Here is a 57,671-nt window from a genome sequence, read left to right as displayed (position 1 = left end):
CTCGCAGCCTGAGAAGGACTTCTTCCAGCGTACGTCCGCTCGCATCCCGGAAGAGCCTTGCCCTTAGGTCCGCCCATGGGTCCGACCAGGGGAAGAGGGAGCCGGCGGCATCGGTTATGTCGGCCATAGCTTCGGCAAGGCACTCTGCGTGGGCTCGGGACTTCGCCCACGTCCCTTCGCCGAAGCCGAGAAGCCGGTGGGGGGCTCGGACCTGCCAGTTTCCAGGCCTGACCTGGACGACGGCCAGCCGCCCGTCAGCGGCTGGGATCAGCACGTGCTCAGCGTCGGAGCGTCGGGCCATGGACCGGCAGAAGGCAGCTTGCTTGTCTTCGGCGGCCCGGTCTTGGCCTCTCGATCGGGCCTGAGCGTCCTTTAGGTGGTCGATCAGGTCCTCGGAGGTTGCAAACTGCTGGTCAAGGATGGGCGGGAGCCCTGTGGGAGCCGGAGCGGCGTTGGAGGTGTTTGCAGGACTTCGGTTCTGCTGAGCACGGGCCAGGGCGCGTCGGCGGTCGTCGACGCGCAGAAGGAGTCCCGCTATCGCCTCGCTCTGTGCATCAGGGGCAGCAGAAGCGCTCCAGGCATCAAGCTCGGCAAGTTCGTTGGTGATGTCCTTCATGTCCAGCTCGCGTATGGGTCCGCCGATCGGAGGTCTCGCGGGATACTCAGCGGGGGCTTTGAGTTCACTGTGCTGAGGTAGGTCGAATACCGTGCTGACCTGGCCGTCCCGTCGCCGGGCGATGACCTCTGTGTAGTTGCGGTGACGGCCGCTTTCCAGCTTGAAGACATAGGGCTTTACCACATCTACCGTGTGCCAGCTGTGCGGGTCGGTGATGAGGAGCACCTCATCTCCCTGGACGATGCGGGTCTCCCAGCGGTCGTGAAGGTCGCCGTACTTCAGTTTGATGAGTTGCTGGCGTAGTTCTTCGGGGACGTCGTGGCTCGGGTTCCTTGTGGTCGGGTCGGCGGTGAGGTAGGGCTCTGCTTGTTGGTCGGCGGAGGTTTCGATGGCGCGGACATCCTTCGCTGTGATGACCAGGTGCCGTCCGTCCGGTGCATCAGTTCGCCAGCTGCCGTCGAGTCGCTGGTGGCGCAGAGTGACGGTGCCGAAGGTGGCAGTGACATTGGTGTCGTCTGTCCTGTAGGGAGACTCGGGGTCGTGGATACGTACACGCTTCCCCTCTTCCATCAGTGCCTCGTCACCCGGCGCGATAGGCGTCCACTGCGGGGTGGGTGCCGCCTGGTGAAGATGGATGCGGTCAAAACGTTGGTCTGAGGGCTCCAGGGAGACTCTCGCGAGAACAGTTGTCTTCTGGTTCTTTTCGACCCTGCGTTTCAGAATTGCGCCAGCCACGTGAAATTCCTGCCGGGCCCTCAGTTTCGGCATTTCAACCTGGTGCCAGAAGTGGATCAGATTTCCATCTGCTGCGATGGCTACGGCTGGCTGTTCAGGGGCGACCTTCGACTTCTTTCCGGGCCGGCGGGTTATCAGCCGCTCTCCTCGGGTGTCGGCAGGGGTGCCCGGTTCCACAATGCGTGCATGGACTTCAATGCTTTCGCCTACCTTGCCGAGGTACTCACCGTGTGCCGGACGGGTGTAGCGGGTGTTCGCACCTTCGGGCGGGTTCATGCGGGTGGCAAGGTCAGTGCTCAGCCGGTGGGCTGCCTTGCGCGCCTCGCCCTCGGACCGGTCTCCGTGGAAGAAGCACTCGGTGACGCCGTTGTCTGCCCAGATCCACGGGATGCTGTGGTCCTGTGTGTCCACGACGAGCCAGGCTTGCTGCGCCTTGGCACGGACGGCTTGGTAGCGGTTGGAACCATCGCTGGCCAAGGGGCTGAGAGGCGTTGTTGTCGGTGCGAGGGACGTCGATGAGGCCGCCGTAGCAGCAGCTGGCTTGGACTGTGCGGAGGTCTGTACCTCGGCTGCCGGTCGTAGTGTTGTCCGGCCATCGTCAGCTTCGGCAGGTTCGGTGACAGGCGGCTCGCCGGGAAAGAGCGCAGTCTGCACGTCTCCCGTAACGGCGGCCGGAGAGCGGATGGACTTGCGGGAAGGGGTGTCCCTTTGATGCCTCTTCGACTGATCACCGCTGGGCCCGGCCGCCTTCGCGGCCTTCGCGGCTTCCCGTTCCGCACGTCTGGCCGCCTTCGCCGCCATTGCGGCTTCTCGTGCCTCACGCTGCTCCCGGATCTGCTGGGCCTCCGCCAAGAGCGCCGCCCGCACATCCGGTACGGGCAATCCCTTGTCGACCGCTGGAGCCACCAGATCCCACGTAAGTTCGTACGCCCGCTCCTGCCAGTCAGTCCACCATCTTTTTTTGCCCGATACCTCCCACGCCTCACGGGCTACGTGGTACGCCGCGAAGTCATACGAGTCACAGCCTGTGAGGCGGTAGGTGAGATGTCTGGCGCAGATCACCACGCGCCCTTCACCTTCCACCTCCACAAGGAACCGTGGTTCATGCCGCTTGCAACTGCCAAGGTGGTTGGGGCCGCCGGTCGCGCAGTCCTCTTTCATCCCCCAGTGGGACTTCAGGATGGTCAGCCGCTCGGTGGGGAGATGGTGGAACCCTTTCTGGGTAATGCAATGGATCGCGTAGTCCCATTTCATTCCGTCGCTGTAGCGGCGGGTTTCGTTTTCCGGGAGCCCTCCCCATGGGCCGATTATGTAGCCCCAGGGAAAGTCGCCGATGCGTCCTTCCCGCCCGTAGCGTGTGACCTTCCAGAAGCCCTCTTCGAGCTCTGTCACCTCGGCATCGAGGCTGAATGGCACGACGGCGTCGGGGTCGATGGGGTGTCGGGCCCAGCGGCCCTCTGCCAGTGCACGTGACTTACCGTCCCGGCGTATCCACGACAGGACGTAGTTCAGGTCGGGGTAGTGCTTACCGATCCAGCGGTAGAGAGTCCCTCCGGGGCTATCCGGAAGGTGCCCCACAACCCAGTGCGTATCGCCTTCGTTCTTCCCCCATGGCCTATTGCACAGCCGGTAGACGTGCCCCTGGGCGTTGGTGAACTGCCAGTCTTCCGGGCCTACTTGGACCGCTGTCTCTCCGTCCAACATCGCCCCTGGAAACGGGCGCACCTCGTCGCCGGCAAGTCTGATGCGGACCAGCTCCGACTCGTGGACCTGCTCCGAGCCCTTCTCGAGCCCGGATGCTGTGTCCTCCGACCAGGACACGGTCAGTTTCTGGCCCGGGCCCTTGGCCATGTGCGGCGTTCTTTCGGGATGCCAGTCCACTGAGGTCACTCTGACGAGACGGCCCTTCCACATCGCCCTGTCCTCGGCGGTCCAGTACAGCGGCGCCACTGCTGGTTGCGAACCGGTCAAGGATTCCGGCAGCGCCGTATGACTGGGAGGAGCCACGGCGCCGGCCAGGTTGCGTCCGTCGGCCGGGGCACTGCTCGGCCCAGGTGCGTTCAAGGGCGGATCGCTGTTGAGGTCCAGTTGGCTGGGCGCTGTCCCGGATGCGATTGCGGTGTGCTCGTCCGTGTCGTGCCCGTCCTTGGTCGCTTGTTCGCGTGCCCAGTTGATGACCTGGTCCCAACCCGGGAGTTCTTTGACAGCGCCAGATTGACCGGTGACGCTGAGGAGGTGCCGTCCGGCCTTCTCGGCGTCGTTCATTTCGACCACGAAGCCGGCATCACCGGTGATGAGGTCCCACAGGGGGCCTGAGCTGTGAACGCCCTGCCGGTCCTTGCCCCGCTGCGCCTTGGTGATGTGTTCGCCCTCGCGCAGCTGCGGGGTGAGGGCGTGGAGTTGCGCCTCGTAGGCGAGCAGAGCTTCCGCTTCCGCATGAGGGACCTGATCACTCGGCTTGGCGCGGGAGTCGGTCGGTCTGTGGGTGGTGAGTGGCCCCGTGACGTCGGGCGCGTCCGCTTTCCCGGGCAGCAGAGGGGCACCAGGCGGTCGCTCGATACCGTTGACCTGGTGGGGCAGGTGATCTGAAGTTCGCGCAGGCAGCGAAGGGAGGGGGTCTCCGCGGGAGGCCGGGGCGGTACGGCTTGGCTCTCCTTCGTCAGGAGAGTCATCCTTCTCATCTTTTGCAGGATCCTCAGCGGCGGCGAGGGGGGAGGGGGAAGTTCCGAGGACCGGGAGGTCATCGAGCGGCGTCTGCCAGCCTTCAACTGCGGGGGCAAGCGTGGGATCGGTGAGCTCGACTGGTTCGTCAGTCATGGTGTCCTCCTCGGCTTCTCACCGATCTGCTCAGCTCCGGCCCAAGCCCCGGGGCGTTGTGTGACGCGGTTGCACGCGGGGGTAGTGAGGCCCCAGACGCGCGAGCGTAAGGATCGCTGGCACGGTGCCGCAGCAATAGATGTGGGTGCTTCCCGCCCTGCTGGAATTCGCCCCCCGCGCGTCCTCGTTCTCCCGGAGCGCGGGAATACCCAAGCGCAGGGCGGTCAGGTCACAGTCACACTTGTGGTCGCATGGGTGGCCTGCTGCACTGTCTGAACCGCACTCTGTTCCCTACTGCGGGCAGCGCCAACGGATTCAGCAGGGCGCGGCCGCGGTGGTGCTGCGAGGCGGCGCTGTTGCGCGGCAAGGACTCCTTCGGCCGCTTGCCGGACGACCGCTTCATCGACGTCTTGCAGGCCGTTGGGTTGGCTCGTTGTCGTGGACTTCACTAGCCCTGACAGGAGCTCCACTGCTGAGTGGGCATCGACTGCTGCGCGCGTCACTCGGGCGATGGGACGCTGCCCGGGATCCAGACCCATGTCCACAACGCGTCCCAGGGCAGGGTGGTCAAGGGCCGCGAAATAGATTGGGCGCTCGCCCAGCTGACACAGAAGTGTTGGGCCGGGTACAGGAACGGGAGAGTCCAGGAGGCGGCCGAGTTCTTCCTTGAGCCGATCGGCAGCCTCTACTGCGGAGGAACTCGTTCGGGCATACAGGGTCAGTGAGGTGAAACCCGGCCCCAGAATTCTCCGAGCATTTTCATTGCGTTCGTGGAGGCCCGCCGCCGCCTCCCAGGTGGGTCCGGTGTGGGCGGGGGCGCCGGCGGCCACCCACTGTCCTTCCTGTGCCTCGTCGACCAGGCACAGGAAGGAGGTGCTGCCGTCCTTGTGCCGCAGGTAGACCTCGAAGGAGTTGCTGTCTGGCATTGGACTGCGCTGAAGGCGGCCGTCGGCACTGACAACGGGTTCGGTGTGCCGCGGCTCCTCGTTCGCCGTGGGTCGGTCTGGCCTCGTCTTGTCGTTGCCGTCCAGCGAGGTGTGCATATCGCCCGCAGGGCCTGGCGGTGGCTGAGGAACGGTATCGAGGTCATCGATAGGGAAGAGTGACTCGTCCTGTGCCGGCGCCGTCTGACGACGTCGTCCTCCGCCGCGGGTCTCAGGCTGGCGCTGGTGGGGAGCCTGCGTTCCGGGCGAGCTTGAGGCGACGGGCTGTTGCTCGCTTGTCGCCTTGTCATCCCCTGGATAGGGCTGAGCGCCGCTGTTGTTCCCCTGCCTGGCCGTAGGACGCTGCCGCTGGTTGGACTCCGTGGGCCTGGTCGCGGTCGGTACTGGTTGGGCAGTGGTCTGTTCCGCCCCTGCGGGCCTCGGGCCGCGGTCGTTGGCTGAAGTGAAGGGAAGGGGTTCTGGGTCGGCGAGGTGCTCCACCTGCCCATCGGCGGTCTGGACTTCGCCGTCGCGCAGGCGGGCCACGATGGTGTCGTAAGAGTGCTCGCCGTCGATGAGATGGCCCGTGAAGTGGTTTTCGCTGCATTCCTTGACTCGGATCCATCGTGCGGGACCAGTGTCGGTCATCACGTGGTCGCCTGGTTCGACGGAAGAGTCGGTGAAGGCAGTGCGTCGCGCCTCCGCGTTCTGCTCGCGGAGTTGCTGGTAGCGGTCTTGCCGGAGCGGAGGCGGCGCAATCTCGCTCAGCAGGTCTTGAAGCGCCTGATGCAGCGATCCTCCCTCTCCAGCGCGCCAGAAGGGCAGGTGTTGGCTGGCATTGGGCGCATCGAACGGGAAGGGCTCGTTCTCTGCATCGGTGACGCGGGCCTGTATGGTCTCGGCGAGCCATGCTGCGTGGGTGGCATCTGTGGCATGGCCTGGCGGAATCAGGTCCGCTCCTGAAGCGGGCAGCACAATTCGCCACCGGTTCTCAGTGTCCTTGTAGATGGCAAGGCGGTTCACCAGCTCCAGGGATGGGGCGCCGGCGGCAGCTATGCGGGCGGAAGCAAGGCCCTGCTCTTTCGAGCTGGGTGGAGTGGTGCGCAGCAGATCTCGCAGGGCAGGGGTGCTTGTGACGAGACGGCGCCGCCATGCGGATGGGACCTGTCCGTCCTCCGCCTCGGGCTGATCAGCGTAGTGGTTGACCGCTGCCCATTGTTCCTTGGACAGCACTTCCGCGTCGGCGTGCAGGCGGGCGGCGGCGTACTCGTGCGCTGCGATGGCTGCGTCGACGAACCGGCCGAGCTCAGAATCGTGTTCGAACAGTTGGCGGAGTTGGTCTCGGAAGGCAAGCAGAGCTTGAGGGTGTAGCCGCCAGTGCTCGTATCGCCGAAGGTCACGGGCATGGGTGGAGATGACGGTGAGGGTGTGCGGGTCCACATTGTTGAGATCCGCCCTGTGGAGGGCACGGACCAGTGCGTCAGTCTGAGTGCTGGCCCAGGCCCACAGCCGTGGTTCCTCCGCCAGTCCGTTTTCGGCATCGGTGACGGGTGCTCCGGCGGACTGCGGGTCGATTCCGAGGGTCCCGGGGTCCCGCAGGTATCGGAGGGCAGTTGCGGTGGTCTGGTCATTCGCCGGGAGGCCAAGGAGAAGTGATGTGTCAAAGTGGCGGTAGCTGTGGAGCCCGGTGGCTTGGTCGCGCAGATACGCCCAGGCTCCGCGCTCGGTGGTGTGGGACTCCAACACGAGAGCTCCATGGCGTCCCTCGTGTACGAGTATGTCGCCTGCCGTCAGCCGGGCTGTCTGCAGGGGCTTCGGGATCAGGTCGTGCCGGGTGAGCTCTTTCCCTTCAGCGGTGTGCTCCAGGCGCACGATCTGTTGGGGTGGGTTGGCGAACGCGACGTGATCAACGTGCTCCACGGCGCCGTCTGGGTGCTGGATGAGAATGTCCGTCAGCGGAACGGTCTCGATGCCGCGATGGGTGGCGTCGACGGTGGCTTCGACCTTCAGCCATGCCGGACGGTCTGCGTCGTCGATGTCCTCGAGGAGGATCCCGTTGCCGGCGAACAGCACGTCTAGAGTGCGCCAGTCGCCAACGAAGGAGATCCTGTCACCAGCCTTCGCTGAAAACGTCCGGATTCGGGTGCCGATGCGGTTTCCAGACGGGGCGTAGACGCCGGTGTCCACGTGCTCGGCACGGGTCAACAGGTGGGTGGGATGTACCTGGAGGACGTCCCCATCGGCGTCAGTGCGAATGCGAGTTGAGTGAGGATTCCCTCTGCGTATGTCGGTGATGCGTGCGGGCAGGCCATCCTTGGCGACGATTCGGTCGCCTTTCCGTGCATCCCTGGCTCTCAAGACGTTTCCGGCAGATGGCATCTGCAGGGGGACGTGCAGTGCGGGTTCACCGCTTTGGGGATCCTTGTGCGGTATCCCAGCCTGTAGCAACTGTTGGAACTTGTCTACCCGGGATGCCAGTTCGTCCAGCTCTGTTCTGACGGGGGCCCACGTGTACAGGTCTGTGCGCGCCTCCCCGAGACGGGTGATCTGTCGTATCAGACTGGTGATCTCATCAGTGGCATCGTTGAGGCGGGTCACCCCGGCAGGCAAGGATTCACCGGGGATCCGGTCACCTGGCTGTTCGCTGAGTCGCTTGATCAGTTGGCGCAGGTCGTTCGCCAGGGCGGTCGGCGGGGGCAGCAGGCTGCGTATGCCTCGTACCGTCCAGCGTGTGGCCTGAAGGAGCCATGCGTGGGCAAAGTAGTAGTTCGGCAGAGTGGTTGGCGTGGCGGGCTGCCACTCGTATCGGCTCTGCCTCCAGGCATACTCGGCCAGTTTCTGGCCCGGCGTCTGGTCTCTGCGCGGGTCGGCATCGACAGCATCGGTGGAAGTCTGCGGCGGTGTGAGTTCGGTGCTGGGTTCTTGTTCGCCCTCGGAAGGTGGGCGGGCGGCATCGTCTTTGACTGCTGGTTCGTCCGTGTTCACGCTGGGGGCCACCTGGGGTACGCCATGGAGCGATGCCTCGGGGGGCAGTTCGACCTGGCCCTGTACGGGCTCGACCGGGGGGTACGGCGGTGCGGTCTGGCGTCCGTCGAGGCCATAAGACCTGGGATCCAGCTTCGCCCAATCGGGTGCCTGCTCGCCGTTGCGTTGCGTGGAGCCGTCCTGGCGGTTGGTCTGGACTGTTTCTGAGTCGGGTTCGGCCGGTTGTTCGCGCTGCCTGCTTTCGCCCGGCTTGGTGGGACGTACCCTGTGGCGGTCGCCGGGATCCGCCTGGGTAGCCATGTTTGTCTCGGTGTCCCCAGGGTCTGGGACGGCCTGGGCGTCCAGGGGTGCTGCGTCAGCCGTTGCGGTATCAGTGCTGGGTGATACTGCGACGCCGACATCAGCGGGGTTCTGGACACTGGTGGGTTGGTGCTGGGGTGTGGCCTGTACTGGCAGCGTCTTGGATATCGTGGCGCTGGCCTCTTCCAAGGAGGTCATCCAGTGGTCACTCGTCTCAGCGACCTCGCCAGCACGTTCTGCAATGAGACTCTCGCCAGCTGCGGTAGCTGCCTGAGCCAAGGTGCGGGCTTCGTCCTTCACTGCGGTGAGCAGGAGGAGCAGTTCGTCGGCAGGTGCGGGCCGTCGTGCGACTGCTTCGCCGGCCTTGAGCAGCTGCTGATGCGTGTTCCAGATGCTCTGTCCAGGCTCGCTGTGCGGCAGCGGGTAGCTGACATCGGTAGTGGTGCCCTGCAGGACAGACCTGATGGCTTCACGCGCCTGCCGGGCAACCATCTGCGCCGCGGGCATCGCGTGGTCACCGACGGCTTCCCGGACCACTCCTGCGCGGGCTTCCTTGGCTGCGATGACGACGGGAGAGGCACTGTCCTGCATGGTGTGGACGGCCACCGAGCCGTCGGGATTGCGAGTCACCGTGCGTATGGTGACCGTTTCTCCCCAACGGGCATGGCCCAGCGAACCCGTGTGATGAGAGGCGGTGGACAGGAGATGTGGTTCCGGCAGACGGACCTGCTCACCTTCGGTGAGGGTGGACCAAGCTGCCCTGCGCCAGCCCGCGGGCGCGGACTCTTCGGCGGTATCGGCATGCCAGTACAGGTACTGGACGGCATCGCGCTTCCGGCCGGCAATCTTGACGAGATATCCGTCCCGGTCGATGGAGGCGAACTTGTCGCCGATCTTGATGACTGCGCCGAGGAGGGTCTTGGTTTCGTCCTTTACGAGCCGTCCCCCCATGGCTTTGAGAATGGCCTGGTCGTCGAACACTGCCTCTCGCTCTGCGCGGGCCAGCTCGGCTTCCGCAGCGGCGGTGTCCGCACCCGTTGGCGCTGGTTGTTTCGGGGGCGAGGCGGGGGTGGCTTCGGCCACGGGTCCGGTGCCGTGGGCAGCGTGGCCTTCTGCGTCGCCGGGACTGTGGTCGCTGGAGGGCGCGGGATACTCGGGTGCGACAAGCGTTGAGTGGTCGGTGCCCTCACCTCGGCGTACGCCTGCGATTGCACGCAGCCGATTCCAGGTCTCGGCGTCGTGTTCACCTAGGCAGGTGACGATTCCGGGGGCCGTGTAGCGGTCCAGGTGGAGATTGTCGGTGCCCGGGGTGTGCTCCTGCCAGCCGCTGCCGTCTTCGGACCACTGTTTGCGCCAGGCACGCACCGCGTCGAGTTGCAGGCCAGCGCCTTCGTCGTGAGTGCCTGGTGGACCGTTCGTGGTGTTGACGATGCCGACGACACGCCATGTTCCTCGACCGTTCCAGTTGCGGAGCTCATCTGGCTCGGAACTGGACAGCCTGGCTATCTCGTTTTCGGAGGCTTCGAACTCGACGACATCGCCTGCCTTGAGTTCAGCGGTGTAGACGCGCGTCGCGACCGTTCCGTCGAAGCCGGTAGCTGCACAGGCGGCGTGGGCATTCTTCTCGAACAGTTGCAGAGTGTCACGGCGTTCGTAGTCACCCGTTTCGCCGTCGGAGGTTGTGATCCGCCAGACCTGTCCGGTGTTTTCGACCAAGGTGACGTGGCGAGGGAGTATTCCGTGAAGGAGGTCACCTGCCTTGATGTCCTCGGCGAACTTCTTGTTCTCGCCCGCACCGTTGTTGGCCGCTGCAGCCGCCGCTCGTAGGTACAGGGCCGCCGGGTCGATGCCCTGGGGGATCCCCTTTCCGTCAGCGTAGGTGTCTGCGTAGGCACGCAGGATGGCAACGCGGAGAAGCTCTGCGCGGTCCGAGGTGAAGTCGGTGATCTCGGCATGGAGACTCGGATTCGCCCAGTTGAGCGTCGTGCCGTCCGACCGCCGAATGGCGGCCAGGTTCACGGCGAAGGCCTCGGCCTTGGCTCGCGAATTGAACTTCAGTCTTTGGCCGCCGACGCTGAAGGCTATGGCGTCCCCAGCCGGGCATATCTCCCAGCCGGTTCGATAGGCGATCAGCGTGAACTGGCCGTCGACGCTGAGGTGGAGTGTCTGGCGTTCCGCGTCGGAGGACCAGTACCGCATGAAAGAGCCCGTTTTGCCGTCGTCGGCGGAATATCTTCCGCCCGAGCGCCAGTGGGCCACCATGTCGGCACGCCGGGCAAACGCGTGGGGAGCTGACCTGGAGCCGGCCCGTTTTCCGTCTTCGGCCTCGGCCTGCCGGTCGTTCTCCTGCGCGGTGAGTTGCTCCATCGACGCATTGGCGTCGATGCGCGCGCTCGATGCTGCATCGTGGTCGGAGAGGTCGGCCCAGGGGATGGGGGCTCCGTGCATGTCCGTTGCTGTTGCCAGGATCTTTGCATAGGCCAGGGCGCTCGTCTTGCTCGTGTCCCCGTCGTAGCCGCCTACCACTACTGCGGTGCGGGCGTGGAGGATGTACCAGCGGCCCTTGTGGCGAATCCCCTCGCGACGTTCGGTCGAGGTGGATTTGGCGACGATGAAGTTGCCGTCAGCGGTGAGCTGGCCGTTGTCCAGGTGCAGCGTTGCGAGGATGGCTCGGACTCGATAGTCGTCGAGGGTGGCCAGGTGCCTGAGCGCGGCGTCGATTTCCGTGAAGGCGCGGGGGTGTCTGTGGCCTGTCGGAGGCTCGGTCGCTTCAGTGCCGGGCGCGCCGGGTTCGGAGGGGACAGAGGGGGCGGGTTCTGCTGAAACGGTTGCCTCAGCCGCGCTTGGCTGTTCGCCTCTTGGTGATGCCTCGTGTTCGCCTTGGCCGTTGAGCCATGTGAGCTCAGCATCGGTCAACTGGTGGATCAGGTGATCGGTGGACTGCCCCGCTGCCCGCAGCCGGTCGTGCTCATCGCGGTATGCCTGGGCGACACTTTCTGCTTCCTGCGAGTCGTTCGCACGGCCGATGCACCGGCCGTGCTCGTCGACAACCGCACCGAGACTCCCGGCACGTCGGGCCAAGGGGGCAGGAAGAAGGACGAACGCGAACGGCTCTCCACTGCCGATCCGGAACGCGGATCGGCCTTCTGTGTCGTCTTCCGCGGCTGGTGCCGCGTCAAGCGGCATGGAGCTCGTCTCTGCTTGCGGGGGTCGCTGCTCGGCGGGCGTCTCGGGCTGGGGGTGACGCTCTGCTTGTCGTGCCTCGTCGAATTCGCGGTGACGGCGGTTGAGGAGGATCCGGCGCTCGATGTCCGCTGGGGACACGGCGCCGTCGGGTGTGCTGCCTGGGTCGATGCTGTGGTCCATGGCCCAGCGGTAGGCCCTCAGGGCAGCTTCCTCTTCGGACCGCTGCGAATCGGTCATCTCCGATGCGTGCCTGGTGCCGATGGGCAGGGGATCGCGGCGGCGGCCTGCTTCCGCCGGATGTGCGTCGCCGGCTACGGGTTCTTCCCGAACTGAAGGCTGCTGTTCGTCGTCTGTGGCGTCGCTCTCCTTTGAAGGTCGGGCGGCGGCCGGCTCCCTCAGGAGTTCCGTAGGCGCGTGCTGCAGAGTGGTGGCGAGTGAGGTCGCCACATCGGCCAGGGCCGTGAGCTCCTCGTTCCGGTCCGACCGGTCGGTGGTGTAGGTCTGGGCGAAGGCGTTCGCTGCTTCAACGAGTTTCGGCAATCGGGTGGCGAGCTCCGCGGGTGTCACGGGTCGGCGCAGGACGCTGGCCACGGTGGCGCGCACGTCCTTCCACGCTTTGGCTCCAGTGATCGGAATGGGTCCGACGCCTGTGAGCGCCCGCTTGATCCTGGTGCGCGCAGCGTGCAGCACTCGGTGCTGCTCGTTGTAGGCGTGTGACCCTGTCGCGCGGCGGAAGGCACCGAGAGCCGCCTCGTCGGGCTTGAGCGTGAGAGATACCGGCTGCCGCTCTCTGAGGCCGGTCACTGTCAGCTCGCCGGTCGGCGTCCAGCTGGCCGTGGCGTATTCGAAGGGGTCGCCGGGGGTGGCGCTCTGTACCTTGATGCGCCGGTCTCCCCAGCTGCGTTCAGTTCCGGGAAGCCGGATAGTTTCGCCGGGAGTGAGCGTGGTGAAGGGTGCCGGCCGCCATCCTTCGGGGGCAGCGGCTTCGAGCTGCTCGAGTTCTTTGAACAGCGCGTCCTGGGCGAAGGCGGCTGTGTCCTCGGGGAAGCCGCGCAGGTAGCCGTCACGGTTGATGAACTGATGTCGGCGGCCTTCGGAGATGACCGCGCCCAGCAGGATTCCGTCTTCATCGTGGAGGACGAGAGCGCCGGCCTTCTCAAGGACACCGGGGATCGCCAGGCCTGCGGCGAAGAGCAAGCGTTGTTCCTCGGCCTGGGTGGCACGCTCGCGGCGCCGTTCCGCTTCGGCCTTCAGGGAGTTGCTGCGGGCAGTGATGAGAGAGGCGTGTTCGGGTCGCGCAGGCGGAAGCGTGAGGCTATGGAGCTCGGCGTTGATTGCCTCGTCGTCGAGGTCGCGCACCGGGGTCGCGAGGGGGCGGGCGTAGCTGGTGTCCGGCGGGGTGTCGGCGCGTGTGATCTTGCCTTCGCGGCGCCTGGCCAGGATTTCGCGCCAGGAGGACCTATCACCGTCCGAGGTAACCACGCCGCCGGCGTCGACCTCCTCCACACGCCGCCAGTAGGCGAGGGACCGGCCCCGGACTTCGTCTCCTGGGTGGAAGTCGGCGGGGGACCAGCGGCCTTCTGTCCCGCTCTTGCGGACGTCAGAGGCCTGTTTGTGGTCCTGCGCCGTGAAATGGTCCGGCTCTGGGGCGGCGAGGGCCGCAGTCCGCGCTGCGACGGAGGAGTGGACTTCGACAATGCGTCCGACGTGGGCGAGGGAGCCCACGAGCAGGCTGGTCTTGTGGCTTCGGGTTCCGAAGTGCATCTCCTTGAGATTCTTGTCCTTGCCGCGGACCCTGCGCAGACCGATGGTGTCGGTCTTTCCGATGCGGCCGAAGTCCGCCAGACGCAACGCCGCCCATGCCTGCTCGTCGCCCTCGGTGAAGCCGTGAACAATGGTGGTCGTCTCGTTGTGCTCCACCCACATCGGGTCACGGACAGGCTCTGCAATCGCGGCGGGGCTGAGTAGCAACTGCCAGTGACGCACTGCAATCTGGGCAGTGCCCTCGATCGTGGCGGCGCCGGTCAGGTGGTCGCCGCCCATCAGCAACGTCCATTTCTTGCCGTCCCGCCGGGGGCTGGTGGCGCGGGCGATGGTCGTGGCGCCGTGCCCGATCTGCACGTATCGGGTGTAGTCGTGATAGTCGTCATAGGGGTTGAATTCCTGGGCGGGTTCCCACAAGAGCCAGAATCCTGGCTTGCCGGCTACGGGTTCGGCATCGGCGGGCCATGCGCTGGTATCGACCACCAAGTCGGGAATGTCCGAGACCGCTGGGGAGGAACTGCTGACAGGCCCTGTGGCCGGGGTTGCTGCGTCGGCGGCTTCTGTCTGGTCCTTGCGGACGAGGGCGCGCCCGCGTGATGCCATCAGGGTGACGAGTCGCTCCACAGCTTCGGTGCGCTCTTCCCATGACAGTTTGGAGGACATGGCCCAGTACTGGAAGGTCTTGCGGCCCGCTGTGCGCTCGTAGTGCGGACGGAACGAGCCGGACAACTGAAGTGCAGCGTGGACTTCAAGGTCGTCCTTCTCTGACCCGTGGATGCGTGTGGCCTGGTCGTGGTGCTCGATCCAGACGTCCTCGGCGTCGCCGGTGCGCTCAGGGAGCGGGCCGGTCAGGGCTGCGTGGGCTTCCGCGATCCTGTTCACGGCGTCGCTGGGGCTCTTGCCGTTGAACAGTTGGTCGTCACCGAGGTGATTGCGGTAGCGGATCTGGGCTCTTGAGTTGGTAAATGGTTCGCTGCGGCCGATGAACTGCTGGGCGGCGAAGACAGCGATGGTGCCGGTCTCTGGGTCGGAGTGCTGGAGGTATCCGGGGTGGTCCGGCAGGGGTGTAGCCTCCGCGGGTACGGCGATCTGTGGGGCACCGTCCTCCCAGCGTGGAACGTCCGCAGACCCTACGGGGACGGTGGTTCCCACCGGATGGTTGGTCTGGGGATCCACCGCGGTGGGCGACGGTGTGCTGGGGGTTGCGAAGCGGCGGAGGTCTGCCGCACGAACCGCTGCGTGGAGCGCTTCGTCGTCGGTCTCGTACGGATCGGAGATCGCGCCGTTGTCGTGGTAAAGGATCCATCCGTGGAGGTCGTCCGCAAGATGATGGCCGGTTGGCTCGCCGTCAACGCTCACAGGCCGTCGGCCGTTCTCGCCGGGCTCCCCCATGGTGACCCGTGCGAGTGCCGCGCTGCGGCGCTGCTCGATGGTGGGGCGTTCGACCAGTGCCCGTGCCGCGTCGCCGGCCAGAAGTCGTGTGAGCGCCGGGCTGGGCGTTGTCGGGGCACGCAGTGCGGTGTCGGCGGTAGCGTCCCAACGAGCGAGGTAGAGGTCAAGGGCCTCGATGAGCGTCGCCGAGGCCAGCGAAGCAGGTGCGAGGTGGTTCCATTCGTCGAGTGCCTCGGCAGCTGAGAGGAGGTCACGCCAGGGACTTGCGCTCGGTGGCGTGTCCTGAGCTCCTTGAAGTTCGCTATGCCGGGTTGTCAGTGAGTTCAGTGCGGTGCGGGCGGCGGACCAGGCGGTGTGCTCGGCGGTGCTCCAGTCTTCGTCGTGCCTCGGCACGTCACTGCCGTGGTTGCTGAGGTGGCTCTGGCTCCATTCCACGACGGCGGCCGCGGCCGTGTGTTCGCTCTGGGCGTGGTCTTCGGGTTCGGAGAAGGGTCCGGCGTTCTCACCGGGGCCTGGAGGGTGTTCATCGATGAGTGCGATGGTGCGACCCGAGCGTCTGAGGACGACGGTGAGGGCCTGGGCGCGGCGGGCGCGTAGGGCGTTCGTCCAGTGGTCCGGCAGTGCGTACGTGCCTGTCCTCTCTGCCGGTGCTGGCCGGAAACCGAGAGATGTCGCCAGGTCCGCGGCCTCATCCGGCAGGTTCTCTATGAAGGTGCGGGGGATGGTTGTTGGGGTGTGATGCAGCACCAGGGCAGGCGAGGGGGGTTCCTGCACGCGCGGTGGGGAGGTGGTCTCCGCAGCATCCGCCTCAACGCTCTCAGACAGGCGAGCCAGCAGTTCAGCACTGCGGACTCCCCCACTGGCCGTGGCCATCAGGCGCGTGGCGTAGGTCCAGGCAGCGGCGGTGTGCTGCGTGGCCGCGTCACGCAGCCCGGGATCACGCTCCGCGATCCGGTAGGCGAGAAGGCGTGCCTGGTCTGCGGTGGCCACCTCGTTCCAGACAGCTTTGTACTCCTTGAGTCTCAGCGTGAGGACGTCCATCTCCAGGAGAAGCGCGTCGTCTGCCGGCACACGGGCGCAAAGAGCACTGCGAAGCTTCTGCCAGCTGTCCAGTGCACCATCGCGGTCGGGCCAGAGTCTCGGGGCTATGGCCCGATAGGGAGTATCGGGCCCTCCATAGGGCTCTGCTCCTCTCGCGGCGTTCCGCAGGGCGTCTGAGATTTTCGGCTCTTCGAAGTCCTGTTCCCAGCGCTGCACGAGCTGGTCGGCCTGACTGGCGAGCTGGTTGAGGCCGTCGATCAAGTCGGCGGATGCTTCCGGGTGCTGCTTCTGCACCCATCTGATCAGGGTCCTGGTGTGGCGTGCCGCACGGACCATGGGGCCGTGGTCTCGCTCGTGGTCGGCGGACTTCCAGGCGTTGGCGAAAGTTTTGAAGGTTCGGTGTTGGGTAGCGACGTGGTCCTTGGCCTTCTCGATCCATTGCGAGGCGCGGTGTGCGAGGAGCGCGGATCCGGCCTTCCCGGTTTCGCGGTTCGGGAAGGGATGCACGGGGGAAGGTCGTGAGGCGAGAGCGATCGCATGCTGCAGTGTCTGTCGCATGGCTTCGATTGCAGGTGTGCCTGCTGGTGCCTGGTCGGCGAACCAGCTGTCGAAGGCGCGGTTATAGAGGTCCTCATCTCCGGTCGCGGCAGCACGCAGCGTTCGCTCGGCAGGCTCGTTGCTCTGTAGCGCTCTGTCGTAGAGGCCAATCAAGGTGCGCGTGTGCCGGTCCTCGGTCTCGGCAGTCGCGCCGGGAGTGGTTGCTGGTGTTCGTAGTTGCGATGCGTGGTGAATGGTCGGCCCGTCGCCGGGTATCGGCGCAGCGGGGGTGCCGCTCGGCGTCCGGGCGGTTGTCGGCGCGGACGGCTGGACAGTGGGAGTCGCAGGGTTGGCGACGGTGGTCGGCCCGAAGGCGGTGGTACGCAGGCTCGGCGGCTGGTAGTGGCCCTGGGCCAGTGCCCGGTCGAGGTCGGTGTCGTTGGCCACGGGCAGTTGGGGCGGCTGATGGCCGTCACAGGACAGGACCTGCTCCAGAATTAGGTCCTCAACCTGGTGGCTGTCGTCGTTTCGGACCAGGAGGATGGTGGGCGGCTCCGTGCTCAGAACGGTGCCGCGCCGGAAACTGCCGTCCTCGGCTTCGTAGGCGACTGTGCGGCCGGGGGCGAAGTCGTCGGTGGTCCACTTCCTGCGGTAGATGCCGGTGGGCCGCTCCAGCGGGTCCTTGTCGGCGGTCGCTTCCAGGACCCAGCCGAGGGAGCCCGGGTCGAGGGTTTCGGTGGCACGGGTGAACGCTACGTAGGCAAGGCGCAGCAGGGCATCGTCGGGCATGGTGTCCCACTCGATGTTGCCCGCCTGGTCGAGTTCGGGGCCGACGAAGTCTGAGGCGATCCGTACTCGTGGCCACTCCAGCCCTTTGGACTTGTGGGCTGTGGAGATGGTGACGTCTGGGTCCTGGTGCTCGGCGACGATTCCGCCCTGGCCCGGTTCGGGCTCGGGTGTGTGGGCGGTGATGTGGGCTTCTATGGCGAGCCGGGCGTCCGCAAGGGTGTTGGCGGGGTTATTGACCCAGTAGCTGATGGTCTGGCCGTTTTTGACGAAGGACGCCCGGTGGCGTCCTGGCTGGTAGTACCAGCGCCGGGAGCTGCCGTCGTAGACCAGTTTGCCGAATCCGTTGGTCTTGCGTTCCTTGAGCCAGTCGGTGAAGGCCTGGTGTTCGGGGTTTCCGGGCTGGGTGCCTTCCACCCACAGCCGTTGGCCGTCCTCGCTGAGATGGATGTCGGCGAGGCCTTCGGAGGTGAGGAGCTGGTCGAGGCGGCCTTCCTTGTCGTCCTTGATCAGGTGGACGATGGTTCGCATGGAGCCGGCCGCTTCGGATTCGTCGTCGACGTAGTCGACGACCTGTTGCCATGAGCGGAAGGCGGCAAGGTCCTTGTGGTTGCTCTCTCCCGTTTCCTTCAGTTGCTCAACGGCGCCGATGAAGTCACGGATCTCTTTGAGTCCGCCTGCTACGGCGACGCGCTTGCCGGCGTCGAGTGCGTCGAGCGCTTCGGTCACCGCGGTGGCGTTGGTACGGGTCAGCACCGCGTCCACGTCGTCGGGTCCGAGCTCGGCTAGCTCTGCGGGTTTGCCGGACAGGCCTTTGAGCCGCATGCGGGTGCCGATCAGCCGCAGGAAGCGGTTTCCGGCTTCGGCGATGGAATCACCGAAGCGGAAGGACTGCGTGAGGGTGAGCTGGACGTCGACGGGGAAGTGGGACAGTGCGTCGGTTGCGCCGCGGAAGCCGTAGATGGACTGGTTGGCATCGCCGACGATGACCACCTGGACGCCTTGGTTCATCGCAGCACGCAATGCCCCGTCAAGGACCGGGTTGACGTCCTGCGCCTCGTCCCATGCGATGACGTCGTACTGGATCCGGAAGCCCGACAGTGCCCATTGCTTGACGATGTACTCATGGTCGTAGGTGAGCGTGCCGTACGGATCGGTGATGTCCGCCCACATGCGCTCGACTATGGGCTTGAGAGCTTCAAAGAGAGCTCCGCGGTTGGCTTCGCCGATGAACGTGGGCACCTGGACATGCTGTGGGCCGGCTTCCGTGTCGGTCGACTGGCACCACCGCTGGAGCATGCTGCGGGCCATCGCTGCCGCTTGGGCGGGGTGAACGCGGCGGGGGCCTACGGGTACGTCGTCATAGACGCGCATCAGGTCGGCGATCTGCTGGGCCGTCTGCCGGGAGGCGCCGCCGTTCTCGGGCAGGCGTTCCTTCAGGCCTCGGCCTGCGTCCACGTAGCGTCGGTTGACCGCGTGGAAGGCGAGCCCGTTTGCGGTCATCGGTTCGATGTTGTCGGAGTACTTGCCGGCCGCTTTTGCGGCCTTGGCTTCCTCGACGACGCTCCGGTTGAAGGCAAGAAGGGCGATCCTCTTGCCGGGCAGCCTGCGGGAGATCATCTGGATCAACGCCGACTTTCCTGTGCCCGCGAGGGCCCGTACGGCGACATTGAGACGCCGGCGCGCCACCGCCTCGATGCCAATCTGCTGTTCTGGGGTGGCCGGGTAGGTCTCCCCAGCACTGGCTTCCGCCTCGATTCGGGCCCACTCATCGTCGGAAGGGGATCCGGGCTTTGCAGGAGGCAGTTGCTCCCGGGCCTGGTCCAGGTCGCCGCCGCTTACGGCCGGGGCGTCGTTGCTCAGTCCGTACCCTAGGAGACGGTCAAGGATGATCTGGCCGCGTTCTCGCTCTGGCTCTATGGGCTCCCGGCGCCGTATCTCGTCGGCTATCTCCCAGGCGCGCTGTTCTGCCTGGTAGCGGTAGGCGAGGTCCAGCGGGTCTGTTGAATCGGCGAGGGCCTGCACGATGTCGTGCAGGTTGCCTTCCTCGGCCTCCAGTGCCTCTTCGTCCATCTGGGCGGGTGGTGTGCTGGGCAACATCGCTGTGTCATGGACGGGTTCCGTGTCCGGCCCATGGTTCTCTGAGTCGCGTGCGAAGGCCCGCCCGGTGTGGGTGTTCGCGGGGGTGTCGTCCTGTGGAGATGTCCCTTCGTGGTTGGCTCGAAGACGGGTTGACTGTGGGGGGTCCTGGTCGGTGTGCGGGTGGCTGGCGTTTCCCGCAATGCTGTCTTCTTGAAGGGCGATGTCGTTGGCCGTGGCGTTTCCCGCCCCACCCACTGTCGTCACCTGTGTGGCTGCATCGGCTCCGGTGACTGGTGATCCGTCCGAATGCAGTCGGTTTTCGTCGAGCTCCCCGGGGTCTTTGACCACCGCTCCGTTACGGATGCGTGCAACAACCCGCGCATACTCGATCTTTCTGGTGGAACCGGCATATGAAATCGTAATCGTCGTTGAATTGGACCGCTTGACGACCTTGCGTAGGACTGTGCCTCGCCAGGTGTACTCGATCAGGTCGCCGGGCTGGAAGTCGTCTTGCCGGAATTCGCGGGCCATGTGTTCCCGCCATTTAGCGATCTTCGCCCGGTCACGGGCTTCGCGGGCCCGGGCGTCGCTCAGCTTGGCTTCCTGCGGCGCCTGACTTCGCAGCTGTGCTGCCCGCTCTTCGTGACGGGTGGCCTCGGCTTCTGCCAGGCGGCGGTCTCGGCCGGCCATGGCTCGACGACGCTCTTCGTGATCTTCCAGATCTTCAGGGAACGGCTCGTCCAGGTGGAGGCCAATCTCGCGGAGCAGCACCCGGACTCGTTTCTCGGCGGATTCACGCTGGTCGGACGGCAGATCCTCGTCTTCCAGGTCCGCCTGAAGGCTGTTGAGCTCGGCAAGCAGGGCATCCGGCCCTGCGTCCGTGCTCGCGGGGGTGTCGTCCTGTGGAGATGTCCCTTCGTGGTTGGCTCGAAGACGGGTTGACTGTGGGGGGTCCTGGTCGGTGTGCGGGTGGCTGGCGTTTCCCGCAATGCTGTCTTCTTGAAGGGCGATGTCGTTGGCCGTGGCGTTTCCCGCCCCACCCACTGTCGTCACCTGTGTGGCTGCATCGGCTCCGGTGACTGGTGATCCGTCCGAATGCAGTCGGTTTTCGTCGAGCTCCCCGGGGTCTTTGACCACCGCTCCGTTACGGATGCGTGCAACAACCCGCGCATACTCGATCTTTCTGGTGGAACCGGCATATGAAATCGTAATCGTCGTTGAATTGGACCGCTTGACGACCTTGCGTAGGACTGTGCCTCGCCAGGTGTACTCGATCAGGTCGCCGGGCTGGAAGTCGTCTTGCCGGAATTCGCGGGCCATGTGTTCCCGCCATTTAGCGATCTTCGCCCGGTCACGGGCTTCGCGGGCCCGGGCGTCGCTCAGCTTGGCTTCCTGCGGCGCCTGACTTCGCAGCTGTGCTGCCCGCTCTTCGTGACGGGTGGCCTCGGCTTCTGCCAGGCGGCGGTCTCGGCCGGCCATGGCTCGACGACGCTCTTCGTGATCTTCCAGATCTTCAGGGAACGGCTCGTCCAGGTGGAGGCCAATCTCGCGGAGCAGCACCCGGACTCGTTTCTCGGCGGATTCACGCTGGTCGGACGGCAGATCCTCGTCTTCCAGGTCCGCCTGAAGGCTGTTGAGCTCGGCAAGCAGGGCATCCGGCCCTGCGTCCGTGCTCGCAGGGGGTTCCGGTTCTGCGGCTCGTTGTGGCGTGGGGGTGGTCCTCTGCAGGTGACCGGCCTCGTCCTGGGCAGCCTGCCGGACCTGGGTCGCGGTCTGCTGTGGCTGGTCGGAGGCGATGTCGTGTTCGGTCACTTCGGCTGCCTCCTCTAGTGGACCGGCCAGGACCCGATGGTCGGCGGCGGGGGCTTCTCTGGGCTCGGGCTCGATCTGGTCAGACACTTCATCCCGTGTCTGCTGTGTCTCTTCCTGGCTCTCGCCGCCGGCAACGACGGCCTGCTGGACCAGTGGGGTTTGGGCATCAATTGTGGCGGCGGCGCGGTCGTACTCCTCAAGGCGCGCCACGTTCTGGTCAAGGGCGGCCTGACGTCGTGCACGATCGGCTTCGAGGTCTGGATGGGTGTCGTGGGAGGCAGGTGGGAGTTTGTCGAGCTCGGCGCGGGCAGTGACGATGGCTTCGAGGTGGGCCAGCCGCCCCTGTGCACGCTCGATCAATGCCTCGTAGTCGGTGTCGTTGAAGCGTGCGTTCTCCAGCTCGCGAATTTCGTGGTCCAGGTCTGGCAGGGCGGCCGTCTCGGCGTCGTGCAGATGGTGAGCTGTCTCCAGGGCGCGTCGCAGTTTGCCGATGAGGCTGGTGCCGGTGGCGTCGTTCTGCAGGTCCTGGGGCGAGATCTGGATCAGGCTTCCGGGGAGCTCTGGGAAGTGGACGTATGCGGTGAGTTCGCCTGCGTTTGCGTCGGTCTGAATCGCCAGGTCGAGGCCGCCGAAGTGGCCCGATGTGGCGGGCCCTGCGGTCCCGGTGGACGCGTGCGCTGTCAGGGCCTGGACGACCGCACTGTGCAGAGCTCGAGCTCCGGCTGTGTAGACGTCATGGGTTGTGCCGGCGATGGTGAGGGCGAAATTGTCACCTGTGGTGGGGCGGATGCGTGGCAGGGCTGCGGTGCGAATGGGCAAGGCTGCCCGGATGCGGGCGGCTTCTTGCTGCTTCTCGTTCAGCAGAGTGCGGGCGCTGAGGCGCTGGCCTGCGGTGATGCGTTGGTCGGAGGTGAGTGTGCGCAGCTCCTCGCGGGTGTCGAAGAGCTGGCGCAGGTACTGGTTGCCCGTCAGTTCTGCCTGCATGGTGCCGAAGTCGGCCTCGGCCTCGTCGATCTCCAGGAGCAGGGCCTGGTGCACGTTTCGGCTCATCACGACGCGGGAGCTGGCGACCTTGGAGGTGAGAATGCCGTATTCCCAGCTGTCGAGGCTGTGCCGGGTTCCGACGAGGTGGACTCCGACCTCGGCGTTCTGGTTGCCCTGCCTGAGTCCACGTCCGTCGCGCTGGGCGAATCTGTTGGGGGTGAGCGTCGGATCCATGTGGATGACGTCGGTGACGCGGTTCTGGGCGTTGATGGACTCGCCCATCTTCTCGGACGATCCGATGAGGATGTTGATGCGTCCGTCCCACGCTTTGGCGATGAGCTCGGTGAACGCGTCTGGGTCATCTCCTGCGTCGTGGATGAAGGCGATCTTGTCGCGGGGGACTCCGAGGCGGACGAGTTCGGCTTTGAGCGCGTCATAGGTGATGAACCCGGTCGATTCGGTGCGCCGTTTGCCGCCTGGGGTGCCCAGGTCGCAGAAGATCATTACGAGGCCACCGGGGCGTGGGTGAGGGCGCAGGTCGGTCTTTGAGTAGGTGTATCGGTTGTTCTTGGATTCCTCGTAGAGCTGCGCGCCAAGCTCGGCGACCACGGTCACCTTGCGGCCTGGTGTGGTGTCTGTGCGCAGGAGTCGCGGGTCCATGGCGATTTTGCGGCCGTCTGAGATGACGGACAGCATGATGTCGGGCCTGGGTGCCGCTTCCTTGCCGCCTGGCCGGCCTGCGTCCTCCCAGGCTGCCAGGCTCTCGAGCCATTCACGCCGGGCGTCGCCGGCGTGGATGGCAGCACCGCGGGCGATGAGCTCCTTTGAGAGCTCCTTCTGCTGCGGTGTGTCTTCGGCCAGAACGAGGTTGGGCTTGCCACCCTTGACGGCGGGGCGCTCGATGCCGGCGTCCTCGGCGAGCATCACGTCGGCGACCAAGAGCCACTTGGTCATCAGTGACGGCAAGTCGGTGAAGCGGGAGAAGCGTTCGACGAGCTTGATGCCGGAGCCGTCCGGGGCCTGCTCGATGCGTGTGACAGCTTCGCCGTACGTCATGGCCCAGTCGTCGAAGATGAGTACCAGGAAGGCTGCCAGGACGTCCTGGTCGGCGATGCGCAGCAGGTTGTGTATGTCGGCGATGGTGTTGGTGAAGGGTGTTCCGGTGAGGAGTGCGAGGGTCGGTTTGCCTTTGCGGATGCTGTGCAGCCAGGTGGTGAACTGGTGGAGGTGGATTCCGCGCAGGGAGTCTTCGGGGGCGTTGCTCAGCAGCCCCGATTTGATGGCGAGGCCTTTGTAGCGGTGGGCTTCGTCGATGATCGCGTAGTCGAGTCCGAGGTCGTTGAGGTAGATCTCGCCGGGGCGGCGGTTGGGGGCCTTGGCCCTGCGGATCTCCTGCCGGCGGCGCTCGATGCGCTCTTCGAGGACTTTTTGCCGCAGGTCGATGCCGAGACGGCTTTTCTCGGTGGAGATCTGCTGCGCAAGGAGCCGGATTTCCTCCTCTTCGTACCATTCCTGCCACTCCGGGCTCATGGGAACGGTCTGGAATGCTTCTTCCTGCCAGATCAGCAGGTCGTAGAGGTGTCCGTCGGTGCGCAGGTACTCCAGCAGGGGGCGCCGTTTGGGGCCGGTGAGGTCCTGGGAGCGGATGGTGAGGATCCGTGCGTTGGGGTACAGGAGGCGTGACTCGGCTTCCCATACGCCCAGTGCCTTCTTCGGTGCGACGACGAAGGGCCGCTGGACTCGGCCGGCCTGTTTGAGTGCCATCGCGCCGACGATGGCTGTGGTGGTCTTTCCCAGACCTACCTCGTGCGCAACGATGACTGATTTGGAATGCAGCATCCTCGCCGCGGCGGCATTCTGGTGATCACCCAGGGTGCGTTCCTTGGTCAGTCCCTGTGCCGGGGGTTTCATCCCTTCCCAGCGGGTCAGGACGTGGCCGTTCATCTGGGTGTTGTACGCGTCGGTGAGGGTGCTCAGGCGCTGTTCGTCGTCCAGGACCCAGGGCTCGAATCCGGCCCGCATGGCGTCGACTTTCTGCCGGTACTCGCGGGTGGCGTCTTCGTCGACGACGCGGAGGGTGCGGGTACGTCCCCCGGAGAGCTGGAGCACCTCTTCGGTCATCAGCTGGGTCGAGCCGCCGTTGAGAGCACGGGTCGCGACATCCACGGCCCGCCGTCGTGAGGTTCCGTGCAGGACGTTGGCCGCATCCAGGACCGCGTGCGCTTTGATCGTCCATCCGGCGTGGGTGTGGACGACGACGAGTGTCGGGTCTCCGAGGCGGTGCCGCAGATAGTCCTGAACCAGCTCCTCGGGAATCCACGCGGCGCCGAGTTTGGCCTTGAACTCGCCGATCTTTCTCGGGCGTGGCATCGCACCGGTAAGGGCGGTGACGTTGACCTGGAACGCAGGATCGCGGCGGGCAGCTTCCTTGGCCGACTTGAGTTTGGCGCGCACATTGCCGCTCAGGTACAGCCATGACGGGATGAGGTCACTGGAGTCCGGGTCTGGGTCGTCGAAGACGTCGGTGCCGAGCGCGGTGCGGGCCTGGGCTGTATCGAGGTTCAGGAGCCGGGCGATCTCGGCGAGGTCCACCTGGCCTGTACGGCCGTGCACGGCGGCGAGTGCGGTCTTGGGATCGTCGGTGCGTTCAAGGGATGTTTCACGGGCCTCGGCGCGTGCTTCGAGGATGGCCGCGAGCACGGGCTCCTCGGCCTGTTTGTCCCATCGTTCGAGACCAAGGACAGAGGCGGACTGCGGATCCATGAGGAACCAGCCCCACGCTGTGGGCAACGGCCCGGTCGCCTCGTCGGATACAGCAGCGGGTGAACGACTGGCTTTGGCGAGGTGCTGGCCCGGGCGGGAAAGCGGGCCCCAGCGGTGGGTGTAGTCGCGGTGGGCGGTCTTGAGCTGAGCTCGTAGCCGGTCGGCGGCATCGCGGTCGGCGGCCGCGGCGGCATCCAGAGCGCGGAGCTCCAGTGCTAGGTCGCGCATGGCGATCAAGTGCCGCAGCTGCTCTGTTTCGCCATCGGCGGGGACAGCTTCGATGGGGGCGAGCCCGTTGTTGTGCTGCCAGATGATGCCGTTGTCGTCGGTGTAGAGACGTCCGGAGAAGTCGGTGGCGTGCTTGGTCCGCGCCTCCTCGAGGCGTAGGGCAGGGCGGTCGGGACCCTCCGGGTGCGGGCGGTAGGCAAGGCCGTCGGCCACTGCCTGGGCTGCGATCTCGCGTAGCTTGGCCTCCAGTTGCGGAGCGATCTGGGCGCGGCCTTTGACGGTGAGTTCAGGGCCGCGCTGGGTGTTCCGCATGGCCAGTGTGCCCAGGACGTGGTCGGGGCGGGAATGGAAGTAGCGGTTGAGGTCCGGGGTGCTGTCGCCGACCTGGTAGGGCTCGGACCTGAGCCAGGTAAGGTCTCGTGGCTCCTCCCCCGGCATGCGGCGTCGGAAGTAGACGACGTCGACGACGACATCGGTGCCGGCGGAGCGGGCGAAGACCCGGGCCGGGAGCCTCAGGGCGAGGACGAGGTCAGCGTGGCGCGCCATCTCTTCCCGGGCCCGGGACTGCCTGGAGTCAAGGGTGCCTGTGGAGGTGATCCATATGCCGTAGCCGCCGGGCCGCAGCATTTCCAACTGCTTGATGATGAAGTAGTTGTGGATCAGGTGCCCGTTGCGGTTCTTGGCGAGGTCGCTGACGGGGAGGTTCGCGAAGGGGGGGTTGCCGATAGCGAAGTCGAACGTGCCGGCCGGAATGTCGGTGTCAGCGAACGACTCGTTGAGCACGTTCACGTGCGGGAATATCAGGCGCGAGAGGCCAGCGGTCGTCACCTCGCTCTCCACCATGGTCAGGCGCACATTCTCGGGCGCGGTACCTGCGAAGACACCCATGCCGGACCCGGCGTCCAGTCCCTCACCCCCGTTGAAGCCGAGAGCCTCCAGCCCAACGAACATGGCGCGGGCGATCTCGGGTGGGGTGTAGTACGCGGACACGGTGGAGCTCGCGGCCGCGCGCCACTCCGTGGGTGAGAGCAGCTTCCATAGCCGGTCGCGCGCGGGGGCGAACCGCATCCAGTCGTCGAGAGCGGCGGCGAAGCCGCCTTCACGTTCGCCTCCGGGTCCGAAGATGGGGTCGGCGTCCCGGGGACGAGGTGCGAAGAGCAGCGGTACGGACCCGAATCCGGAGAACTGGGCCAGCGTCCGTCGGTCCGCCTCCGTCAGTGCACGCCCGGAGGATTCGACCTCTCTTTTCAGGACGATCGCGTCAACGTTCGTTTCAGCCTTGGCGACAGGGTTGTCAGGTCCCATGTCGTCCAGGCTGGTGTAGACGAACTGCGGGAGTGCTACTGCGTGGCTGTCGGTGGCGGTGCGTACACCAGATCCTGCAGGACCTGCTCCTGTGCCATGGTTCGTGCCTGGTTGTGCTGGCCGATGCGTTCCTGGTAGTCGTCCGTCGCGGGCATCGATGCCTGGATCGTCTGCATCAGTTCGCCGATCATTCGCTGAGCCCGCATCCCCAGGTCCGTGAAGTACGTTTGTGGGCTCTTCAGCTTGGCCAGCTCCTGGGGGTGCTTGTCCTCCCAGTGTTCCCAGGCCTTCTGCCCGTACTGGTCCACTCTCGTTCCCCTCCTCTTCCGGGCCGCTCGCCAGCCCTTCGAGCTGCTGGGCCAGCTCCTCGCGGGAGACGACCCTGCGGTCATCGTCCCATCCCTTGGCCCGTGCTGCCGTCCTCTGTTCTTGGATCTCCAGGAGGACAGACGCTGCTGCTTTGATCTGCCTGCCGGCCCGGCCCCGGTCGCTCTTGTCCTGGTCTCGGTCCAGGTTGATGCTGCGCAGGGACTCCACCATTGCGTGGGTCTGGCGTTCCAGCTCGGCCAGCAGCCCACTGGGCAGCCGAAGTTGCTGCTCCGTGCGTTGCTGACTGTGCGCCAGCCGCGATATCAGGTCGGCGAGCTGGTAGTTTTCGAGCACCGCTGTGGGCCGGTGGTGTCCGTGTGCAGCCGCGAACTCGGAATAGGCGGTGCAATAGGCCTTGGGGATCGGTAGGTATGCGTAGGGGCCCCACTTTCGAGCGCCGTCCATGTCAGGGTCTTCGTCGTAGTGTCCGACCGTGTAGCCGATCACTGCGGCCCGCGAGCGCCCCTGAGTCCGCCGCTCCTGGCGAGAAGCCGGGGTGTGGCTTCCGAGCCATGCCTCATTGGTTTCGCTGAAGGTGATCGTGCCGTAGTGCTGGCCGTCGATGTACAGGCTGCTGTCCTCGAGTGCTACCCGGTCGATTGCTGCACGGTAGGTGGGCTCATCGCGGCGTTCCGCCTCGGCCCGCAGAGATTCCAGGCGTTGCCGCTTGGCGGCCAGGTACTCTTCGGAGGACTCTTCGATGTCGCCGAATCGCTCCCTCAACTTCTTTCGTTCACTGTCCAGCGCGAAGTCGTTGAGGTCGGCGGGCTCTTTCTGTGCGCGGAGCCTGTGCATCTCATGGGCTGACCAGGCGGCGCCGAGGGCGCGGATGCGGTCGTCAAGGATCCTTCGGTCATTTGACCCTGGCTTGTAGTCGGAGCGCAGTTTGACGAGTTGCCGCTGCTCGGTGGTGATCCCGTACTGCTCCAGCGTTCGTGGATCGGGGCGCGAAGCGATCTCTACAGCCGCGCGGTGCCTGATCTCGCTGTCGACCTCCTTGAGGCGGATCTCGATCGTCTTGCTGGCATCGGTGTTGGCGTAGGTGGTCGTCTGGCTCTGGAGCCGGTTTCGTTCGTCGAGCAGCGCCTGAGTGTCCGGGACTGCGGCAGGGGCTGGGCGCTGGCTCAGATCCTGGATCAGGCGGTGTGACCGTTCGGCCCGCAGCACGGCGCGCCGCGCCATGGCGGAGGAGATCCGCGGGGGCACATCGCTGCCGCGGTAGCGGGTGTCCCATGCGGTGATGGTCCGATCGAGGTCGATCAGCTCCCGTTGCAGAGCATCGAGTGTCATTCCGGCCGGCGGTGGCTCCTTCTCCTCCTGTGCCTGGGATGGCGACTTGACGAGCACGTGGCGGCCTTGGGCGGCGAACTCTGCGAGTGCGGCGGCGAGGTTCCGGTCCCGCGTGGGGGCCGTCCAGTTGGTTCCGCTGCCGTACATGTTGATTGACGGCTTCCAGTAGAAATGTCCTGCTGTCTTGCACGCTTTGAGGTCATGCTCGTCGTTCTTGATACTGCGGTGCGCAACGGCGTTGCCGTCCTTGGTGAGTTCGATCCAGACCCGGTCGCGTTGGTCAGCCGACATGGACGCGGCCTGGTGCTGGCGGGCGGCAAGGTACGGAAACAAGGTGCCGCGCCAGGCGCCCCCAGGGATCCGCACGCCGTCGACCGTTCCGACAACGCCGTCGTAGGTGTCTTGAGCTGTGGCGATCGGGGTTCCATCGGGGCCGTAGACGGTGAGGGTGCCATCGCGCAGGTTTCCTGCTCGGGTGTAGTGATATCCGGGAGCGCCTTCGACCGGTGTCGCGTCTGCCGGCATGACGGCTGGTCGGGGAGGGGTTGTCTCGGCCTGCTGGTCCTGTGTGGTCTTCTTGGCTTCGTCCTGTGCGGCCTGTTCTGCCTTCTGGCGCTGAACAGCTTCGCTTCTGAGGTTGACGGTTACCGCCGTGCGGTGGGCATCCCAACCGGACAGGCGAGCCAGCCGGGCCAGCACGTCGGCTTCGGGGCCCGTGGCGCCCCATGCGGTGTGGAGGACCATGGCTGCTCGGTGGATCTCCACATGGCCGTAGACCCGGTTCTTCAGGGACGACTGACGCGGATCGCCGCCGCGCTGCTGCCATGCCTCATCGAGAGCACGAGCCAGTTTCGCTGTACTGCGAGCGCTGGTGAGCTCGGCTCTCTGCGGCAAGGCGGACCACGCAGCCCACGCCTCCTCGATGTCCTGCAGCGCCACGCGCAGCTGCTCGCGGGCAGCCAGCACTCCCCCGTCGGCGGTGACGTCGGCATACGGACCGGGACTCAATTGCCTACCGAGGCGCTCAGCGTCCTCCCACTGCTGCTCATAGACCAGTCGCGCGGCAGCGCGGCCTGCCTCTTCATGAGTGGCATACGTTGCGTCCAGAGCGGGATATCCGTCAGGGAGGTTACGTACTTCCACCTTGCGGCTGTGGCGGCTGGGTTTCACCGTGACATGACGGCCGCCGGGTGCAAGTCTGGCGAACTGGCCAAAGCTCCGGTTGCTCGCCTTGCGGGCTTCTGTGAGTGACTTGAATACAGCGCGCGTAGGAATGCGGGCCGGATCCACCTGGGCCGAGTCAAAGCCTTCGTCCGGACGGGTTCGTCCCGGCTCGCCAGGGCGCTGAGATGTCTCTCTTGGCTGGTGGGTGGCATCCGCATCGTTGGACAACCGTGTCTCCTCCCAGCAAAGTCAAGGTGGCTCTTCCCAGCGTGATTGGGCTTGGCCATCGACTGATCCTGAGGGGCAGTCCCTTCTTGCCAGGGCTGTTCCGGTGGTAAGGATGTTGATTTCCCGCGCTGCGGGAGAGCGGCTGGCGGATGTCCTGCACTGCGGAAATACCGGGTGGTCAAGGCGAACCGCGCAGTGAGAAAGCGGTGGTGTCCTCGGTCCTGGATCGCCCAGCCTTCCAGCCGCCGCACCCGTAGCCAGCAGTGGAATCCGTGATGCAGCCTCAAGCTTGAGACAGGGAACGCGCCACTGGTCCGAGGTCCATTTACAAGAAAGCAAGCTCGCTACGCCCCTCCGCGCATTGCGAGGGGGGACGGTCTCCAGGCGACACGAGAAGGTGCCTGCTCCAAGTCGGCATGCCGATTGCACTGATCCCGAAGCCTCGTGGCATCAGCATTCTTCCCGCCCACTGACAGGAGGGGCCCTCCATTGCTCAGGGAGACAGAGAGTGAGTGGCGTCTACTCTCGCGCGCCGCCTCTCGTGAAACCCTGGAGGGCATGGAATGCGCCACCGTAACCAGCTTTTGATTCCGCTGCCGTCAGGCGCCTCCGTACTCACCCGCGATGCACCCCCTCCCTCCTTCCGGCCTCTTTCGTGCAGCGATACCGCAGGACGGCATTTTGGGACAGGAAGGGTTGACCCGCCAGGAGGCGCTCGACGATGCTGAGGCGGCCCAGGCCTGTGGGCTTCACGCATAGCTGCCGTGCGAGGGGTGTTCCGAGCGACAGTTTCCCGTGTGGCGGGATTTCTGGATGCATACTGGTCCGCTGCTGCTCAGTGTCCACCATTCCGTCGGATCCCAATGCGTTTGTGCAGCTCGTTGGCCATGTGTTCCCTGATTCCGTGCCCCCGTGAGCACGGAAGGGGCCAGTCCGGTTGATTCACGCGTTGTTATCGTCGAAGCAGAGGACTAAGTCCCTCATCACACTCATCGCCTGTTCAGTGCTGCTTTCGCTTGCGCGCCACGCACTCCCCCACACAGACCTCGCCGTAGCTTTCCGTGATCGGAAGTGGCGTTTCCGGAAGCGCCGTTTCCAGTATCACCGTTGGCATGTAATGGGATAGAGATGGGGCACACGGTGCGCATGCTTCTTGTCTCCGACTGCGGGACGGCACCGCCAATCCACTATCGAGGGGGAGAGACTTGACTATCCAGGCGCCTTTCGATGCGGCAGAACCGACCTCTCACGAACGCGTGTTCCGTGTGTACCAGGCAGTCGAGGAGCTCGGCCCGGGTGTCCATCCGATGTGGCGGATCATCGAGAACACGAAGTACACGAAGTCGACCGTGCACAGGATCTTGAGCGCGGGTGTGCGAGCACAGGCCTTCGTACACCCCCGCCAGGGGCAGTACGGGCTCGCCCGCGGGCGGCTGGCAACCCCTGCGGAGGGACTGCCCGACTCAGCAGTGATGGATGACGGTGTCCTCTACCGCGAGCTCTCCCTGCTTCAGCGTCAGACCGCGCAGGTCGTCATGGTGTTCTCCGCCGTCCTGGTCGCTGGCACAGGTTCTCGCCTCTGCTTGCACTCAAACATGGCCAAGCGAGCCGACTTCCAGGCAGCACTGGCACGCTGCACGCCTCAGATTCGCGACCGTCTCACGATGGCTCCGCTGCATGCCGACGCGGCGGGCCTGGTCATCCAGGCATACCTCGACGATGCTCCGGCGAGCAGATTCACCAGGGAGATACGTGCCGAAGGTCACGCGCTGACGCCGGCGCCGGTCCCGGGCTGGGAAATGCTCGCTGCTCCGCTCTTTCGGGGCCGCAGTGTGACAGGAGCCCTCGCCGTACTCGGCCTGCCGACTCAGATCCAGAGACACCGCCACAGTTACGTGCCCGCCCTGATGCAAACGGCCGCTCGCATGAGCCGACGCAGCGAGGGCGCTTCGGCCATGGCGCTGACGGCAGCCTGATGCTGCTCCTGTTCTCGTGCTTGCATCATGTAGCCGTCAGCGTGTTCCCCGTCCTTGACCGTGCATCGACATCCAAGGGACTCGCAGCGCCGGCGAGTGATGTCCTAGCTCTGAGAGCGGTGCGGAAGCGGGCTCACCTTACGGCTCTTCAGATGCAGACACAGTCCGGTGCCGCGTACGACCCGGTGGGCACGCAGTGCAGAAATTCTGGCCCGCGGTCATGCTCGGCCGGCGGAACCCCGGTGTCTCCAGGGAGTCCACCGGCTCGGCCGACACCAGGCCCACCTCGAGCCGCTGACACTGGTCACGATGACCCAGCTCAGAACAGGGCCTTCACAAGTCACTCAGCCCCGATCCAGGGCCCGGACAGCACGGGCTGCCGCGGCTCTCATGGGGGAAGCGAACGGTGAGCCAGCGATTCTCCGGCGCAAAACACTCATCACGGCGACCGGCCAGCATGTCCGAGGGTGAGCAGATGGTTCGGATAGCCGACCAAATGATCGCGCTCACCGCAGTTCGGCGCAACCCCGCCCGGTACACCTACCTGTTCACCAAGGCCCGATCCGAGGACGGCTGTGCATACTGTCTGTGCAAGTGGCCGCAGACACCACCGCCCCGCCTTGTCATCCGCGCCCGCGGAGGCCGGTTCCACCTAGCCGGGTGGCCTGACGAGGGCAGTCAGCACGCTCATCACTGCGACTTCTTCAAGCTTGAGGGCGAATTGTCCGGGCGGCCCATGCATGGGATGGGCGGGATTCTGCAGACCGAAGACGGCACGTCCATTCGCCTCGATGTGCCGCTCACCATCGAGACAGCCAGCGGCTCGACCGCGACCCTGGACCCCGCGGACAGCCAGGACACCGCTTCGTCGCGGCGCGCCGTGGGACTGTTGGGTCTGACCCACTTCCTGTGGGAGGAAGCCCAGCTCAACCAGTGGAATCGGCCACGCGGAGGCAGCCGCCATTGGCACAACTGTCGCGCGCGGCTCCATGGGCTGCTGGATGAATGCACGGTCAACGCCTACCCACTGAAGGACGCCCTCTACGTCGTGCCAGTATTTCGACGCAGTACAGCCGACATGCACCAGGAAGCTTTTGACCGCTTCCAACAACGCCTAAGCCGGCCCGAGGAGGGCAGCGCCCGCCGCGGACTCGTCCTCGGGGAAGTCAAAGAGATCGCCCCCAGCACCTACGGACACCGCATAGCCCTACGCCATCTGTCGAAGGGACTGTTCACTTCCGGCAAGCAGCTCGAACGCTGGAAGCGTTCGTACGTAGCCGCATTCTCATCGGCAGCCGGTGACACAGCCCGCCGCATAGCCCTCCTGGTCGTCGAGCAACGGCGCCCATCCGGTGCGCTGAGAGTCGTGGATGCCGCCTTCATGCTCACCAACCGAAACTACATCCCCGTAGACTCCTCCTACGAGCTGCGGATGGCCGATGCCCTCACCGACGCAGGCAGGAAGCTGATCAAGCCCTTGCGGTGGGATCGCAGCGACGACGTCTTCCCAGACTTCGTGCTCACCGACACCGAGCCACCTTGCTATGTTGAGGTCTATGGCGTGCGAGGCAGAGCTTCGTACGAGATCCGCAAGCGGATCAAGCAGGTCCGGTACCAGCAACAGGGGCGCGCAGTCATCGAATGGGAAGTGGCCCAAGAGATGCCACCAGTGTCACTGACAAACTCCGCCTGATGTCACCGATACACGGCGGTAGCGACAAGTGGCTGTCTGAAACAAGTCCGTCAGACCGCCCCGGGCGAGAACAGGACCGACCACGATCAGGTAGATGGCCATCGGCAGACGGCGCCGAATTGAGTGACGTCGCTGCATGTCGTTTCGTTCACCAGTGCGCCGGTCTGCCTGTGCAGGCGCGTCCGATCTGCTCGCCCACCATCAGCACTATGTCGTTGAACGGTGTGATGCCGGGAAGAGTGAGCGTCATCGCTCCAACCGTCAGCACCGATTCCACCAGCCACAGCGCTGAATCGGACATCCAGCAGCAGGCTTTTGAGCCCACGGCCGGAATCGAATCTGCGAGGGCTGGCTCCTGAGTCATTGCTGGACAGACACCGCGGTAACCTCCGCCGGGTGCCGGCCAAGCTGTCCCTGGCCGGCCAGGATCGCGACCCGCTGGCGGCTGATGCCGCCGCGCATGGCGCCCGCGACGCTGTACAAGACGTGCTCGGCGGTGGGATGCCCGTCATCGCACAGCCCCTGCCGAGCGGGGTCGACCACCAAGCGTCCGAGACAGGGGTCCTCGCCGGAAACGGAGGCGAGTAGCCCACGAGAAGCTCACCACCTAGACCAGGAAGAACACGGGCAAGTCCACCCTCGGTCGCCTCGCTCTACCGAACACTCGCCGAAACCGCGGTGAGTGGCCACCGGTTACCCCGCGCTGCACGCCTGGGGTGTGGCCCCGTGCGGCGGCCGGATCGGCGGCGAGGCTCAGCGCGCGTTCACAGACGCGAGGGGGTGTGCCGCACAGACAGCCCCCAAAGTCATGGCGCGGGACGGGCAAAGGGCTGCACATCGTGCGCCACCTGCCGAGGCAGTCCTCGCCGGCGGCGTGGCCGACCGGCCGCCGTGGACGCAGACGAGCTCGGTTCCCGTCTCCACGCCGCGCAGCACCCCGGCCAGCCCGTCACTGATGACGGACGATCCACGGGCCGACACCGTCGCGTCGTGCGCACTGGCAAGGGGGTTGCAGTGCCCACGCCATTCCGCTCCCCCGCTCCTCTCAGACCGTCTCGCGGAGGTCCGTACATGAGACGGACACCCGCCAGCGCGGCTTGTCAGCAGGACCCGAATCGTCGGTCACATGTCTTTGGAGTGGCTTCGCGTCTGCGCGAACATCGCATCAGCGTAGCCTCTCGCCGCATCACCAACCTTCGCCAACTGCTCTCGCTCCTCAGCCGGCCCTGGCGTGCGGAATTTGGCTTCGTCGTAGAAGAAGCGGACGACCTCATACACCAGCTCAGCACGAGCAGTCGCATTGCCGAAGGCGTCATCTCGCAGGCCCATGCCTTCTACCGTCGCCCCCAGCCAAGCCTTGCGCAGCTCCGCTTTGAGCTGAGGCTCAAGGTCTCCCATGCTGAACCCTCCCCTGATCTCGGTTGCGCCCCCAACCTACGGCGAATTGGCCCGTGTAGTCGCCCCGGCATCAGATCCCAGGATCTTGCGGGCAACCTATTCCCCTTCTCGAAGCTCCGGCGGTGCGGCCCTCGTGTAGTCCACGGCTTGCCGAGCTCCGCCCCGTAGTCAGAACAGCTCAAGGGTCTCGGCGGCCACCCGTCGCGCCGCCCAAAATGCTGCCCCTCCGGAGCGCATCCCCGCCGCTCCCCAGCCCCAGCCTGCGGAGACCCAGCCCGAGTACATCCAGCGCGCCGTAAGCGCACTCGGCGCCCACCGACACGGGGCGATGGAGCTCCTCGGCCTCGAGCCCGGCGCTGGCGCGACCAGGCGCCTGGCCAAACTCACCCGTGGTTCATTGGCCGACGACACCGCACGGCACTGCGCACAGCCACTGGCATGACTTCGGCCCAGGCCCGTGCACTCTGCGCGCCGCGCGTCCTAGTGTGGAGACCGCGCGGCGCATGATGAAGGAGAACTTCGTCGTCGGGCGCTTCCGCCGCGGCGGCGAGGGCAAGACCTTGACAGCTCCCGGTGATCTGGCTGCGGCGCTGCCACCTTCCGTTTGCCCACCGCCTGGTGATCGGTCTGGCGCGTTGGCCCCGATGCCGAACGCCTCCCGGTCGCTCACAAGGTGCGCCAGGGCATTCTGCCACGAGGGCTGAAGGACCAAGGGCAACGCGGTCTGCGAACAGCTGACTCAGCTTCGCGGCGCCCTGCTTGACGAGCTGGCCAGCAGGCAGCCGTTCCAGGTCCAGCTCGCAGCTTATGGCGGGGTCGCTGCTGTGGGCATCGCTGTCTGCCCGGAGGCGTCAGTCCGGCTTTGTCCCTGTCCGCCCTGCGGCCAGGCGGTCGGGGGCCGGGGCCCGTCAATCCGGTGAAGGCCATGAATCCGTCCGGGGAACAGGGAACCGTTTCTGCTGATGAGGAAGGCGCATACCCGACCGGAATGTGACACGGTCTGCGGTCATGAGGATGATCAGCGTCATGACCGCGGCAGTTGCCGGTGTAGTGCTCGTCGGCGGGTCTGTGTCCAATGCGTCAGCGGGGCCCTACTGGAACAAGACGACGAAGTGCGAGCAGACCGATCCCGAGGGGCGGGTGATCCCCACTCGGTACGGCAACGGTGACCTCGGCTGGAACCACTTCTCCGGCAAGCACAACATCAAGAAGTGCCGGGTCATCAACGCGGCTCTCGCCGGGAAGGTCGACAAGAAGAGCGGAGGGCGCCTGGAGTACTACGGTGTCGCCCGCAAACAGACCCGGCTGGTCAACATCGTGGTCATCGTGCAATACGCCCGCCGTACTGCCGACGGCGAGTACGACGCGGGCAAGGGCAAGAAGATCGGCGTGATCACGGCCTACTGCAAGGGCGTCAACAAGTGCCCCAGCTGGGTCAACGAGTGAGCGGACTGTGCGAGGAATCGGTAGAGCAGCAGGCGTACATCACACGCTTTCTCCTCGACTACACGGCGGTGCCTCTCTCCGGCCGGACCTTCCTGCGCGGGATGCTACCGACGCGGGATGCGGTCCGGATCGTGGCCGGCGAAGCCGACGCCGTGGCACCGAGCACGCTGGTCGCCTACGAGATCCCGCTGGTAGACGACGATGACGAGCCGGTCACTGCCCCCCTGGCACTGGGGTGGGCACGAACGCTCGTGTCCAGCAGCCCCCCGCACTCGGACGCGTCCGTCATGGGCATGTCCCTGGTCCGGGTGGACACCTCCGCCGTCGAACCCGCTCCACCGGTACGCACGGACCAGGTACTGCGCATCCTGCGGACACTGGCCTGGCCAGTCATCGAGACACCGCCGAGCCCTGTTCTGTGTGGCTTCCTCTTCACGGGGCAGGACAGCATGCGCCTGTACTTCGCGGTCGAGGAAGGCGGCGTCATCGCGGCCGATGTACGTCTCACCGGCGCGCTGACCGCCCTACTTGCTGCACTCCCGACACTCGTGCGTGAGGAGGAACGCTGGGCGGCCGACGAGACTGACCCGCATTGCGTCCACAGCATCGACCTCACCACGTGGTGACAACCAGTGGGGCAACGCGGCCGTGACGGCCGTAGGAATTGGCGTCCTGGTCGCTGACGGCCACGAGAACCAGCTCGCTGTGCGGGTAGGCGCGCGTCAGGGTGGACTGAGGCGAGGCGACTGCTTGCGGTCGAGGGTGCGGTCCCGCGGTTTCTTTGGCGAGACTGTTGGTGCCGTCTGATGGGTCAGGTATCGCCGGGTTTCGATCCACTGGGACGGTGCGCTGGCCTCGCTCGGGTTCGCGGTGAGCCGGTAGTTGACCTCGCGCTTGTCGGCGCTCGTGAGTCTGGTTCCACGTTCTCCTCAGTGGAACCAGACCAGAACCGGGACGCGTATCTCCTTGGCGTCTCTCATGATCATGTATTCGATGATGACTGATTCGCCCGGGATCTCGAGGGAGTACCGGATCTCGAATTCGTCCATCGCGTCGCCGGGCGGCTGTCTGCCCAGATCGACCGCGCCGCCGGCCTCGATGGCCAGTGCGCGCAAGAAGTTCACTGTACTTCTGCGGAGGTCGACGGGCATGTCGAGCACAGTCTGTGCTGGGATCTCCTCCGTCCAGACGGTCCAGCTCATCAGGTCCCGTCCACGAGCAGGTCGTCGACGGAGACCAGGGAGCGGCCGGCTGTGGCATTGGCCCGGCTCTGGTCGGCTCCGGGGGCGCGCTGCAGCATCGCTACCTTCCACCAGCGGCTCATCACGGACGGCACCTTGTTCGCCTCTGCTGCCAGGACCTCGGTGTAGAAGCGGGTGCGATCGGCGCCGGCCAACGCGTCACGGATCGCGTTGATGGTGCGTGGGACAGCGGGGACCCGGGGGTCTGCGGGGTGCTCGGGCTGGGCCGTCACGGATATCTCTCCTTCGGTCTGCTGCCCCGAGTGTCCTATGCCCGGGGCCCGGCCGGGAACCGAGCGGACGAATTTCACGCGGTCTTCGGGCGGGCCCAACGCCCTCGGCCACAGGAGCACCAGCAACTTGGCGCGCCGGTGGTTCTTGTCGGGGCTCTTGGTGGCGTGCGGTCAACAGCCTGGCTGTTCGCCTAGCGGGGTCGCCCGGCGTTCCCCGGGCGTGGGGCGGCGCTGCTCACGGCGTGCTGCCCACTCGTCAAAAGGTTCGTCTTCCACCGGCTTCTCCTTCTTCTCGTGTCTCCCAGTCTGGCGGATCGGTGCTGCGGCCGGGCCCCGTACGGGGATACAGCCCTCCTGGGCGCTGTGTTCTCCTCTGCCCGGCGGCCACCCGGATCGTTGGAGACCCGGTGGCCGAGCACGGAACCTGTCTACCAATAGTGCCCCTTGAGTACAGCCGGTGGCGGGCCTGGGCGTTGTTGACACGCGGGAGCCGTGTCCCGGCCGCTCGTCCTGCTTCTACGGGCATCAGATGCCCAGGTGGGGATGAGGCCGCGGAACAGTTGAGGACGGCGTTGACAGAGCGTTCTTCCGCGCAGGGGGCGGGAATTGGTGATTCGCGCTCGCTGGTACGTGAGATGCGGTCCGTGGTTCTTCTGGTGCTCGGTGAGTCTGTGCATTCACGGGCGGGGCGGCACTGGCTCACGTCGCCGTTCGCCGTGCCCCAGGCAACTGCTTGACGGACTACGTCGCGCTGCTCGTGGCATGGACCGTGGATGAGATCCTGCCGGCCACCGGAATCATCGGAGACGGCACCGCGATCGACTCGGTATGGCAGTGGAGGGGGTGGCTGTGACCGGTGAAGGGGCGGACCTCGCCTTCGACGAGGTGTCGGTAGCGAAGTTCACGCAGGGGGTGGGCTCCGTCATTGATCACTTCAGTGGCGGCGCCATCGGCTCGGTGATGCGCAAGGGGTTCTCGGGGCTGGCGATGACGGGGATGGAAACCGGGTACCCCGGACTGTCAGTAGATTTTGAGGCATGGGTTGAATGGGTTCATGGCTGCAGTGATCGCAATGCTGGAAGAGCTCAGGGGTATCGCCCCGCTGACCGTCGAGGGCGCGGCGGTGCGGTTCTCGGCCCAGGAGTGGACGCCCGGGGGCAAGCCCCGCGACGGTGTGGAGACGTCGTGGGACAAGGACGGCGTCGGGGGCTGGATCCAGGCGTTCGGCGGTGGGGTGGTCTGTGTCTCGTTCGCCGTCTGGATCCGTGACGTCGACGAGTCGGGTTATTTCGACGACCTGGATGCCGTCTACGAGCAGGGGGAGCAAGCGCTGGCCGACTTCCTGCCCGAGATCAAGGGTTCCTCTCTCGCCGGCCACCTCGTCGAAGGCGAACAGACCGCGGCGGACAAGGACGAGTTCATCGCAGTGAAGAAGTGGACCCTCGACGGCCGAACCCTGACGGCCGGTGTGATCCAGCATGACACCGATCTTCCGGTGATGGTCGTGGTGGCGCTGGAGAAGACCGTACCCGCCTGACCCGCTTCGTCGACAGAACGTCCGAGCTGCCACCCGCCGCAAGGCACGGGCGCGGCTGGAGCTGGAGCTCTGCAGAGCCGGCCTCCGGTGGCACGGGCTGGGCCCGGTGAAAATCGCGCACCCTGCAAACGGGGAGCAGCCAGACCTGGTGGCGGTCGCAGAAGCGCGCTGTACCGCACTCGGGTAGGGCGCAGGGCCCCGGACGGGCTTCCTGTGCCGGGACGGAACGTTCGCAGCCCGTGGTGGGTCTGTGTCAGCGTCGCCGCCATCGGCGGTGCCACCTGGCCGGCTCCGGATGGCGGGGGTCGCGATAGGTGGAGGGGCTGTCCGTTCAGGTTCCAGTCCGACCCGGCCCGGGTGCACGCAGACCGGGATCCGGCCATCGGCGGTGTAGCGGTATCGGTCCGCCGCGTCGAACGGCCAGGCTCTGCTGGGCCGGTCCGCAATGAGGAACTCCGTGCGCGGGAGCCGCAGGGCTGGGCAAGACCAGCAACATGGGTAGTCCGAGTCCGGGTCGATGAAGGGCGCCTTGGCCGCGTCGGTCATACCTCCTGGGGCCGGGAATACGGGTCAGCGAGGTCATCGTATGAGTCGGCTCCGGTTCGCCTGGAGCAGGCGCTGTTGTCTCCAGGTCATGGCCGCAGTGAACGTGGTCATGGCCGCGAGGAGGTATCCCATGGCCCGCGTCATATGGCGGTTGCGGAGGGCGCGGCGGTGTGTGGCTATCCCGGCGGCGAGGAAGTCTGATTCGAGGGATGTGAGCGCGGGCTGCTGGTCACGTGGGAATTGCGCCTCAAGCTGGGCAAGACGAACCGGTGAGATCCGCACACCAGGTTCGCGTCCAACTCCCTCCCAGGCGTTGGCGGCCTCGGTCAGCCAACGTTGGAAGCGCAGATTCTCGCGGTCCTGCTCGATCCAGCCGTGCAGTCGGGGCCAGGTGGTGACGAGCGCCTCGTGGGCAAGCTCGACCGTCGTCCGGCCGAGCGTGATCAGCCGTACCCGGGCGAGCGTCTCGAGCACGATGGTGGCGTTGTCTCCGTGTGCGGATTCGAGTTCCGCGCGGTCGGTGGGCCGACGGGTATCGGACCTTCCCTCGCCGGGGGTGATCAGGCGAAGGAGGATGGAGCGGGCCGCGTCGGTATGGCCGGGCTCGAGTTGGCGGTATGCCGTTTCGGCGGCGCGGGTGATGGCGCCGCGGAGCCCTCCTGCCCGCTCGTAGGCTTCAACGGTGAGGGTTCGGCCCTGTCTGCGGCGCCAGGTCTCCAGGAGGACGTGCGAGAAGAGGGGCAGGGTTGCCGCTTGTGTCCGGGAGTCTTCCAGGAGCCTGCTGGTCAGGGCCCGCTCGACGACGAGGCCGTGCTCTGCGGCGGGCCGGGTGATGGCGTGCCGCAGTTCCTCTGGTGCCATCGGGCCCAGAGCCAGGTTTGCCTTTCCCACCGCTGCTGCCAGACCGGGGAGATTCAGACAGTGTCCGTGGAAGTCGGCTCGGACGGCGAGGACGACCCGTAGCCGGCTTTCGGGTGCATCTGCCGCAAGCAGAGCGGCGATGAACGCCTCCCGTTCGTTCGGGTCGTGGCAGTGGGTGAAGATCTCCTCGAACTGGTCGATGATCAGCAGGGTGTCCCCGCTGCCTTCTGCAGGGACGAGGGCGTCTGCATGATGGTGGTTGGGGCGTTCGCCGGGGATGAGGATGCGGATGGCGGCCGGCACCATCGAGTCGCCGCTATGCACGGGCATGTTGTCAGCTGGTTCGTGTCGGTGGTCTGGGGCGGCATTGCGGAGGCGAGGCACGAGGCCCGCGCGCAGGAGGGACGACTTGCCGCTGCCTGAAGGGCCGAAGACTGTGACAATGCGGTGTTCACGCACCAGGACAGCCAGTTCGTCGGTGAGTCGTTCGCGGCCGAAGAAGAGATTCTCATCGCCCGGTTCGAATCGGGCGAACCCTCGATAGGGGGAGGCTTCGTCGTCGTGGTCTTCGGCATCGGCCGAGAGCGCGTCAGCAGCGCGGCGCCACCGCCGCTCCCAGTCGTCCGGGTCCCCTCCGCAAGCGGCGGCGTAGGCCAGGGCCACGGCCAGTGAGGGCAGCTGGTCACCCGACGCGGCGCGGGAAAGGGTGGCTGCGGAATACTCGGTTCGGCGGGCCAGCGCGCTGTATGTTGGTCCGCCGGCCTCTGAGCGCAACTCGCGTAGGGCGGTGGCGAATTCATGGGCAGGTCCTGCTGCAGGGCCCAGCGGCTTCTCACGGCGTCCCATAACCCCCCGATCTCGAAATACACGAGGACTCAACCCGATCCGGCCCACGGGCCGCAAGGAGGGATCGAGTCGTGCTGGAGGCGCGCCGCCCATTGATTGATTCAGGGGACGTGACAGGGCTGCGAAACAAAGCATCAGGGCCGAGATTTGTGGTGCTGAGCCGGAAAGTCGGCCGGACAGGCGCCTGTCCGGCGCCTCACCTGTCACGAAAGGAACGCCCATGGCGAATCGGATCTCCGCATCCTCGATGAGGACTCCCGTCCGGTTGGCGGCCGCCGCGATCGTCGCGCTGACGATCGCAGTCTTCGGCGTCACACCAGCATCCGCGGCTGCACCCACGGCAGCGTCCTACCGCGCGGGAGCGAGGTACGACATCGGCGTGTACTTCTGGTACGAGTGCGAGGCTCGCGGTCTGAACCTCGTGTCCTACTACAACTCGCAGGGGTACGGCGCCACCTACGAGTGCCTCTACTGGAGCGGCCAGCCCCCCTTCCATAACTCTCTCCTGCGCGTGACCCTGTACTGGTGAGCCCACTGCTCAACGCATGACAAGAGCTACGGGGCCAGGCAACGCTCGGCCCCGTAGCTCCGCCATGTGGGTGCTGAATGCATCGATCCGCAGGTTGTTGACGCGGCTGATGGGCGGGCCCCGCACGCTCGCCGCCATCGGTGACCATCGGGGCGCCAGGATGGCGGTCGATGACGCCCAGGCCTTGGTCGAACGCCTCTACGGGCTCGAAGCAACCGACATGTGGTTCGGCTACCCAGGACAGAAGCACTTCGTCCACCTCTCCCAGGCGGACACCCTCCTCGGAGACACCAATGCCGCGTACTCGGCCCAGGACGACGCCCTAGACGTCACTGATTCCCCCTCGGTGATGACCCGGGCCCTGATCGCGATGGACACCGCCGCCTGCTTGCGTCTCGGCGGCGACCCCGCATCGGCGGCCGAGATAGCGGCGGGCGTCTTCGACCGCCACCCCGCCACCTATCGTGACGGACTCATCCGGTCCAGGGCCAAGTCCTTCACCAAGCCCTCGCCTGACCGAGACCGCCCCCTGAGAACTGCCGAGAGCGCATCCAACCTCGGATGGCCCACTCTTCGCCCGGGATACTGGGGGTTGTCAGTGGCGAGTGCGACCGTGAACGACATGACCGCCACCATCGAGACCGAACCAGACAGCCTAGTCGCCGCGCTGCGCCTGCCCGTGTGGAACGCGCTCGCGGAGCGGGCTGTCGGCGTACAAGTGAACGTGGCGCTGGCAAGATTTTCGTAGCCGATGATCATTTTGGTTCGGTGGGGGCTCAGTGCGCCATTGCAGTACCGCCCGCATCCTCGAATTCATCAAGGCTCAGTGCCGACACCAACCACCAAGGGAGCATGCCAGCCGTGGCAGACGTCAGAGTCACCTACGACAAGACTGCGAACGCAGCGTACGTGTACCTCACCGATCCGCAGGTTCGCACCAAGTCCTCGCGCATGTATCCCTGCGATCCGGTGGAGGTTGGCGGCGTGATCAACCTTGACTTCGACGAGCAGGGGCGCCTCATCGGTATCGAGGTATTGGCGGCCAACTCCAAGCTGCCCGAGTACCTGCTCGAGTCATCTGAGTATCTTGACGCCGGAGGTGCATGAACTGGTAGAGCAGGAGAAGTGCCTTGCGCCGCATCAGGTTGGAAAAGCTTCGGTGTAGCGGCGGCGTAGGTGGGCGATCAGTACGACTCGGTGGCGCAGGAGCGGGACGCTGGCGCGGCCTGCCATGATGCGTTTCTGGAGCTTCACGTCGGTGATGCGGCCCTCGTTGACTCTGGAGTTGTAGGGGCTGGTGATCCCCTGGGCGACCGCGTGCCGGTCTTTACGCAGGGCGGTGGCGATGCCAGCGAGGGGCGGAAGTCCGCTGTTGGTGAGGTGATCGAGCCAGGCCGGCAGCGGTGTGGCGTCGCGGGTATCGCGCATGGCGGCGAACTGGCGGACCAGTTCGTGGGTGCGGTGAAGTTCCGGGCAGTGGTCGAGCAGCCGCCGCAGACGCTCCGCCGTCTGCGGGCCGTGCCGGACCGGGCTCGCGATGATCCAGCGTGCGGCTTCGCGTGGAGAGGGCGGTCGTTCGCGGGGCTCGTCCAGGGGCAGACCCCGCCGAAGGGGTGCGAGGGCCATCTTCACGCGTTGGTAGTTGCCCAGGTAGCCCTTGCCAGCGAGTTCTTGGTGGAGGAAGACCGGCGGCACGTGGGCCAGCGATGACAACTGAACGCGCCGAGCCTTCGCGTGCCGGCTCCGAGGCATACCGCAGCGACACCCAAGCAAGTTTGTCTTGCTCATCGTGTTCAGGACGACGGTGCCACCCCACCGGCGGGGGACTTGAATCGCTGTCACGGCGGACGCTCTTGACGGGATGGCTGGTCGGTCTCAGCTGTGACCAGAAAGGCCCCTACTGGCTGGGCCGGCAGGCGAGGCGACACCCCAAGCTGTGGTGACTGCTGCGTCCGCAGACTGGTGGACCGACTCCCGTGAACTCAGCTGCCTGGCTGGAAGGCCTGGTCCACACGCGCGTTCATTGGAGACCACGTGGGCCGTATAACCCGGTCCAGGTCTCTGGCTATCCGCTGTGCTTCCCCGTGAACGTCAGCAGGAACATCACCTCTACTCGGCCTGGTCTGCGGGTTCTGGAGAGGCTGTTGCGCTGGCCGGCAATACCACTTGGCCTCATGACCCAAATGGGCCGGTTCATCAGAACACCCGGTCCGGGGGCGTCTTCCGTGGCCTCCGGACCGGGTGGGCCGTCCATCACTTGCGAGCGACGAACCCCCACTGATCGACAGGCTCGGCGCTCTCGTCACCCAGGTTCGGACGCCACAGAGAGATGGACCCGAACCCCGGGTCGACCAGTTCCATCCCGTCCGCGCTCGCGAGGATCTCCTCGGGCTGGCGCACCAGATAGGGAGGAGTGTCCCCGGAGGCGTACGCCTCCTGTGCGGACAGTGTCTGTGGGGTGGCGATCGTGTCGCAGAGGACCAGATAGCTGCCTGCTACGGTGCCGGCCATGTATCGGCTCGTGAGGTCGATGCCGGACTGGGGATCGACGTGTCCCAGCGTGGACAGCACCATGACGGCTACGGGCTGTGTCATGTCCAGGGTCTGTCCGGCTTCCCGGAGTACCTGTTCGGCGTCCAGCATGTCGGCGTGCACGTAGTTCGTCATGCCGTCCGGCGCACTCGTCAGGAGGGCGCGGGCGTGGGCCAGGACCAGGGGGTCGTTGTCGACGTAGACGATGCGTGCCTTCGGCTGGATGCTCTGTGCGACCTCGTGGGTGCTGTTCTGGACGGGGAGGCCGGTTCCGATGTCGAGGAACTGGGTAATTCCTGCATCGTGTGCCAGGTACTGCACGGCGCGGGCCTGGAAGGCCCGTGATGCCAGGGCGAGCTCTCGCGTCTGAGGATAGGTTGCGATGACCTGGTCTCCCAGTTCCTGGTCGACGGGGTAGTGGTCCTTGCCTCCGATCCAGTAATTCCACACTCGGGCCGAGTGGGGTATTCCGCTGCGGATTGTGGCTTCGAGTTCAGGGTTGGTGTTCACGTACGGCCTCGCTACTTCCGTGCATATCGCAGTTGGATCTGGTTCAGCTTGCTGACCAGAGGGTTCGGGTATCCCCCCGCCTCAGGGTAGTGATGCGGAATTCGAGTTCCTGCAAGGCCTGGAGGTCGTTTCGGTCGGCCCGTCTGACGTAAGAGCCGAGGGTGTGCATGTCGCGGATCTGTGTGAGTACGGGCAGGCCGGGCCATGCGGCGATGTCGTATCCGTAGCCGTCACGGAAGGCTTGCAACTCGCTCTCGGAGCGCCCGAACCTCACACCTTGGTATGTGTTCGCAAGATCGACTTCGCGGGGCCCGGTGCATGCTTCGTCCCAGTCTGTGAGGCGAACCTTCGCACCGCGCTCGTCCCAGAGACAGTTTCCCGGATAGGCATCACCGTGCAGCATCCCGTGACCAAGCGGGAATTCCAGCTGATCATATTGGGCGAGAAGTTCTTGGCGTCGCCCCAGTAGCCATTCTTTCTGTTCGGAGCCCAGGGTTGTGCTGTTGCTGATTGCCTCGTGTAGTGACGTGAGTGGTTGCCAGGCTGGGAGTTCCAGCGGCGGGGCGGGAAGAGAATGCAGTCTTCTGAGAAGGGATCCGAGGTGCTTTGCACCGGGGGCCTGCAACTTTGACCGCTGAGGGTAGTAGGTCCAAAGCGTCACGGTGTGACTGGGCGTGAGCACGGGCTGGGGTACGTCAGCGGCTTCGGGAACGGGGAGATCTTGCTCTGTGAGCCACCGGGCCAGGGTTACGGCTCTGGACATGCCCGCGTTCCGGGACTTTGGTGCGACGCGCAGCACCAGGTCTTCTTCTGGGAGCAGGAAAACGGTGGTGGCGTGGTCATGAAGCAGGCCGAGCGAGCGAGTGCTCAGTCCGAGACTGTGGGCGGCGTCCCGGGCTGCGGCCTCGGTGGGTGATGGGAGGGGTTGGGTCACGAGAGTGGAGCCTTTGCTGTGGTATCTATCGCGTGGTACTGGAGGGCTGCGCCCGTCAATTCGTGAGCAATTCTGTTTCCTTGGAACCGAGGGTGGTTGAGAAGCGCGGCTACGTTGCCGACTGCTGTTCCAAGTTGCCGAATCCGGAGTTGGTGTGGCATTTCGAGAATTTTGGTGAACTCTTCCGCTGCGCCGTCGAGTTCATTTCCAGCGATTCGGGATGTGACGATGTCCAGCCTCGCGAGGGCTTCGTCACCGTAAGATCGCTCATGTGCTGGGCCGGTTTCGTAGGCCGTGATGGCTGTTCGGGCGTGATTCTCGGCCTCTTTGTAGTTGCCGAGGAGTGTGTAGGTGCCGCCGATGTAGTAAGCCTGTTTTGCTGCGGGGAAGGAGAGGATTCCGCCAAATCGTTCGAGTTGGTGGGTGCCGGGATCTGGGTGCTGTTCTCTGGCAAGGCGCAAGGCACTCAGGGAGCTGAGCGCGAGGTCGCGGTTGCCGATGCGGGCCGCTGCTCGGGCCTGGATAGCGGCGATACGGATGCGGGACTCGCCTGTGGGTGCGTATTCGAGGGCGCCCTTGGTGTGGTTGACCGCCGAGTGAGGGTGTGAGGACCACTCCGCGATGAGTGCTGCTGTGCCTCGGGTCCACGCCTTGAGTCCGTTGTGGTTGGCGCGGTCCGCGAGAGTCCACGCTGTCTTGATCTGTGCGTGGGCGGAACCTTCGTCCCCGAGGTTTTGGCTTGCGTGGGCCATGAGGAGGCACGTAGTGCCGGCGAGGAAGAGCAGCTCTTTTGTCTCGTCGGGCTTCTGCGTGCCCCGTAGGTGCCCGAAGAGTTCGTCGCGCATGGACAGCAGGCGGAGGAAGACGGACTCGATCGGGGCATGTACATAGTCGGTTGCGATATCGGCGATGGTGTTCCTGAGCCGGTCTGTTGTGCCGTGGTCGAGACTGCTGGCTGCGAGTTGTTCGTCTGCGAACTGGAGGGACTGCACAGCGGCTTGGGCTGCGAGTTCGTTCAGGCCACCGCGGGGGCTGTGGCCGGCAGCTGGCTGTTGGGGGGTTGCCGGTGCGCTGATGTGCGAAGGGATGGCCAGACGGGCCAGGAATTCCTGTGCCTTGCCGGGGCTGAGGCGCCGTCTTCCCGCTTCGAGCATGGACACGTGGCTCTGGGCTAACCCGGTGAGCTTGCTGAACTCGACCTGGCTCATCCTTGCTGCGGTGCGGAGTTGCTTGCTGAGCTCTCCCAGCTCGCCGGCAGCGAGTGCGGCGGTGATTTGAGGATCGTCCCAGACGTGTGGCGGGATGGATGGTGTGGGCGGCGATGTGCAGCTGCTCCTCCCGCACTGGCCTGTGAGGTTGTACAGGCTCAGGGGATTCCCGCAGGAGCACCTTTGCCGGGTTGCCATGGACTGCCTCCTGCTGTTGTGGGTCTCACCCTGCCCTGGACCTGGCGCTGAGAAACGGATGCCTGCGCTTTGACGGCCCACACGGCAGAATCGGGGCGCATGAAGATCTTGGTGCTGGGTGGAACGTGGTTCTTGGGTAGAGAGGTTGTTGCGGGTGCCCTCGGTCGGGGGTGGGCGGTGACCGTGTTCAACCGTGGGCGGTCAGCCCCCAATCCTGCGGGTGTGGCAGCTGTGCATGGGGACCGTACGAGCATCGACGATATACGGCGGCTGGCTCAAGAAGGACCGTGGGATGCGGTGATCGATACGTCCAGCTCCGATCTCGCTCCCCGTGAGGTTCTGCTCTCTGCCCAGGCCCTGCGCAGCCAGGTGGGTCGGTGGGTGCACGTCTCGACCGTTTCGGTCTACGCGCAGTGGCCACGGGAGGCACTGACGGAGTCGTCCCCCTTGCTGGACGCCCCGGCTGACGCCGACGCGTCGTTCGGGTACACGGGAGCGGATGGGACACCTACCGCCTACGGGTTCCAGAAGGCGGGTGGCGAACAAGCTGTCTACTCGGCGTTCGCACACGAGTCGGTGTTCTTGCGGCCTGGAGTGATTCTCGGGCCGGGCGAGTACGTCGGCCGGTTGCCGTGGTGGCTGTCTCGGGCGCACCGCGGGGGGAGTCTGCTCGCCCCCGGGCCTGCCGGCCGGTGTATTCAGCCTGTGGATGTGCGCGATGTCGCTCGGTTCGCGCTCGACCAAGCATGTGCCACGTCGTCGGGCGGCTTCAACCTCACTCATCCGGTGGGTATTTCCTTCGAGGCATTTCTTGCGGAGTGTCTTTCGGCTAGCGGTGGGTCGGGGTGCCCGGTCTGGGTGGGAGCCGAGGACCTGTTGGCCCAAGGCGTGCGCCAGTGGACTGAGCTGCCGTTGTGGCGCACTCACTCTGGGGTCTGGTCGGTGGACTCGGGCCGTGCGGTCGCCGCTGGTTTGCAGTGCCGGCCCGTTGTCGAGACGATCCGGGACACCTGGGCCTGGATGGAGTCTGGTGAGCGCCCGGTCAGCCACCCGCGCTGGGCGGAGCATGGGATCAGCCGGGAGAAGGAGGAGGCTGTGCTGTGGGCCGTTCATCGGCCTAGCGCCGGAGGGGCGGCGCCGAGCTGAGCCGGGGCCGATGTGCGTACGAACAGATCGATGCGCTCGACCAGTTCGCCCGCTTCGGCAGAGCCGCGGTATCGGCGGTGAGACAGCACGAGTCGCTGAAGCCTGTCCGCCCGTGCCAGCAGACCGGTGACGCGTTTGTCCGGCGCAATCGCCCACATCGCTGCGAGTGCTGCGAGCGCCTTGTCCACGTCGCCCGCCAAGAGTCGGGCCATGGCCAAGTCGGCGGAGGCTCCTCCGAGCACGGGAGCGGAGCGGCAGTCGGCGGGCCTGCATGTAACGAGTTCGAGGGCGCGTCGTGCCTCGTTCTCAGCGAGGACGGTGTCGCCCACAAGGAGGGCCGTTGAGCTGTTGGACATGCTGAGCCGCTCGTCGGAGAAGCCGAACTCTCCGGCGATGCCGTCGTGCAGTGAATCGCGCGCCACGCCCCTGTCCGTGCCAGTGAGATGGATGAGTTCGTGTGCGGCGTGAATGTCGCCCAGGTGCCCGTGGGCGCGCGCCTTGATTGCCCGCAGCCGACGCACTGCGACGTCGCCGATGCCGGGGTAGGACAGAGCCTGCCCGGCCAGAACGACTGCTTGGGCCGGGTCGCCGGTGAAGTAGGCGATATAGGCGAGGGTTCCGTCCGCATACGCCCTCAGCGGAGTGAACCGTGCGCTCTCTCCGTACACCCCGGCTGTGCGGGCCAGCCGGCGCGCTCCGGCGAGCTTCCCCAGGTCAAAAGCTGCGCTGGCCATGAGGGAGGTGGCCTGACCGGCCAGGATCAGGAGTTCCTGCTGCTGCGCGGGAACTCTTGTGCGCTTGCGATGTCCCTCTGCCTCGTCCCGGAGTGCGGCGCTGCGTGTCCATACCTCTTTGGAGGGTTTCGCGTTGTAGGCGCGCGCGAGCTCCATGAGGTCATCGCGCAGCTGCTCGATGCTCCGGTCGGAAATCACTGAGGATGCTGCCTCACTGGCATCCTCCTGTGCCTTCCGCGCCACGCGGTCGATCTCGTCCTGCAGACTGAACACCAGCGAAGGTGCCTCCCCAGTGGGTGGTGCGAAGAGAGTCGCCGCAGGCAGTCCGAACATCGCCTCAAGGACGCGGCAAGTGCTGCCGCGGGGCAGGTGTTTGAGGTGTCCCCCCGTCCACCGCCTGAACTGGGATTCGGAGACCGACGGGAACGAATCGCAGTCGGGCAGCACTTGGGCCGCCGACCGGTTGAACCACTGTTCGAACTGTGCGTGGTCGAGGCCGCGTTGCCTCACCAGAACCTTCAGCAGAGTCTTCGGTTGCCTACCCATGCCATCCCGTCCACGATCGCAGGTGTCCTGGGACTCTTACCGCTTCGCGGAGCGTCCCACAAGCGGATCCGTGAAGAAGGCGTCCTGACGCTACCCGGACGCTTCCTCCGGCACGCAATGCCCGCGAAGAGACACCCGGAAGGTACTTGCAGGAGACCGGCCACCGACACAGGCTGATCGTCTGCCCCCACGCAGGTGGTGAACAGACTTTTCCGGGAATCACATGTTTCTTGTCTTCGCAGTTCAGACGCTCATTTCCGCTTTCACCAGGACCGAAATGTTCGATATCACAAGCGTGATATCACAAGCGTGATAACAAAACCTTGCCTTCTTGATGCAGAATGCTCCTCGCTTCGCCTTGCACTCCCATCTACTGCCGCTAGTCCGGCACGGGGTCCTGAAGCAGTAGTGCAGATTTACATCCATCGTCGTCGAATCCCATCGACCTCACTTCCCGGAGGGGCACGTGAGAAGTAGCGGCACCGGCGGTCCCTTCCTCAACGTCTTCCCTGCACAACCCGCTGTCGACAATTCTCTGACGGCCGGCCAGGTCACCGATGTTCCGGCCGTCAGCAACGAGCGTGCGGTCCGCGGCGCGCTGGAGACTGCCGGGTTCGTCCTCGACGACACGGTGTCCCGATGTGTTGCAGATGAACGACCCGCTGACGACGGCACCTTGATGATGCTGCTGCGCGGCCACCTCATGGAACTCCCGCCCTGACTGCTTTCCCTCCCCGGGCGTACTGATGACCTCGTCGAGGCCGCCCGGAAGCTGAGGGCGGAGCCGGACTGCAATGACCCGGCTGATCGCCGTGTCCAAATACAAAGACTGGCCAGATTGACCAGAGAAATCGTTACGCGAATCCAGGAGTTCCGATCGGAAAAGCCGATCGATGACACCTGACTCGAATTCTGGCTCTCCGACGGCCGAAGCGTGCCTCCGCTCCGATGCTGGCCTCCCGCCGACGCCGAAGGCCACTGGCCTTGGCGTGTCGGCCTTCTCCACCAAGGCCTGGCCGATGTCGGCCTTGCTCTCCGCCCCGCGCACGTCCGTGGAGCCCCGCCGCCGAGGAAACCACCCGCTTCCTCGCCCACAGCCCCCAAACCGTGCCTTCCTGTAAGGACGTTCTCCAATGTGCGGCCACCACCCCCCCTGTCCTACCGCCGACTCCGCCGACCGTGAGGCGGCCCGCCTGGCTGTGCACCGCCCCGAGCAGGGGTGGAGCCTGCTGTGCAACGGCGTCCTGCTCTTTGACGACACCGGGGAGCTGCTGCCCGACGGGCAGATCATCGCCCCGCACCGCCCCATGACGACGTTGGTGGCCCCGCAGCTCCGGGAGGGGGCGTTGTGCTAGTGGCTGTGACGAAGCGCGTTCCGCCGGTGACACACACGTCAGCGGTCAAGTCGGGCTTGCCTTCCCCTAGGAGGACGTGATGGCGACGGCAGTCGCGCCTCTGCGTCGCGGAGTCCTCCCAATGTGTGTGGCTTCTGAGAAGCTGCGCATTTCAGGGTCGTTCGTCTGCGCGCTTCCAGTAGTTCTGAAGCATGTCGGTGGGCCAACTGGGCTGGTGTATGGGATTTCGCGGCAGCATCTCGCGGAAGGCTGGAGCCAAGTCGATCACCGGAGTGCCGTCGTCCGCGTCCAGGTCTGCGACGTAAAGGTCCCTACCCTCTACCTGCAGCAGCCTTGGGTACGAGACACCGATGCGGGCGGGACGGCGATGGTTGCGGTGGACGAGCCCTCCTGTCGCCGGCCAGTCCGGGTTTCCTCGTGGGCTTCGCGGTTCGAGTTCGATGTCATTGTCCGAACCCAGGCTGAAGTGCCAGATGACCTCAAGGTGGCTGAATTCCTCGATGCCTTGCAGAGCGTCCTCGGGGATGTTGGGCACGAGCCGGATGATCGACGTCACGTCCCCCTTGTAGTCGTCAAGGCGGTCCTTGTGTCCTCCGACAACCTTGGCAATCACTGGTACCTGGATGTATTCGTCGAACACGCTCTGCCCTTCGTGAGTCTCCTGCGGTCCGAGAAGCAGCCCTTCCCGAGCGATCGCGTCTTACGGTACGTGTCAGCCGGAGTGGAGCATCGCTCGGGCCCTGGCATCGAGTTCCGCGGCCTGACCGCCCGCACGGCCTCGGAAGGGCGACAGCGCCCGTCGCATCTGGACAACAGTCTCCCTCGCGCGGCCGGACTGCACGCCGTTCATGGCGTCGAGCGCCTGGCTCCAGGTGTTGCAAGCGATGTCGAGGTGCCCTTGTTGGGCCTGGACGGCGCCGAGATATCCCAGGGTGACGGAGTGCGTCCGCGCAAACTGCGCTCGGCGTGTCCTGACGCTGTGGCTGAACTGCGACTCGGCGCCTTGGAGATCGCCGAGGTCGCGCAGCGCTGCGCCGGTCTCGTGGGCGAGGCTGGCCTCGGCGAAGAAGAACACCCTGTTCGGCTCGTCGTCCGCTTCGGTTGCCCGACCGAGGTCTCGCTCCGCTCGCAGCAGTACGCTGACGGCAGCCTTCTTCTCACCGGCAGCTGCCAGCCCGCGCGCGTGCACGACGCCGAGCAGGGAGCGCTCCCGCCAGCACGCCTGAGTGTAGCGGCGGTTGGACAGAGAAGCTTCGGAGAGTCGTACAGCCGCCTGCGGGTTGCCCAGGTCGACTGCTTGATGGGCCATTGCCCGCAGCACGTGACCGGCCAGGGGGGCATCTGCGGCTTCCTCGGCCAGCTTCGTTGCGATTGTCAGCCAGCGCTGCGCGAGCGGGTGTTCGCCACCGTCGAACGCAGTCCAGCCGGCCAGGTAGGCAAGCTCCGCGGCTGCCGAGGTCATGCCGCGTCGGACAGCCTCGGTAGGGAATCGGCTGCTCAGCAGTTCCGCGACTTCGGATCGGAGGTAGGCAACGAGCGCGGTGCGTCCGGCGCGGCCACCACGCTTTTGGTCACGGCGGGAGAACAAGGCTGCCATTTCACGGACGTCCTCGACGTCCTCTGCCGTGACGACGTAGCTCGACAGAGGCCTGCGCGTCCGGGCCCGGTCTGCGGCCTGCTCGAACCACTGGTCCTCGGGGAGGGCCAAGGCGGCCACCGAGTAGACCGAGGTGGCCAGCAGTCTTCTGCGATCGATGTCCATGTCCGTGCTCCCGAGCGTCACGAGCGTCGTCAGAGTGTCATCGCTCCAGGTCGGTGGCTGCGGCTCGGGCTCGGTGTCCTTCACCAGCGCGATGTCGGCGAGCGTGACGAGGCGACCGAGTCCACGGGAAAGCGTCTCGGCCAAGATACGGGCTGCTGGAGGTCCAGGAGCCACGCCGCCTATCCATTTGGCGATGTGGGACTGACCGACGCCAGACAGTTCGGAGACACCGTGTTCCTCGGCCACCGACCTGACGCGAGCAGCCAGGCGTGCCTGGGACAGGCCCAGTTCAGTAATCACGGCGGCCAGTTTGAGGTTGCGCGTGCGCCCCATGGTGCGCCCCTGTTCCTGAAACGATCTTTCATCACGTTCATTGAGGCCGTGTCCCTGATGGGCTACCGCCCAGGTCACAGACCCGGTTCTCTCACGAAGACGATATTCCTCGAACTCCCCACCAGCGTAGGGAATCTGGCCATCTCGCGCATACAAGCCCGGGCTGTGTCCGAAACCGACCCATCAGCGGGTCGAGAGAAGGAGCCGAACGTGTGCCACCTGACGCAGACGACGTCAGCTTGGCCGTGGCCGCACGGTGGAGCAGAACGAGGAGCGTGTGCCATGTCAGATTCCCCCCGTCGTCCTCCTGTGGAGCCCTCGTCCGCTGGCGCTTTCCCGGATCCCAAGCCTCGATCGTTCAGGTTCGCTGCCGTTCTGCCGGCGAATTCCGAGGCGATCAGCCCTCTGCGACGCGAACTCGAAAGCGTGCTCCACGTGTCGGGGCTCGCTCACATTGCCGACGACTTCGCTCTCAGTGCCCAGGAGATCATGGCCAACGCCGTGGTGCACGGTTGCCGCCATTGCCCCGAGGGACCGATCACCGTGACGGTGAGCTGCGACGGGCGACGGATCAGGCTGAGCGTTGAGGATCCCTCGGATGCCCGGCCCCACCTGAGCAACGCCCTGGACGGAGCCACGAGCGGCCGCGGCATGCTCATCGTGGATGCCTTCGCGGACGGTTGGGGTGTGAAGTCGCTGTCAGAAGGCGCGGGAAAAACGGTGTGGATGGAGATGGCTTGCACACCGTCCCATCGGCGGGTGGCAGCATGAGCTTAAGCCTACAACTACGGGTACTGGGCTCGCCGCCTGATCCGTCCCGCGCTCCTGCTCGGGGTGGTGGCAGTGACACGGTGCTGGGCGTCGCCTCTCGATGCCGACAGGAGCTGCCCGGCAAGCGCATCGGTGTTGCCAGGGCCGCCGGGCCGCTTCTGGGCCGCCCCGCCCGGACCTCGGGCGTTCCCGACCAGCGGGCCGCCTATTCTGCCTGGCCGAGAAACGCACCCGCGCGGTTCGGCACAGCGGACTTCGGGTGGCAGTCGTGACCAGATACTTGCGACAGGTTCCTCCCGGGTTGAGCGGAGAGCTGCTGGATCCACCGCAGAGCATCCACCTGTGTCCCGGGGGAACAGTTCAGTTCACCACGGCTCCACCGCCTGGTCTCCCGCCCGTATTCGATGTGGTCCGGGTCGGACTGGGGGTGGGAACGCTCGCGATCAACTACCTCATCGGGCAGGGGTGCAGGGTTGGTCCGTACCTGGGCTGCCGTCTGCACAGCTTGATGCTGATCCCGGTCGCTGCCGGTACCGGGGAGATGTGGGGGGCAGCGCACTCCGAGTGCATCCCTGACAGAACCTCGGAGACCGTCACGTGCGAGCCGGCCTATGGCCGACGGTGCCAGTCCTACATCTGGGTTGATCCGCTCGCACTCGCCGCCGACGGGGTGGTCACTGACCGGGTGGGATTGCACAACGCACTCAGTCTGCGGCGCTCGCACATGATCCGCAGTGCGGGCCGGCCGCCGTTGCGGGAGGTGTGCCGCGTCTGACATCCGGATGCTTCCCACCGCCGCCATGGCCTACGCCGCTGTCCGCGCATTCGCCCAGGTTCCTGACGACACGAGAGACTCATGATTTCGCAGATACTCGCCGTTGGCTTCGTGTGCGCACTGACGTGCGCGGCTGTCGCTGTTGTGGCTGTTGTCCATGGCCGCCGAACGATGGGCCGTATGAGCCTGGCCCGGGTGGAGCTGGAGAAGCAGCTGGCGCTGTCTCAGCAGGCGCGCAGGGACCGGGATCAGGCAGTGAAGTCGTTCGCACGCGCGGGTGCGGGGGTGGCAGCTGCAGCGGCCGGCGGTTCTCCCGCCTTTGCTGAGTTCGCCATCGAGGGGAGACTGACGGACACCGACTTTGCCAAGGCTCTGCAGGAGGCAGGTGACGCTGTTGCTGCGGCGCTGGTGAAGATGAAGGAGCAGGGTGCCGCGGAGGCCCGGTATGAGGCTCAGCGCGAGGCGCAAGAGGCCACTGCGGCGACGGTGCGGGCGGTTGCCGAGTCGCTGCAGAGCCCTTGCCAGGCGCTGATCAAGCAGATCGACGAGGGCCTCGCTCGGCACAAGGACGATCAGTCGTTCGCCACGTTGACGCGGATCGATCACGAGGCACAGGTGATGAGCCGGGTGGCCGCGTCGTTCGCTGTGCTGTCCGGGGGGAAGCCGGGGAGGCGTTGGAAGTCCCGTCCGCTGACCGACGTCGTGCGAGGGGCCATGGGCAGCATCCGTGCCCACGAGCGGGTGCGGTTCCAGACTCTGGACCACCGCGCGGTGAACCAGCGGGTGATGCAGCCTGTCGTGCACGCGCTGGCCACACTGCTCGACAACGCGACCAGGTACTCCCATCCGCAAGCGGCTGTCGATGTGACCTTCGAGTCGAACTACACCGGTGTCACGGTGATCGTCAGTGACGCGGGCGTGCGCATGAACGAGGAGCAGCAGACCCTGGCGCGCAGGGCGCTGTCCGGGGAGCCGGTGAACCTTCACGATCTCGGCCCGCAGCCCAAGATCGGATTCTGGACGGTGGGAGCTCTCGCACGCCGTTACGAGTTCAAGGCCTACCTCGATGCGTCCAGTCCGTGGGGCGGGATGCGTCAGATGCTCTTCCTGCCCGACGCCCTTTTGAACACGGTGGAGCCTGTGGCAGGCCCGCGCCCTGTCCCGGTGAACAGTCCGTCCGGTGCCGGACAGCATGGTGCCGCAGTGGGGCCTGTGACGGGTCCGCGCCCTGTCGCGGTTGAGAGCCCGTCCGGCCCGGGGCGGCATCCGTCGGGGTTGCCGCAGCGGCGGAGGAAGGCCTCCGCCCCTGCGGCATCGGACAGCGGACCCAGCGAGGCGGCATTCGGGCTGTCCGATCAGCCGGCAAGCGCCGACGTGGCCACCGCCTGGATCAGGAGCACACGCCGCACGCAGCCGTCTTCTGCCGAGTCCGCTTCCGAAACGAAAGGCGAGTGATTTCGATGACAACTTCCACCAACCACCAGGCCCAGATGAAGGCCTCGTGGATCCTCGACGACATCAAGGGCCTGAAGGGTGTCACCTGGGCCGTGGTGCTGAGCGGCGATGGTCTGGTGGTCGCCCGGTGCAACGACCTCGACAGGGACACCGCAGACCCGATCGCCGCGGCCGCCGCCGGATACGCCTCGGTTGCCAAGGCGCTCGGCCAGTTCGGCGGCGGCGCACTGCGTCAGTGCATGGCCGAGTACGACAATGCCATGATCATGGCCACGGCGCTGGCAGAGAACTCGCTGATGGTCGTGCAGTACACCCACGACGGCGACGTCGAGGTCATCACCAACAAGGTGATGTCGGTCGCACCGAATCTGGCTCAGGAGCTGGCCTCCAAAGCCCGCACCGAGATGCCTGGAGGCACGGGACTCGGGTCCGGCGCGGCCGGTCAGCTGTGACAGACCCGGCCGTCGGGGACGGCGGTCTGGTACGGCCCCATGTCCGTACGAAGGGACGTACCGCACCGTCACGCGAAGAACTGCGGCTGGAGTCCATGGTCACGACGGCGGACCGTCACGGTCCGCCCCCCGTCGACCTGAACCCCGACGAGAGGGCCGTGCTGGATTTCGGCCGGCCCGGCCGGGCCATGTCGGTGACGGAGATCGCCGCGCACCTGGGCCAGCCGCCGACCCTGATCAAGATCCTCGTCTCCGGTCTCGCGGACAGCGGCCTCGTCGATGTCTCCACCCCGCCGTCCGCACCCGAAGCACATTTTCTGGAAAGGGTCCTTCATGGCCTCCGCGCTCTCCCTGCCTGACAGCGCCTACGTGCCCGCGTCCGCGATATCGGTCAAGGTGCTGGTCGCCGGTCCCTTCGGTGTCGGCAAGACAACGCTCGTCGGCAGCGTCTCGGAGATCAAACCGCTGCGCACCGAGGAACGCATCACCGCTGCCAGCGTCGGGATCGACGACCTCACGGAAAGCGACGGGAAGACCACCACCACGGTGGCGATGGACTTCGGCCGCCTCACCCTGCTGGGCGGCGAGACTGCGCTGTACCTGTTCGGCCTGTCGGGGCAGGAGCGGTTCTGGGCGTTCGTGGAGGACTTAACGCGTGGAGCGATGGGCGCGGTGCTCATGGCCGACACCCGCCACCTGGGCAGGACGTTCCCGGTGGCGGACTTTCTGGAAGACCGCGGCATCCCCTACGTGGTGGCGCTGAACCAGTTCGAAGGAACCCGCAGGTTCGAACTTGAGGATGTGCGGTCCGCTCTCGATCTGAAGCCCGAAACACCGCTGGTCCGGTGCGACGCACGCAACGCCGCCGAGGGCCGCGAAGCGCTGATCGTCCTGTTCGAGTACCTCGTTTCCCTGACGAACCATCCGGAGCGCCCGTGAACACCCACTCCACCCCCGTTCCAAGCGGCCGCCGGTACCCGATGTACACGGCGGAGTTCGCCGCCGACCCGCACGCCGCCTACCAGGAAATGCGCGAAGAGCACGGCGCCCTGGTGCCGGTGGAGCCGTACCCGGGGTTCAAGGCGACCCTGGTGGTCAACCACGGCACCGCAGTGCAGATCCTCAACGATCCGGTCAGCTTCCCCGCCGACCCCCGGAAGTGGCAGCGGTCCGTGCCTGCCGACTGCCCGATCCTCCCGATGGTCGGCTACCGGGCCAACGCCCTGCGCAGCGCGGGCAGCGAGCATGCCCGGTTCCGGGCCTCCAACGTGGACGCGCTCGCCGGGGTGGCACTGCACCGGTTGGAGCGAGTCGTGCAGCGCAGGGCGCGGCAGGCCATCAACCGTT

The 57,671-nt window shown here is 65.8% G+C and carries 32 protein-coding genes (2 of these 32 cut by a window edge); 16 read left to right on the top strand and 16 right to left on the bottom strand.

Features of this window, described 5'->3' with window-relative positions; translation table 11 throughout:
- Both ACFYY7_RS34195 and ACFYY7_RS34190 read right to left on the bottom strand, forming a co-directional pair.
- Window positions 1-4,168 carry the 5' end (the start) of a hypothetical protein gene (locus ACFYY7_RS34195; protein ID WP_388667722.1) on the bottom strand. Its footprint begins 8,486 nt before the window's first position, so only the first 4,168 of its 12,654 coding nucleotides appear in the window; the start codon lies at window positions 4,166-4,168; its stop codon lies beyond the left edge, outside the window.
- A 224-nt stretch (window positions 4,169-4,392) separates the two neighbouring features.
- Window positions 4,393-29,307, bottom strand: a complete 24,915-nt coding sequence (locus tag ACFYY7_RS34190) for a UvrD-helicase domain-containing protein (RefSeq protein ID WP_388667721.1) — start codon at window positions 29,305-29,307, stop codon at window positions 4,393-4,395.
- Window positions 29,308-30,779: 1,472 nt separating this feature from the next.
- Here ACFYY7_RS34190 and ACFYY7_RS34185 point away from each other — a divergent pair.
- Both ACFYY7_RS34185 and ACFYY7_RS34180 read left to right on the top strand, forming a co-directional pair.
- Window positions 30,780-31,283, top strand: a complete 504-nt coding sequence (locus ACFYY7_RS34185; protein WP_388667720.1) for a hypothetical protein — start codon at window positions 30,780-30,782, stop codon at window positions 31,281-31,283.
- A 406-nt stretch (window positions 31,284-31,689) separates the two neighbouring features.
- Window positions 31,690-32,976 carry a DUF1173 family protein gene (locus ACFYY7_RS34180; RefSeq protein WP_388667719.1) on the top strand — a complete coding sequence of 429 codons (1,287 nt, stop codon included), beginning with the start codon at window positions 31,690-31,692 and terminating at the stop codon, window positions 32,974-32,976.
- A gap of 148 nt (window positions 32,977-33,124) precedes the next feature.
- On the opposite strand, the gene ACFYY7_RS34175 is transcribed toward ACFYY7_RS34180, so the two are convergent.
- Window positions 33,125-33,277 carry a hypothetical protein gene (locus tag ACFYY7_RS34175; RefSeq protein WP_388667718.1) on the bottom strand — a complete coding sequence of 51 codons (153 nt, stop codon included), beginning with the start codon at window positions 33,275-33,277 and terminating at the stop codon, window positions 33,125-33,127.
- Between the two features lie 821 nt (window positions 33,278-34,098).
- Window positions 34,099-34,374, bottom strand: a complete 276-nt coding sequence (locus tag ACFYY7_RS34170; RefSeq protein ID WP_388667717.1) for a hypothetical protein — start codon at window positions 34,372-34,374, stop codon at window positions 34,099-34,101.
- Window positions 34,375-35,400: 1,026 nt separating this feature from the next.
- Between ACFYY7_RS34170 and ACFYY7_RS34165 the strand changes: the two genes are divergently transcribed.
- Both ACFYY7_RS34165 and ACFYY7_RS34160 read left to right on the top strand, forming a co-directional pair.
- Window positions 35,401-35,820, top strand: coding sequence for a hypothetical protein (locus ACFYY7_RS34165; RefSeq protein WP_388667716.1), 420 nt, complete (start codon window positions 35,401-35,403; stop codon window positions 35,818-35,820).
- On the top strand, window positions 35,817-36,446 hold the full coding sequence (locus tag ACFYY7_RS34160) for a hypothetical protein (RefSeq protein ID WP_388667715.1): 630 nt from the start codon (window positions 35,817-35,819) through the stop codon (window positions 36,444-36,446). Before ACFYY7_RS34165 ends, ACFYY7_RS34160 begins: the two co-directional genes overlap by 4 nt.
- A 303-nt stretch (window positions 36,447-36,749) precedes the next feature.
- Here ACFYY7_RS34160 and ACFYY7_RS34155 read toward each other — a convergent pair whose 3' ends face one another.
- From ACFYY7_RS34155 to ACFYY7_RS34145, 3 genes are all read right to left on the bottom strand, one after another.
- Window positions 36,750-37,022 (bottom strand): hypothetical protein, encoded by a 273-nt coding sequence (locus tag ACFYY7_RS34155; protein ID WP_388667714.1) that lies wholly within the window; start codon window positions 37,020-37,022, stop codon window positions 36,750-36,752.
- Entirely contained in the window at window positions 37,022-37,294 is a 273-nt protein-coding gene (locus ACFYY7_RS34150; protein ID WP_388667713.1) for a hypothetical protein, read from the bottom strand. Before ACFYY7_RS34150 ends, ACFYY7_RS34155 begins: the two co-directional genes overlap by 1 nt.
- 171 nt (window positions 37,295-37,465) lie before the next feature.
- A complete protein-coding gene (locus ACFYY7_RS34145; protein WP_388667712.1) occupies window positions 37,466-37,570 on the bottom strand; it encodes a DUF6087 family protein in 105 nt (34 codons plus the stop codon).
- Window positions 37,571-38,348: 778 nt separating this feature from the next.
- On the opposite strand from ACFYY7_RS34145, the gene ACFYY7_RS34140 reads away from it, so the two are divergent.
- Window positions 38,349-38,831, top strand: coding sequence for a hypothetical protein (locus tag ACFYY7_RS34140; RefSeq protein WP_388667711.1), 483 nt, complete (start codon window positions 38,349-38,351; stop codon window positions 38,829-38,831).
- 579 nt (window positions 38,832-39,410) lie between these two features.
- Here ACFYY7_RS34140 and ACFYY7_RS34135 read toward each other — a convergent pair.
- On the bottom strand, window positions 39,411-41,399 hold the full coding sequence (locus ACFYY7_RS34135; RefSeq protein ID WP_388667710.1) for a helix-turn-helix domain-containing protein: 1,989 nt from the start codon (window positions 41,397-41,399) through the stop codon (window positions 39,411-39,413).
- A 64-nt stretch (window positions 41,400-41,463) separates the two neighbouring features.
- Here ACFYY7_RS34135 and ACFYY7_RS34130 point away from each other — a divergent pair, with 64 nt between their 5' ends.
- The 3 genes from ACFYY7_RS34130 (at window position 41,464) to ACFYY7_RS34120 (ending at window position 42,720) form a co-directional block, all read left to right on the top strand.
- Window positions 41,464-41,613, top strand: coding sequence for a hypothetical protein (locus tag ACFYY7_RS34130; RefSeq protein ID WP_388667709.1), 150 nt, complete (start codon window positions 41,464-41,466; stop codon window positions 41,611-41,613).
- 109 nt (window positions 41,614-41,722) lie between these two features.
- The gene (locus tag ACFYY7_RS34125) at window positions 41,723-42,361 is read left to right on the top strand and encodes a hypothetical protein (protein WP_388667708.1); all 639 of its coding nucleotides are present in this window, start codon (window positions 41,723-41,725) and stop codon (window positions 42,359-42,361) included.
- A 113-nt stretch (window positions 42,362-42,474) separates the two neighbouring features.
- Window positions 42,475-42,720, top strand: a complete 246-nt coding sequence (locus ACFYY7_RS34120; RefSeq protein ID WP_388667707.1) for a DUF2283 domain-containing protein — start codon at window positions 42,475-42,477, stop codon at window positions 42,718-42,720.
- 33 nt (window positions 42,721-42,753) lie between these two features.
- On the opposite strand, the gene ACFYY7_RS34115 is transcribed toward ACFYY7_RS34120, so the two are convergent.
- The 4 genes from ACFYY7_RS34115 to ACFYY7_RS34100 all read right to left on the bottom strand — a co-directional run bounded on the left by ACFYY7_RS34115 (window position 42,754) and on the right by ACFYY7_RS34100 (window position 46,995).
- Window positions 42,754-43,308 carry a transposase gene (locus ACFYY7_RS34115; protein WP_388667706.1) on the bottom strand — a complete coding sequence of 185 codons (555 nt, stop codon included), beginning with the start codon at window positions 43,306-43,308 and terminating at the stop codon, window positions 42,754-42,756.
- A gap of 558 nt (window positions 43,309-43,866) precedes the next feature.
- Window positions 43,867-44,655 (bottom strand): SAM-dependent methyltransferase, encoded by a 789-nt coding sequence (locus tag ACFYY7_RS34110; protein WP_388667705.1) that lies wholly within the window; start codon window positions 44,653-44,655, stop codon window positions 43,867-43,869.
- Window positions 44,656-44,698: 43 nt separating this feature from the next.
- Complete coding sequence (locus ACFYY7_RS34105; protein WP_388667704.1) at window positions 44,699-45,589, bottom strand: phosphotransferase; 891 nt, start codon at window positions 45,587-45,589, stop codon at window positions 44,699-44,701.
- Window positions 45,586-46,995: a helix-turn-helix domain-containing protein gene (locus tag ACFYY7_RS34100; protein ID WP_388667703.1), complete on the bottom strand. Its 1,410-nt coding sequence runs from the start codon at window positions 46,993-46,995 to the stop codon at window positions 45,586-45,588. Before ACFYY7_RS34100 ends, ACFYY7_RS34105 begins: the two co-directional genes overlap by 4 nt.
- Window positions 46,996-47,094: 99 nt before the next feature.
- Here ACFYY7_RS34100 and ACFYY7_RS34095 point away from each other — a divergent pair, with 99 nt between their 5' ends.
- A complete protein-coding gene (locus ACFYY7_RS34095; RefSeq protein WP_388667702.1) occupies window positions 47,095-48,141 on the top strand; it encodes an NAD-dependent epimerase/dehydratase family protein in 1,047 nt (348 codons plus the stop codon).
- On the opposite strand, the gene ACFYY7_RS34090 is transcribed toward ACFYY7_RS34095, so the two are convergent.
- Window positions 48,105-49,148 (bottom strand): DNA-binding protein, encoded by a 1,044-nt coding sequence (locus ACFYY7_RS34090; RefSeq protein WP_388667701.1) that lies wholly within the window; start codon window positions 49,146-49,148, stop codon window positions 48,105-48,107. The two genes, ACFYY7_RS34095 and ACFYY7_RS34090, sit on opposite strands and share 37 nt — an antisense overlap.
- A 652-nt stretch (window positions 49,149-49,800) precedes the next feature.
- Window positions 49,801-50,469: a hypothetical protein gene (locus ACFYY7_RS34085; protein WP_388667700.1), complete on the bottom strand. Its 669-nt coding sequence runs from the start codon at window positions 50,467-50,469 to the stop codon at window positions 49,801-49,803.
- Between the two features lie 85 nt (window positions 50,470-50,554).
- Between ACFYY7_RS34085 and ACFYY7_RS34080 the strand changes: the two genes are divergently transcribed.
- Window positions 50,555-50,776, top strand: coding sequence for a DUF5999 family protein (locus ACFYY7_RS34080; protein WP_388667699.1), 222 nt, complete (start codon window positions 50,555-50,557; stop codon window positions 50,774-50,776).
- A 151-nt stretch (window positions 50,777-50,927) separates the two neighbouring features.
- Here ACFYY7_RS34080 and ACFYY7_RS34075 read toward each other — a convergent pair whose 3' ends face one another.
- On the bottom strand, window positions 50,928-51,416 hold the full coding sequence (locus tag ACFYY7_RS34075; RefSeq protein WP_388667698.1) for a TrmO family methyltransferase: 489 nt from the start codon (window positions 51,414-51,416) through the stop codon (window positions 50,928-50,930).
- Window positions 51,417-51,488: 72 nt separating this feature from the next.
- Window positions 51,489-52,949 (bottom strand): Tat pathway signal protein, encoded by a 1,461-nt coding sequence (locus ACFYY7_RS34070; protein WP_388667697.1) that lies wholly within the window; start codon window positions 52,947-52,949, stop codon window positions 51,489-51,491.
- Window positions 52,950-53,153: 204 nt separating this feature from the next.
- On the opposite strand from ACFYY7_RS34070, the gene ACFYY7_RS34065 reads away from it, so the two are divergent.
- The 6 genes from ACFYY7_RS34065 to ACFYY7_RS34040 form a co-directional block, all read left to right on the top strand.
- Complete coding sequence (locus ACFYY7_RS34065) at window positions 53,154-53,642, top strand: ATP-binding protein (protein WP_388667696.1); 489 nt, start codon at window positions 53,154-53,156, stop codon at window positions 53,640-53,642.
- 955 nt (window positions 53,643-54,597) lie between these two features.
- Complete coding sequence (locus ACFYY7_RS34060; RefSeq protein ID WP_388667695.1) at window positions 54,598-55,872, top strand: hypothetical protein; 1,275 nt, start codon at window positions 54,598-54,600, stop codon at window positions 55,870-55,872.
- 5 nt (window positions 55,873-55,877) lie between these two features.
- On the top strand, window positions 55,878-56,324 hold the full coding sequence (locus ACFYY7_RS34055; protein WP_388667694.1) for a roadblock/LC7 domain-containing protein: 447 nt from the start codon (window positions 55,878-55,880) through the stop codon (window positions 56,322-56,324).
- On the top strand, window positions 56,321-56,683 hold the full coding sequence (locus ACFYY7_RS34050; protein ID WP_388667693.1) for a DUF742 domain-containing protein: 363 nt from the start codon (window positions 56,321-56,323) through the stop codon (window positions 56,681-56,683). Before ACFYY7_RS34055 ends, ACFYY7_RS34050 begins: the two co-directional genes overlap by 4 nt.
- Entirely contained in the window at window positions 56,658-57,263 is a 606-nt protein-coding gene (locus ACFYY7_RS34045; protein ID WP_388667692.1) for an ATP/GTP-binding protein, read from the top strand. The genes ACFYY7_RS34050 and ACFYY7_RS34045 overlap by 26 nt, the downstream gene beginning before the upstream one ends.
- Window positions 57,260-57,671: the beginning of a cytochrome P450 gene (locus ACFYY7_RS34040; protein ID WP_388667691.1), read on the top strand. 806 nt of this gene lie beyond the right edge of the window; 412 of the gene's 1,218 nt are visible here — the first part of the coding sequence; the start codon lies at window positions 57,260-57,262; its stop codon lies beyond the right edge, outside the window. Before ACFYY7_RS34045 ends, ACFYY7_RS34040 begins: the two co-directional genes overlap by 4 nt.

The sequence above is a fragment of the Streptomyces sp. NPDC001933 genome, from assembly GCF_042890955.1.
Lineage (GTDB): Bacteria > Actinomycetota > Actinomycetes > Streptomycetales > Streptomycetaceae > Streptomyces.
This window is presented reverse-complemented; position numbering and strand designations above follow the sequence as displayed.

Bases quoted from the DNA above. Each gene is read 5' to 3' on its own strand.
- ACFYY7_RS34185 (WP_388667720.1), top strand. From the start codon at position 30,780: ATGGATGACGGTGTCCTCTACCGCGAGCTCTCCCTGCTTCAGCGTCAG.
- ACFYY7_RS34175 (WP_388667718.1), bottom strand. From the start codon at position 33,277: ATGTCCGATTCAGCGCTGTGGCTGGTGGAATCGGTGCTGACGGTTGGA.
- ACFYY7_RS34170 (WP_388667717.1), bottom strand. From the start codon at position 34,374: ATGGGAGACCTTGAGCCTCAGCTCAAAGCGGAGCTGCGCAAGGCTTGG.
- ACFYY7_RS34165 (WP_388667716.1), top strand. From the start codon at position 35,401: ATGACCGCGGCAGTTGCCGGTGTAGTGCTCGTCGGCGGGTCTGTGTCC.
- ACFYY7_RS34155 (WP_388667714.1), bottom strand. From the start codon at position 37,022: ATGAGCTGGACCGTCTGGACGGAGGAGATCCCAGCACAGACTGTGCTC.
- ACFYY7_RS34140 (WP_388667711.1), top strand. From the start codon at position 38,349: ATGGCTGCAGTGATCGCAATGCTGGAAGAGCTCAGGGGTATCGCCCCG.
- ACFYY7_RS34125 (WP_388667708.1), top strand. From the start codon at position 41,723: ATGGGCGGGCCCCGCACGCTCGCCGCCATCGGTGACCATCGGGGCGCC.
- ACFYY7_RS34100 (WP_388667703.1), bottom strand. From the start codon at position 46,995: ATGGCAACCCGGCAAAGGTGCTCCTGCGGGAATCCCCTGAGCCTGTAC.
- ACFYY7_RS34095 (WP_388667702.1), top strand. From the start codon at position 47,095: ATGAAGATCTTGGTGCTGGGTGGAACGTGGTTCTTGGGTAGAGAGGTT.
- ACFYY7_RS34080 (WP_388667699.1), top strand. From the start codon at position 50,555: ATGTGCGGCCACCACCCCCCCTGTCCTACCGCCGACTCCGCCGACCGT.
- ACFYY7_RS34065 (WP_388667696.1), top strand. From the start codon at position 53,154: ATGTCAGATTCCCCCCGTCGTCCTCCTGTGGAGCCCTCGTCCGCTGGC.
- ACFYY7_RS34060 (WP_388667695.1), top strand. From the start codon at position 54,598: ATGAGCCTGGCCCGGGTGGAGCTGGAGAAGCAGCTGGCGCTGTCTCAG.
- ACFYY7_RS34055 (WP_388667694.1), top strand. From the start codon at position 55,878: ATGACAACTTCCACCAACCACCAGGCCCAGATGAAGGCCTCGTGGATC.
- ACFYY7_RS34045 (WP_388667692.1), top strand. From the start codon at position 56,658: ATGGCCTCCGCGCTCTCCCTGCCTGACAGCGCCTACGTGCCCGCGTCC.